The organism is Mesorhizobium sp. WSM4832 (assembly GCF_055811115.1).
On the sequence record NZ_JBVVQH010000002.1, the window covers coordinates 1 to 56,090 of the forward strand.

Here is a 56,090-nt window from a genome sequence, read left to right on the forward strand (position 1 = left end):
AATGGTGGCCGGCTTCATACCGGAATGGTGGCCGGTGTTTGATCGGAATGGCGGCCGGCTTCACGTCGGAATCCGCACGATCATCAGCTTTGCCGCTTTGAGCTGCCTTTCCGGCACCATCTTGCGCAAGGATGCGAAGACCTGCGGCGGCACATACCAATCCTGCAAGAAATCGAGAACCTCCGGCAAAATTCCGGTCACCAACGGCTTCGGTTCGGCAGCACTCTTGCGATCTTCGGGCAGTTGCACAGTTGGCCCATCAGCCAGCGCCGTTGGCACAAAGGCCAGGCCTTCGGCCGACAGCAGGCGACGGAACGCCTCCTGCTTCAACGGATGTCGCAACGCTTCGGCTATCGTCTCCAGCCGATGCAGAGGGATATTCGCCTCGGCAATCATGTCGCGCGTTCTTTTGCATTCAGCCTGGTAGGTTCTGACCAACCAGGTACCGGTGAACACCCGGCCGGGCTCGTGCATCTTCTCCAACAGCGCGGTGTGCCTGGTGCTGCTGTTCTGCAGAGTGCGGTAGGCAGCATCGTTGCTCAGACAGACGCGATGTGCCCTCATGCGGCGCTCCCCACGAATGCCCGCCCGGCCAGGGCGACGAGCGGATCCAGCGATCGGAACAGAAACGCATCCATCTTCATCCCGTTGTTCACATGAAAGTTTTTCCCGATCTCACCCAGTTCATGCGTTGGGGCGATCAGGTAATCGCGAACGACCAGATCGCCAGGATGCATTCGGATCAGAACAAAGAAATCCGCCCTAGCCTCGTGCACGGCCTTTGCAGACCAGCGCGGATAGGCGTCGTGCGAAACGCGGCAACGGGCGATCGCCACCACTGCGGTGAACTCGTCATTGATGCGGATGAGCTCCGTTCCAGGGTCGCGTGAGACCTGCCCGCCTACTTCTCTGATCGCGACCAGCAGGTCTTCGATCACCCGATGGCGGGTAGCTTCGAGGCGGTTGTCGATTTCCATGAAATGACACTTTCTCGGCGGCAGGCAACCGACCAGCTTGTATGCTCCAAGCAGGCCTCCGAAACGCGATCTATAGCGCCAGCTCGACGGGCATTCCGGCGCTGCGTCGATGATGTCGCCAGAAAGTTCCCCATGGAGTTCGTAGAGGTTTCGCAGCGCCACCAGCATCTCATCGTCGTTCATACGCGGGTACAGCGAACTCAGTATTTTCTGCGCCTTATCGAACAATCTGCGATTAACAATCGGCTCAAAAGCGTTTTCTACCCGGACCCATTGGTCCGGGGGGTTGTACACCATCTTGCTTTTGAGTTTGGTGCAGCGACGATTCCAGACGTTGTTGCCGATATATTTCTCATTGGTGAGGACGCGGCGCACGCCCTCGCGCTTCCAGGGCCGGCCGAAGTCGTTCACCATCCCGCGAGCATTCAGGTACCTTGCAATTTCAGCTTCATTCTTCCCGGACCCGACAAACAGGCGAAAGATCAATCGAACAGTAGCTATCTCTTCCGGCGGACCCGGCACGATGATGACCCTATCCGATTGAAGGTTCTTGTGTTCATTGCGAGCGAGGATGACCTTCGGGCGGCCAAACTGGTCGATCATCAGACGCCTCAGTCCGAGCCCCTGCAAGCCGCCTACGTGGAACCCCATGCCGGCTGTCCTCACCTGCCCCATAAAGACCTTCTGAGACAGCATCCGGCTGTACTCTGCCGCCATGCTGCGCTTTATGGCCTTGAGCACGTCCGATCCAACGGTGCCGTCATTCCCGAATTGCTCGGCGCAATACTCGATCCGAACACCGGCCATCTGGCATCGATATTCGTAGGAGGCGCTTTCATCGACGTTTTGGAAACGGCCCCATCGGCTCACGTCGTAGACTACTACGGTATCGAAATCGGCGAGCCCGTGTTCAACGTCGAACAGCAACTTCTTGAGGCCGGGCCGGCTCTCCATATGCAATCCGCTTCGGCCGGGATCTTCATATGAGGCAACGATGTCGTACCCCATGATCTCGGCATAGCTGCGGATTGCATCCCTCTGGTTCTCCAGGGAATTCGTCTGGTGTTCGTTGGACATTCGCAGGTATTGCGCAGCGCGAATCCTGCGCCTCCCCTGGGGAGGTTTGCCGGCCGCTGCAAACTTGTCCATTGCCTTGCACCGTTGTGCGGGTGCTGTAAAACTAGCGGGCGATTATCGCGCGGCAAGAGGAACGGGATGCGCCAATACGTCGGGCTGATTCACAAAGAGGACGCCAGCGACTACGGAGTGTCCTTCCCCGACTTTCCCGGCGCCGTTACGGCCGGCGCAAGTCTCGAAGAGGCGTGCCAGCTCGCCGAACAGGCTCTCGCCTTCCACGTTGAAGGCCTGGTTGACGACAGGGAGACCATTCCTGATCCCACTTCTCTTGAGAAAGTCATGGCAGACACCGACCGTCGGGAACTTGCAACCATCATGGTTCCACTGAAGACCCGCTGAAGGTTACTACCGGGAGACCCGCGTTTCCCGTTTGGCAACCATGGTGTTCAACTGCCGGGAAACCGTGAATCACTTCGTGAGCAGGCTCCGCCGCCGTTCCGCCGCAATGCGACCGCACTCGGAGCTTCGTTTGCCCCAGCCTGTCAGTCCCCCGGGGCTTCAGAGGAGTTCGAGTGATGTTTATCAAGAAGGCCATTCTCGCGGTGCTGATGACCGCGGCGCTCGCCGGATGCGAGACGCAGACCGAAGGCCAGCAGCGAGCCACCACGGGCGCATTGGTCGGCGGCGCCGGCGGCGCACTGGTCGGCCAGGCGATCGGCGGCAACACCAAGAGCACGGTGATCGGTGCTGCAAGCGGCGCACTGCTAGGCGCGGTCGTCGGTAGCGCCACCACGCCGCAGGAACCGCGTGGCGAGCAGCTCTGCCGCTACCAGGACCGCTACGGCCGTATCTACACCGCGCCTTGCGACGACCGGTACTACAACCGCAATTATTGATGGTATCTGCTTCTCCCCGTTTGCAACCGCAGACGGGGAGAGCGCGCCCCTTCGACTCTAGACAGGCAGAATCTTTGTCATTCCGCGGGGCTCGGTTGTAGCGCCGACTTGCGCGCGAACCGGCGCAGCGTGACACGGCCCAGCGTTTGGCCGGGCATCTCGATGAGCTTGTAAGTAACCCAGGACAGAGCGAGGACCACGGGCAGCACGACCGCGAGCACGATGGCGAAGCGCAGCGGCGCGTCCAGGCCGTCGCCATAGCGGGCAATGACGAAGGCCGCCACGGGTTGCAGCACCAGCAGGTGGATCAGATAGATGCTGTAGGACAGCTCGCCGAGCACATGAAAGACGCCTCCGCCCAATGTGACGGCGACTTTTCGCGCCACCGCGCCCGCAACACCCGGTAGTATCCGATACAGGACGAGGGCAAAGACCCCAAGCACCAGCGCTTCGCGGATCAAGAACTTCTCAAGACCGTAGCCGTCGCCGAAGGGAATGGCCGCAAGCGCCATCGCCAGTGCCAGGTGCAGCAGCGGCCGCGATTGCCTTTGACCCAGCACTCCCGCCAAAAGCATGCCGCACAGGAAGACCTGGATCTTCAGCGGCAGGAATGACGGCATCGGGAAATGGACCGAGATTGACTTAAGGATCAACACCGCGAAGCCGCCGAGCGCCGCCGTGAATATCGCGCTTCCGACCCAGCCGAAACGGCGCACCAAAAGCATGAGCGCCGGGAAGACCGCATAGAACTGCATTTCCAGCCCCAGGCTCCAATCGGGCAGCGGCGTCCGATAGGCGAGGTTTGGGGAAAGGCCGAACCCGAATGTCAGGTGGGCGACAATGTTCTTCAGGCCGCTGTCGAGGAAGCGCTCGGGCGCCTGCGGCGCGCGCTGCAGGAATGCATCGATGATCATCCGCGATTCATAAAGATACGGGCCGAGCGCCAGTGCGCAGAACAGCATGACGTAGAACAGCGGCGCAATGCGGAAATAGCGCCGCGTCCAGAATTTCAGCCAGGTCTCAGGCCTTTGCCAGGGCTCCTTGTCCTGGCGCAATTGATAGTGAAACACCATCAGGAAGCCGGACAGCATGATGAAGAGATCGACGCCGAGCGCAGGATCGCCGAGCACCGGAAGATGCCAGCCGGTCAAGAGCAGGCAATGTCCGACAAGCACCCACAATGCGGCGGCAGCGCGAAGGCCGTCCAGGCATTCGATGCGCGATGACTCAGTCAAGCTACACTCCATGCTGCATTGCAGCATGACCAGCGAAGGGTGAATGTCAACCGTGTTTCGGCATGGTCGAAAGCTCCGGCGCTCGGATAGTGGCAGTGCTGGGGCCGTGAACGGACTGGTGGCTTCTCAAGGGCGAGATCAGGAAAGCAGACATGCATTCGCGTTCTAATGGCAATCGGTTCGAATCCCGTTCGACGCCAAATTGAGCAACGGTGGGCCAATCGCTCTTCCGGGCCTCGACCTGCGCTCGCGGTGGCCTTCCCTTGAAAAACTCGGACAACAGACCGTCACGTATGCATCTTCACCGATGAGCAGCGCAGCGTTCCAGCGTGCCCGCTTCGCGCGGGGCGAGGCTCACGTCGCGATGTCGTTGATCGGCGCCAGCGGAGCCGGCAGGTTGGTCTCGCCCAGTCCCCGGCGCAGCTCGATCTCGATGTCGCGGCAGATTTGCGAGATCGGCACGTCGTTGGCGTTGCCTTCGAACGGATTGGCGCTGCTTTCGCCGACCAGGTCCAGCGACATGTAGACCCAGCCCAGCAGCGCACTGAACGGGATCGTCAGCCAGATCGAGACCCAGCCGAGCACGCCGCCGAACTTGGCCATGTCGGCAAACACCGGGACGACGCCGAACGGCAGCAAGGTGCAGAAGATGATCATGAACATCGAGCTGACGATCGCGTATTGCCGGGGATAGGGATTGTTCTTGATGCGATCGCAACGGGCCTGCTGGTCGTAGAAGTCGCGTATCAGCTTGGTCAATTCCGAATAGACCTGCGTCGGAACGGCGGAGTTCTTCAGCAACCCGTTGACCTCGGCCAATTGCCTGTCGAGAAGAGCCATCGCCGGCTGCGGCGATTTCAGTACGCTTTCGGCTTCTTCGCCCAACAGTCCACGCAGTTCGTCGGCAAGCGATGTCTTATCCTCCTGGATGTGATAGCGGCGCCGCCGGAACTCGACATTGGCCGCTTTCGCCAACGATTCCCACGGCATCGGCCGGCGCAGTGAAAAGCGCAGCGCCGTCAGCCAGGCGAGGTGGCGATGGATGAACTGCCGGGCCGTGGCGGCATCCATGAAATCCCGGCAGAAGCCGGACAACATCCGGCTGCTCGCGGTGATCTGCGAGAAGGCCTGCAGCGCCTCGTTGGCGCGGGTGAAGACCTGCGAATTCTTGAAGCCGGTGACGAGCGACACCGTGGTGCCGAGCACCAGCACGACCGACCATGGCACCGAGAAGCCCGCCGTCGCTGGAAGACGGTAGGCGGCGATCGCCAAGGCGCTCACCGCGACCATATAGATGACGCTGCGCCGCGACCACAGCGCGAAGTCGAGCAACCTGTAAGAACGGCCTACATACATCCTTGAAATCCCTCACGGCATGCAAATCGCGCGATTACGCTTCGCGCACCATAAGGGGTGGAAATCGTTTTGACAGGGGTGGCCTTTCCCTTCTGGCCTTGTGGGAGAACGTGTCGCCGAAGGCGACGGATGAGGGGTGTTCCAGCGTCTCACTCCGCTGGAACACCCCTTGTATCCGTCTCGGCGCTGCGCGCCGATCCACCTTCTCCCACAAGGCCAGAAGAGATAGCGCTCAGCCCTTCTAACCCTCGTTGACGCAGTCGTTTCCGTTGGTAGCTGGGGCGACCGCAGAACAAGCTGGGCTTCGCCGTTCAACTCTGCGCGAGGCGACAGACGGGGCGGCTCTTCTGGGACAACGAGCAGCCACCCGCGGCTGTGACATCGATCAATCGCAAGCTTGCGAAAGCGCTTAAGCAGCTTGCTCCACCCGAGCTTGAAATGTCGGAGATTTCCTTCAGGGAATTGCCGCTCTACAGCTACGACTACGATGCTGACTTTCCACTTGTCGCGCGTGCTTGCAAGGGCGCCATCGCCGCTGCCGTGGCGAGGCTGCCGATCAGATAGCCGGCTTTGTGCGTGGTCATGAGGCACTCGCATATTGCCGCCCCAACAGTATTTGCCCGGTCAATGGCGGACGCCGGCGCATTTAGGCAAGCGCCTGTTCGAGGGTATTCAGACCATGCTGGTCGCCGATGAAAATTTGGAGTGGGACCAGGATCGTCAGCAGCCAGAGAGTCATCGACAGCATCGTCCACCCTTCCGCGACCGACCGCCCACGACGTATCAGATAGGGGCCGACGCCCAGGACGACGAAGCCTGTCGTGACGAAGAAGGCGACGACGGTGTGTGCCAGCCGGTAGGGGAAGGACGGGTTGAAGGCCACCTTGAACCAGTCGGTCGGGAAGAACCAGCCATCGATGATCTCGTAGCCTGCGGGCGTCTGCATCCAGCTGTTCGCCGCCAGAATCCAGAAGGACGAAAGCAAAGTTCCCAGTGCCACCATCAGCGCAGCGACGAAATGCGCCTAGCGCGGCACCAGTTGCCTTCCGAACAGGAGCACGCCAAGGAAGGCCGCCTCGAGGAAAAATGCCGTCAGGCCTTCATAGGCGAAAAGCGGCGAGAGCACGTTGGCGGTCGCATCGGAAAAGCGGCTCCGTTCGTACCGAACTGGAAAGGCATGACCACCCCGGTGACGACACCCATCCCGAAAGCAATCGAGAATATCTTGATCCAGAACGCGAAGATCCGGAGATAGATGTCCCGCCCGGTAAAAAAGTTGAGACCTTCCAGCATCGCAATGAATGCGGCCAATCCCACGGTAATGGCAGGCAGCAGAATGTGCCAGCCGATCACCCAAGCGAATTGCAGTCGCGACAGGAATACAGGATCAAAGTCCATTAACCGTCTCTCCTGCAAGCGAGCCGGCGAGAATCATTTATCTGCTGCAGCAGCCGCAACGGTGACCACGGCTCGCCTCAACGCCGTGATCAAGCTATAGAAATTGGCGGCGGTGTCGATATCGGATTCGAAATCGCTCTTCCGTCTGGCCATCAACCGCGAACCAGCCCACACCTCCTAATGAGCCCTCGAAGGAGCCAGCCAAAGGAGTCGTCCAGCGGCTACTGCGACGAGATGGAGACGGTCGGCGGCGCCCCGGTCGCCGCTGCAAAGAATTGATCGCAAAGCCCACGGGCGAGCCGGCAACTTGGAGCGGCATTTGCTGGCATTCAGTCCTGCAACGGCACCATGCGGAGATAAGGCCGCAGTTCCGCCAAGCCTTGCGGAAATCGTTCCCTCGCCCGCGCGTCTGTGAGGCTTGGTGGGATGATGACGGGTTGACCCGGCTCTCAAGTTGACCGGCGTCAACACCTTCTGATTGTCGGTGAGCTGCAGGCTGTCGATGGCGCGCAGGATCCCGAAAAAATTGCGCTCGTGGCTCGGCGGATAGGTCAGGCGCTCACGGGCAACCCCGCTTCCGCCAACCTGCGGGGCATATAGCCTCCTATGATGTCCGTTCCGATGAACCCGATTGCCGTTCAAGCCGGCGAGCGGCCTTCGGTTGTGCGGCTCATCTTGAACGGTGCCGCAGTCGTCTATCGGGTGTGCTGGTTGTCCCGCCGGATTGTGGGGGCAGCACAGAGTGGGACCCTTGGTCGAGGGGGCTGCCTCAGGTTTACAGGGGCGAGGCGAGGGGTGGTGGATGCACATTAAGGACGAGGGCCGGGATCGCTCTCCCCGGGCGACGCCGACCCTCTGGAAGCCTGCCTCGCTTTCCGAGGAGTTGTGGGACCGAGCAGGCAGGCTTGCGATTTCAAAGATAGCGGCACCTTTGCCAAGGGAAAGAGGGGCTAGACCAAACATCGTACGCGGTCATTCATCGGAGAGTGTCGGAGAGGACTACGGCAGCGCGGATGCCCGACTCAAGCCGAGCGTGCGCCTAAGGCGGCGTTGCGTATGATTGGCAAGCGCAAATAGACCCCACTCATGTCCGATGGAGTGGTTTTGGTGGCAATGATGGGCAAGACAACAAAGGTCCTGTCGACGCTCTCGTGATTGCGGCGATCATTACGATGGACGACCAGACCTCGATGAAGACGGCACACTTTCTGGCGGCGCAGACGATGCTTCTCCATCAAGCTGGCGTTCAAGCTCTACTTGATCCGCGGCAACCATGACGCCATATCGCGAGTTACGAAGCAGCTCGTAGATTGCCGAGACCGAAGTCGACATAGAGCGTGTAAACTGCCAACTCGCCGGCGCGGGCCAGCGCGCAGAAACGGCGTCGGTTGAAATCAAGCGAATGGCCGGCGCTTTGCTCGAGGACTGCCAAGCTCGACCGCTGATCGGAGTTCTCGAGGAGCGCATTTCGCCCGCGCCGACGCGCTGGTCGCCCGGGACGACATCCTGCTCGCACGCGCAAGGACCGAAAGCGCAACAACCGAGGGAGAACGGATTCGGCTGGGGTTGACCTCGGCTCTTCAAAGCGTTGGAATCGAGACTGAAGCCGGGGAGGTTCTGGGGGCACTGGTCGTCGCCGCTGATCGCTTTCTGGACAGGCAGGCGAAGGTCAACGCGGAACGAGCGGAGGCGCCGAGGAGCCTCGTCACCGAGGAAAAGGAGCTGGCCGCCAGGCGGCTCGCTGCTGAAATTGCCGAGAGGCGAGAGAGTGCATGGCAGGCCGAGGTCAAGAAAAGGCAGGCACCTGGCTCGAAGACGGCATCGCCGGTACCCGGCTTGGCAGAGTCCTCGATCAGTTGTCGGAGCTGGCAAAGACCCTGCAGGATGATGAGGACAAGGCGGTTAGATCAACCCGATCTCTTTGAGCCCTGAGGCGATGGAACCTCTCGCGTGATCGCTCGAAGCGGAGTCAAAAGGCGACCGCGGCGCACGTCGCACCGCGAAGTGATCGGTGGCTCGCCGCGAACGGCATCTTGCTGGCCGCTGAGCCTGCGATCTCCACAGCCGACACTCGAAACACCGGGGGCCACGGCTTGTTCCTAAAAACTTGCCGTGGCGTCTTCACAAAACGTCACCGGGGTTTGCGAGCAAATCCGGAACAATGCCTTTCGCCTCGGGTTTCTCAGAATGAAGGGACTGAATCCCTGAGGAGAAATCAGATGAAACATCTTCTAATCACAAGCATGATCGCGCTCGGCGTCGGTTGCGGCGCTGCGATGGCGCAGACCGAGTCTGCGCAGCCAAGCGGTAGCGACAACTGTGTCGGCGGCGAGGCCGACTGCCAGAAGGGCGGCAAGGCGGGCGAACAGGCCCAGGGCAAGATGAAGTCACAGACCGAGCAGAATGCCCAGGGTAAGGCCGGCGCCAACACCGAGGAGCAGGCGCAGGGTAAGGCCAAGGTGAAGACCGATGAGCAGGCCCAGGGCAAGGCCGGCGCCAACACCGAGCAGCAGGCCCAGGGCAAGACTAAGATGAAGACCACCGAGCAGGCTCAGGGTCAGGCCGGCACCAGCACCGAGCAACAGGCTCAGGACAAGACCAAAATGAAGACCGACGAGCAGGCCCAGGGTCAGGCTGGTACCAAGACCGAAGACCAGGCTCAGGGTACGGCCAAGTGCAAGACCGGCGAGGCCAACTGCCCGAAGGGCTCGAACGAACAGGCCCAGGGCAAGACCAAGATGAAGACCACTGAGCAGGCTCAGGGCAAGACCGGTACGACGACTGAGCAGAATGCCCAGAACAAGACCGGTACGACGACTGAGCAGAATGCCCAGAACAAGACCGGTACCAGCACTGAGCAGAACGCCCAGGGCACCACTAAAATGCAGACCCAGCAGAATGCCCAGGGCAAGACCGGCACGACCACCGAGCAGAATGCCCAGGGCAATGTACAGACTGACCAAGACAAGACGGCCTCGATCAATAACGTGAGCGTCGAGCAGAGGACGCAGATCACGCAGATCATCCACGAGACCAATGTCCAACCGGTACGCGATGTCAGTTTCAACGTCTCGGTCGGCGTCGAGGTGCCGCGGCATAAGATCCGCCTGCATCGCCTGCCGGCCCGCATCGTCAAGATCGTTCCGGCCTATGAGAGTTACGAATATTTCGTGCTCGCCGACGGGCGCATCGTCATCGTCGATCCGGATACCTACAAGATCGTGGCGATCCTGGAGGCCTGATCCGAACACCATCGCGAAGCAAAAGGCGCGCCGTGCCGCAAGGCATGGCGGCCTCTTTCTGCCCCGATCTCGAAATGCGCGGGATGCCAGATGAACCGAGTGGCTTAAGGACGAGCGACCGTTTCGCGCTCCTCATCCGGCGCGACATCCGATCGCGTCGATGCTGCGGACGTGATGCGTTCTTCATTCACGACGGCTTGATCCGCCTTCAAACTATCCACTAACCCCAGCGGCGCGATGCCGCGCTTGACTATTTCGCCCGGCAGCGCCCAGGCGGCCACCGGGCGGGCAGCACTGGGCGTCCAGACTCTCATGGGAGCGCTGCGGCCCCAGATGGTCCGAAACATGAGCGAAAGTATTCAGCGTGGGCTGATTGCGCTGGTCGAGATTGTTGCCCGAAGGCAGTGATGCCTGCGATCGATTTCAACTGGCCCTGGCGGGAAACGCAATGTCTGCTTCCGGTCAGGACTGAACTAACGCGCCCGGCCTTGAACGTCCGCTTTTGGTGAGCAGCAGCGCGACTTCAATGGAACTGCCTCCAGAGAGACTGCATCTGCTGCCAACGCTATGAACCGCACCCCTTACAAGATGTCTGCGTTGCTGATCTTTGGCCCTGTCATCCACGGCGGTGTAGGGATATCCTCGATGACGCCGATCTTGCGGGCCCAAGTCGTAAAGGCCTTGTGCGCGGTCTCGACAGGCTTCCGACCGTCGTAAGCCGAGTAGCACGCCTCACAGGCCGCCGCGTGAAGGAGGCCACGTTTTTCGACAGGCCATTCTTCTAAAAACTCGATAGCATCCATCACGCAGTCGATTTTTTGGCTGTAGCCATTCTCTCCTACGAAAACTGGCTGCCTGAAAGCATCGCTCTCCATAGTGACCTCCCTTCAACAACTGAACCTGGCGATCGTTCCGCAGATGCACTGCTCATATCCGAACCGTTGAATGCCGGCTGGACACAACAGAAGAGATTGGAAGCACCTCTTTTCAATTCAAGACCAGCTTGCCAGGCGACCGCCTGCAGCATCTGGATGCCATTAGCTCGAAATGGCAAGCCCTGTCGCCGCGGTTGTTAAGAGCGAACGGCCAGCGGCACCAGGCCCTCGTGCCGTTCGCCGAGATAACAGACGACCCGGTCGCCGACGCGCTGGAAATTGAGATCGACCTTCGCCTCGCCAACGGCTAAATGCCGGATGACGATGTTGTCGATGCCGATCGGCAACCGTGGGCGTTCGACATTGATCTCGCGCTTCCAACCATCGATGCGGATCCCCAGACAGGCCTGCAGCATCATGAAGGCCGAACCGGCCGACCACGCCTGCGGCAGACAGGCGACAGGGTACGCTATCGGCGCGTCGCCGATAGCGCGCGTAAAGCCGCAGAACAGCTCCGGCAGCCGCATGTTGAAGCGGACCGCCGCCTCGAACATGCTGCTCATAAGCTTCACGACGCTGGTGCGCTCCTGGTAGCGGGCTAGTCCGGCGGCACAGATTGCCGTGTCATGCGGCCAGATCGAGCCGTTATGGTAGGACATTGGATTGAACGGAAGTTCATCGTCGGCCAGGGTGCGAACGCCCCAACCGCTGTGGAGATGCGCCGACAGCAACTGCTCGGCAATTGATTGCGCCCGTTCCGCCGATGGCAGTCCAACGTAAAGCAGGTGACCCGCGTTGGAGGCACGCACCTGGCATTGCTTGCCTTCTCCGTCGATCGCCAGGGCGTAGAAATTACGCTCCGGCATCCAGAACCGAGTCTCCACCGCACTGCGGACTTTCTCTGCCACGGCGCTCCAGTGCGCCGCCTTGGCCGCGTCGCCGCGCTTGGCTGCTAACGCAGCCATGCCTCTATAGGCTGCGAAGACGTAGCCTTGTACCTCGACCAGCGCGATTGGCCCCTTCGGTATCGTGCCATCGGCATGGAAAATCGCATCGGCGCTGTCCTTCCAGCCCTGGTTGAAGAGCCCCGTGTCCGCCGCCCTGCTGTAGGTCACGAAACCCTCTCCGTTGCGGGCGCCGACCTCCTCCATCCACCCGATTGCTGCGCATAGTGAATCCCACATGCGACCGACGAATTCCTGATCGCCGGTGCGGTCGGCGTAGGAGCAAGCGAGATAGACATAGAGCGGCGTGGTGTCGACGCCGCCGTAGTAGCGGCCGAAGGGCAGCTCGCGCAGCACAGCCATTTCGCCCTTGCGCGTCTCATGCATGATCTTGCCAGGCTCGGCATCGTCGAATACTGAAGTCTCCGTCGATTGATAGCGGGCAAGGAACGCCAGCACTCCGCGGGCAAGCTCAGGGTTGAGCCACAGCATTTGCAAGGCGGAAATAACGCCGTCGCGGCCGAAGGCGGTCGAAAACCAGGGAATACCGGCGTATGGATATGGCCCGGTCTCCAGATCGGTGGTCAGCAGGGCAATGTCGGCACGTGTGCGCGTGAGCCAGTCGTTGAACACGCGGCCGGAGCTGAAGACAGTGGCGCCCTGTCGACGTTTTGAGCGCATGGCAAACCGTGCTCGCGCCGCGGCGGCGCGGAAACGATCGTTGGATGGGGTTTCCTCGTGCTGACCAACTTCCAGATACAGCGCCTTTCTGTCATGCCTTCCCACCAGAATGCGGAACTCGGCGTGATGGGGATGCATCTGGTCGGGCCGCATCGAAAACGCGATGACGGATTGGCGCGCTACGTTGTCGAGCCCCTCATAGCAAAATGTCACGCCTGACACACCGACCTGGGCATCATGTGCGCGACCGCGCCGGCTGCGCGTGGTGCCACGTACTTCGAACATGTCACGAAAATCGGCATCGAAGTCGAACCGGACCGGCAGCAACACCTCGCGCGCGGAGTAGTTCGTGAAAGTGACTCGCTCGAACATGCGTTCTTGCCAGATGAACCTGGTCCGCTCGATGTGCACGACCCCCGGCAGCGTTTCACTACCGTCGGGCCCGGTGGTGGCTAGATTTGTGAGATTGGCGGTGAACAGGATGTTGTCCTGCGACAGCGAGGCGCCGAGCAGCGAGGGCATGCGGCCGCCGATGAACAGCCGGAAACGCGACAGCACTCGCGTATCGTCGCGGAAAAGCCCGTCGCCGCTGCCGCGTATGTCGCCGTAACTGTCCGCAACGACGAAGCAGTCCTCATGCTTCAGCGCAAATTGCCTATGCGGCTCGCGCGGTGCCGATTCATCGAGTGCGGGAAGTGCAACGGCAGGATTAAGCTTGCGTTCTTCGACTTCAATGCTCATCTCAACCCTCCTGTTCAGACGGCCGTTGTTGGCGCTCATCCCATATGCCTGCGCCCACCGTCTCTTACCAACGGTATTTCGCATCAATTTCGCGATGCGCCCGGTTGCGGAGAGCGTGATTCGAATCCTTGGCGGATTTTCGGCGACGTTCCGCTGCGGACCTCGACGGAACGAGGGGAAACCTGGTGGTTCTAAGCCAATTCGTCTGAAACAGAGCTGGCTATTGCATCTGCGTTTGCAGCGAAGCCATTTCGCGAAACAAGTGGAAATCGCCCGTGGCGCGCCAGCGAGCGGTAAATCGCCAAATAGTCGCTGCACATGCGTTCGACCGTGAATCGCCTTTCAAAAGCTCTCCGCACTCGCGGGCGCTCGAGACTACCAATCCGCCGTACTGCCCCTACGGCTTCGTCCACCCCTTCCACGATCAGTCCGGACACTCCATCGTCGATGACCTCTGGGACGGCCCCGCGGTTGAAGGCTATCACCGGGGTGCCGCAGGCCATCGCCTCGATCGTTACGAGGCCGAATGGTTCCGGCCAGTCGATCGGAAACAGCAGCGCTGCCGCGCCGCCTAAAAATTCCGCCTTCTGCCGTTCGTCGATCTCGCCAACGAACTCGACGTTCGGATATCGTGGCAACTGGGGTTCGACTTTCTCACTCCAAAATGATTGGTCCACCGCGTCGATCTTGGCCGCGATCTTCAACGGCATTCCGGCGCGCGCGGCTATCTCCATAGCGGCTTCCGGCCCCTTTTCGGGTGAGATGCGGCCAAGGAATGCCAGATAACCCGAGGCTTTGGGCCGGAAGGGAAGAATATCAGGCGGCAGGCCGTGATAAACCGTTCCGAGCCAATTGACCGGCGGCATCGGCCGCCGCTGGTCATTGGAAATCGAGACCAGCGGAATGTCGTCGAACATCGCGTAAAGCTGCGCCAGGTCCGGAAGGTCGAGCCGACCATGAAGGGTGGTAACGGTTCGCCGCGCGAACTCACGGATTATCGGAAAGTGCAGGACATCAACGTGAAAATGCAGAACGTCGAATTCAGCCGCCCGTCGGCGAACCTGTTCAAGCATCATGACGTGGTAAGGGATATGGTTCTGGGCGTTAGGGTTCAGACGCAGTGCAACATCGCAACACGCCACCAGTTCGGCCGAAGTGCTTGAATCGCCGCTGGCGAACAAGGTCACATCATGCCCCCTTCGAACCAGCTCTTCCGTCAAATATGAGACGATGCGCTCGGTCCCGCCATAGAACTTGGGAGGGACGGACTCAGTCAGGGGTGCGACCTGGGCTATTTTCATCCGCGGGACACCTGAAAAGCGGAAGGCAGCCCTCAAGCCAACCGGCGACGGCACGACCCTTCTTCACCTTATTCATGTCGTCATCGCCAACTTTCGGATTGCCAATTTGTTCCAGGACGCAATCGCTTCGTAGCGACACCGCCGACACAAGGAATCAATCACCGTGTGCCGTAACGCCCCAGCTAAACAGGATTGCCAGCCGCAGCCACTCAAGAGGAGAGACGGCCACGAAAAGCGATTGTTCCTGCCGTTCGAGGATAGGCTTGTCCTATGCCCTGCCGGGCCATTGAAATTTGGCCGAAACTCTCCAAAATTTCAGCTGGTGGAAATCACGAGCACCACCAAAACAACGTCAACATAGGAGTCTATTGAAAGCGGAGGACCATCGATGGAACGAGCCATTTCGACGAGTTTTCCCCTAGTCGGGCCCGAGGCCCCTGATGTTTTTCTTGACCGGTTGCTGCATCCGGCACGGCATTTTGAGCGACCTCAGGACGTGCTGATCGACGAGACGCTGGACTTCGAGGAGAAGCGTGCAATCCTCTCGTCATGGGCATCGGATGCCTGTGCCGTGGAATCGGTGCCGGCGCTGCGCATGCCGCCCGGAGTCACCGAACCGGTCAGCTTCGATGCCATCATGCACGCGCTGCGCCAATTGGATCAATGGGAGAGATCTCCCGCCGTCGGTCGCGGTCGAGAGATCGACAGCATCGCGGCCGCCGGCTTCACGGCACCGGTCGATCGACTTTGAGCGAAACGCCACCTCTCCCGGAATCTGGGGCCCGATCCGCTGGCGAGGAATTCGCCGAGTGCGTTCGCCCCCATTCGTCTAGACGTCTGGATCTTGCCTGAAAATTTTCCTAAGCGTCCTCTTGAATGGGCAAGTAGCTGTTCTAAATCGATAATAGCCGGTCGCCTGATGGGGCCGGCGCCAAGTCAGGAGGGCGCCAAGGCTCCCCTTGGCGTTTCTTGTGACCATGTTGCTCAAAGGAGGATGTGGCTATGAAGACAAACCTCGATTTTACCCCGCTGTTCCGATCCAGCATCGGCTTCGACCGCATTTTCGACCTGCTCGAAAATGCAAGCCGTGTCACCACGATAGACAATTGGCCGCCCTATGACATCGCCAAGACGGGTGAGGACGACTATCGCATTGCCATGGCGGTCGCCGGTTTTTCGCAGGATCAGCTGACCATCACTCATCAGCCGAACTTGTTGGTTGTGAGCGGCTCGCAATCGGGCGACGATAACGGCCAGTATCTCTATCGCGGCATTTCCGGGCGCGCCTTCGAGCGCCAGTTCGAACTCGCAGACCACGTGAAGGTCGTCGGCGCCAGCCTGGACAATGGGTTGCTGAACATCGATCTCAAGCGCGAGCTTCCCGAAGAGATGAAGCCGCGCCGGATCGCCATCGCCGGCAGCACGGCAAAGGCGGCGTCGCGGCAGATCGAAGCCGAAAAGAACGCAGCCTGAGCTCAGAGTGAACCAGAAGCGACCGGCACCGGCATTGCCCGGTGCCGCGCGGTTGAACGTGGAGGTGAATGAAGATGAACATGCGTGACCTGATTCCATGGGGCCGTAACAACAACCAGGCCCCCAGCATCTATAGTGGTGGCGATCCCTTCCTTTCGCTTCACCGCGAGGTAAACAGGCTGTTTGACGATATGTTGAGGAGCTTCGAGACGCGATTGCCTTCTACGGGGCAGCTTTCGACTTTCGACCGGGCCTGGCCGAAGGTGGAGATTTCGGAGTCGGATAATGAGCTTCGCATCACCGCCGAGGTCCCCGGTATGGAAGAGAAAGATATCGAAGTCCTGCTCGACGAGGACGTGCTGACCCTGCGTGGCGAAAAGCGATCGGAGACCGACGAGAAGGACTACTCCGAGCGCTTCTACGGTCGTTTCGAGCGGCGCATACCTCTCGGCTACGGGGTCGAGGACGATAAGGTCAAGGCGTCCTTTGCTAATGGCGTCCTGACCCTGACGCTGCCGAAGAACCCGAACTCGCAGTCGAAGGTGAAGCGCATCCCGATCACCCATTGACGCACGGCGCAAGTCGGAGGCGGCAGGCCGCTGCCTCCGACGCACCCCACGCCAAAAGGGAGGGATGAATGATGCAGAACCAGGAAAGCGAAATCATACCAGTCATAGAAAATCTCGGGCCAGCAAACGACAATCGCACGACAGCGCTGTCGTTCGGCCGATCCGAGTTCCCGCGTGATGCGCTCGCGCGGATCTGCAAGCCTTACCGGTCAGTCATGACCTCGGGCCGGGCGCGGCCGAAGGGCTGGCGGCTGGTGTTCGAGCGGCGCACTGCCCCGGTTATCGAGCCGCTGATGGGCTACACCGGAAGCGGTGACACGCTGACCCAGGTGGAGCTGAATTTTCCGACGCTCCAGGCGGCCGCCAACTATGCCGAACGCCAGGGACTTGCCTACACGGTTCAAGGAAGCCCGGCGGCCGAAGAGTCCAGCGTCGAAACTTCTGGTCCGGGAAGGCTGCTGCAGGCCGGCGTGGACGTTGTCTGGAACCGCTTCAGGGGGTTTTCACCAAGTTCCGCGAACCGGCTAATCCAAGTCCCGCGATGTGATTGAGATTTCGACCGGCTGCAACCGAATTGGCGGCTCCGGCCAGACTATCGCTCTCTGCAAGGAGCGTATCGACGACCAATATTCCATCGTGATAGCCGACAAGTGCTGGAACATGCCCGGCAAATGCTGGCCGAAGGCACGGCGCTCGCGCAATCAGAGGCAATGGCAGGTCCTTGCAAGAAACAATACGGCGACTCCATACGGCACGACCAGCAACCCCAGAGCAATCCAGTAGCCGGGCTGCATCATGGCTGCGAAATCTGAACGAAGCTGTTCCATCGACAACGAACGACTCGGCCGTGTGGTTGTTCCAAGCGGGTCCAGGACAGCACGCTTTGCGAATTGGGCAGGCAAGTGGAACATGTCCTTCTTCTGTCTGAGGTAAGAACGACTGCAACGGAGCCGTGCGGTGGCGCTTTAATGCCAGAGCAGGCAACAGCGGCGGGTTCTGCTGAACTGGCCTTCGGGTCGGGCTCAGGGCCAAGTGTGATTTGAGCGACGCGAGCATCCGAGAGTTGGAGCGCGGCAGCCGCCTTCTTCCGAAGAAAGCTGCTTGCGATGTCCCAGGAGGGGCCGCCAGCGTCGTTTTTTTGGACAGCTATAGCAGCCTGTCTTTCGACGCACACGTCGAATGCCTCTCACATCACAACTCTTGCCGAAAAGAGCCAGTTAAGCCGCCCGACCAAGGGCCGTTTTCTAACTTCAGCTCCGCCCAGCCGGCTTCTCGATTTGCCCGCTCTATCCGGCGGAGTGGTCGGCTACAAACCTGTTCCTATCGAGGAACAAAGAAGCAGGCTGTCAGTTGGGTGAGGTCCAACAAGATGCTCGAATCCATGGATCATCGCCGGTTCTCGTCACTAGCTCTTGGTTTGCTGGTCCTGGCGTTCAGCTCAGTGCAGCAAGGTGCTGCTCGGGCGCAGGCGCCCTGCCCTTCCGATCACGACAGGCTGCTCTCGGCGTTGAAGGCCAACGTCAAGGCGAGCGGCGGCCCAGCGAATGGCGGCTTCGAGACCAATGAATGGGCGGCAGTCGTCGCCCGCAACGGCATGGTCTGCGCCGTTGCCTTTAGTGGACCCGCGGTCGATGCGCAGTGGCCCGGCAGCAGGTTGATCGCTGCCGAGAAGGCCAACACAGCCAATGGCCTCAGCCTGGCCAACATGGCCCTGTCCACCGCAAACCTTTATGCGGGGGTCCAGCCGGGCGGTCCGATGTTCGGCTTACAGTTCACAAATCCTCCCAATCAAGCTGCGGCCTATGCCGGCGACGCCAAAAGTTTCGGCAGCACCAACGACCCGCTGATCGGCAAGCCGATCGGAGGCGTGGTGGTGTTTGGCGGCGGCCTCGCCCTTTACGACGGCAAGGGGATTGTGGGCGGCCTTGGCGTCAGCGGCGATTCTTCTTGCGCGGACCACAATGTAGCCTGGCGCGTCCGCGCAGCCCTCGGCCTGGACAAGGTTCCGGCCGGTGTCAATCCCAAACGCAAGGACGCCATCATCTACGATCTCGACCCGGGCGGGAAAAGCGCTTCCGGCTGGGGTCATCCGCTGTGCGCCGGGCACGAGGCCGACATTGCGGATGAACTGGGCGCCGGCGTCGGAGGATCGACGCCAAAATGAAGCAAGCAGCGCAATCGGCACGACCCTGCGCTCACCAGGCACGTATCAAGCGCTCGGCGGCACCCAGCAAATATTCCCAGAGCATTCTTGCGGTACTGCTGTTGGCCTGCGGTCCCTTGCTGACAGCCGCCTCGGAAGCTCCGCCGGCGCCGACAATCTCGCCGCCTGCCGCGGCCGCTCCGCCCGACGATGGGCAATGGACTATGCCCGCCAAGAATTATGCCTCGACCCGCTACAGTGACCTCGCGGAAATCAACGAAGGCAACGCCAAGAACCTTCAGGTGGCCTTCACCTTTTCGACCGGGGTGAACAAAGGCCAGGAAGCGGCGCCGCTGGTCGTCGGCAGCACCATGTATATCGTGACGCCGTTCCCCAACATCGTCTACGCGCTCGACCTCTCGAAGCCCGGCGCGCCGATGAAATGGAAATACGAGCCCAATCCCGAGCCCGCCGCGCAAGGGGTCGCCTGTTGCGACGTCGTCAATCGCGGCACGGCTTTCGCCGACGGGCGCATCTTCTTCAACACGCTCGACGGTCACACCATCGCTCTCAATGCGGACAGTGGCCAACCAATCTGGAACGCTCATATCGGCAACATCAACATCGGCGAGACCATCACCATGGCGCCGCTGGTGGTGAAGGGCAAAGTGCTGGTCGGCAATTCCGGCGGCGAGATGGGCGTTCGCGGCTGGATCAAGGCGCTCGACGCCAGCGACGGTCATGTCGTCTGGACGGCTTACAATACCGGCCCTGATAAGGACGTGCTGATCGGGCCGGACTTCAAGCCGCATTACGACATGGACAAAGGCAAGGATCTTGGCGTCACGACATGGCCGCCGGAAGCATGGAAGATAGGCGGCGGCAACATGTGGGGCTGGATCTCCTACGATCCCGATCTCAACCTGATCTTCCACGGCACCGGCAATCCCGGACCCTGGAATCCAGATCTGCGGCCCGGGGACAACAAATGGACGTCGGGGATCTTTGCCCGCAACCCGGATAACGGCGCGGCGCAATGGTTCTATCAGTGGACCCCGCACGACCTGCACGACTATGACGGCATCAACGAGCAGGTCCTGCTCGACATGAAATGGCAGGGCAAGCCGCGCAAGGTGCTGGTCCGGCCGGAGCGCAACGGCTACCTCTACGTCCTCGACCGGACCACCGGCGAAGTCCTGTCGGCAAAACCCTTTGGGCCCGTCAACTCCAGCAAGGGCGTCGATCTCAAGACTGGCCGGCTGGTCGAAAACCCGGACAAGAAGACCGGCACGGGCAAGGTCGTCCGCGACATCTGCCCGACAGCGTCGGGTCTCAAGGATTGGCAGCCTTCCGCCTTCTCGCCGAAGACCGGACTGCTCTACATCCCGCACAACAATCTGTGCATGGACGAAGAAGGCGTCGAGGTGAACTACATTGCCGGGACGCCCTATGTCGGCATGAACGTCCGCATGATCCCCGGACCCGGCGGAAATCGCGGGGCCTTCACCGCCTGGGATATCGCCGCTGAGAAACCCGCCTGGAGCCTCAAGGAGAACTTTCCGGTGTGGAGCGGCGCGGTGGTAACCGCCGGCGACGTTGTCTTCTATGGAACTATGGAAGGCTGGTTCAAAGCGGTGAGTGCCAAGACGGGCGACTTGCTTTGGCAATTCAAGACGTCGTCCGGAATCATCGGCCAGCCGATCACCTATCGCGGTCCCGACGGGCACCAATATGTCGCCATCCTGTCGGGGGTCGGCGGCTGGGCTGGCGCCATCGTTTCAGGCGATCTTGACCCACGCGATGCCACAGCCGCGCTCGGTTTCGTCAATGCCATGAAGGACCTGAAGAATGCGACAACGGCGGGAGGCACGCTTTATGTGTTCCGGCTGCCCTGATGGATTCGACTTGACTTCAGGCCTGGCGCAAAAGGCGTTCCAACGGTTGGCGATTGGCATGACCGCGCTCGCCTTGCTGCTCTTGCCGGCCGTGGCCGACGCGCGTGAGCTGAGGGTCTGTGCCGACCCCAACAACATGCCCTTTTCCAATGCGGCCGGTCAGGGCTTCGAGAACAGGATCGCGGAAATCATCGCCGCCGATCTCGGCGCGAAGCTCACCTACACCTGGTGGGCGCAGCGCCGCGGCTTCGTGCGCAATACCCTGAAGGCCGGCCTCTGCGATCTTGTGCCCGGCACGCCTGCCAATCTCGAAATGCTGCGCACCACCACGCCCTATTATCGTTCGTCCTATGTCTTCGTGAGCCGTAAGGACAGCCCGGACGTGACATCCTTCGACGATCCGCGCTTGCGCGACGTGCGCATCGGCGTTCAGCTCATCGGCGATGACGGTGCCAATTCGCCGCCGGTCCAGGCGCTTGGCCGTCGCGGCATCCTCGGCCACCTCGTCGGCTATCCAGTTTACGGCGACTATTCCGCTCCCAACCCTGCCGCGCGCATAGTCGAAGCTGTCGCGAGCGGCGAGATCGACCTTGCCGTAGTATGGGGTCCGCTCGCCGGTTACTTTGCTACGAAACAAAAGGTGCCGCTCCGGATCGCGCCGGTTACACCCCGCATCGATGGACCGCAATTGCCGCTGATGTACGACATTTCGATGGGTGTTCGGCGCGAGGACGATGCACTGCGCGGCGATGTGAACAGCGCGCTCGCCAGGCACAAGGCCGAGATCGACGCGGTTCTGAGGCAATATTGTGTGCCGCTTCTCGACATGGCAGGGAGCCCGGTGCGATGAGGCTGGGTCTCGCGACGCTGCTGTGCGTGACGCTTGCCTTGGGGGCTTGCCAGCGCGAGGAGCGGGACACTCGCCCGCAATCTTCCCTCGGCTCCGGCGAGCAGCCGACGCCGGTGACGACTCTTGAACCCGGCGGGCAGCGGCCCTCCCCCAGCGACAACAAGGCGGCGAGCTTCGAGGCCAATGCCTTTCATCTGAGCGAAGGCAAGCGCCTTTTCGGCTGGTTCAACTGTTCGGGATGTCACGCAAATGGCGGCGGCGGCATGGGGCCGGCGCTGATGGACGAGAAGTGGATCTATGGCAGCTCGATGGAGAGCATCCACGCCACGATCCGCGATGGTCGGCCTAACGGCATGCCAAGCTTCCGCGAGAAGATCCCCGACGACCAGGTCTGGGAGCTCGCGGCTTTCGTCCGCTCGCTGGGCGGTAACGCGGCCTCGTCCGCCGCGCCGTCGCGCAATGATGACATGATGGTGCATCCATCGGAAAACCGTATGCCGGACTCCGCCACGCTGGGGAAGTCGCCGTGAAACGCATCCTCTCGATGGCGTTCGCCAGCGCCGGCGCTCTGTCGCTCCAGGGATGCGCAGGCTGGCAGTCGGCCCTCGACCCGAAAGGTCCCGCGGCGAGCGAGCTTGCATGGCTGATCTGGTTCTTCACCGGGCTTTGCGCAGTGGTGTGGGTGCTGGTGATGATCGCCCTCGCTGCACCCCTGATGATGCGCGCGCGCGCGCAGGCAGAGCCGCTCGCGATCGACCCCGGCGCCGACGGCCGAAAGCTGCGCGTGGTGATGACCGCCGTCGGGGTGACCGCCGTGATCCTGGTCGGGCTCACTTTGCTCAGCTTCTTCGCCAACAGGACGCTTGCCGCGATCGGCTCGGATGCCGCGCTGACCATTCGCGTCACAGGTCACCAATGGTGGTGGGAGGTGCGCTATGAGAACGCCACGCCGAGCCGCATCCTCACCACGGCGAACGAGATCCACATTCCCTCCGGCGAGCCTGTGCGGCTGCTGCTGACCTCCACCGATGTGATCCATTCCTTCTGGATCCCCAGCCTTTCCGGCAAGCTCGACCTCATTCCCGGCCACATGAACGTGCTCGACATCAAAGCCGACAAGCCCGGCGTTTACCGTGGCCAGTGCGCCGAGTTCTGCGGTGCGCAGCACGCAAACATGGGGACTTTCATCATCGCCGAGCCGCGAGCAAAGTTCGACACCTGGTGGAATGACCAGCTGCGGCCGGCCGCCGATCCCACAGGTGACGAGGCCAAGGCTGGCGAAGATCTCTTCCAGAGGCGCCCCTGCGTGATGTGTCACAGAATAGGCGGCACGCCTGCCGGAGGAACGGTCGCGCCCGATCTTACCCATATAGCGAGCCGGCAAACCCTGGCCGCCGGAACATTGACGATGAGCCGCGGTAATCTCGCCGCCTGGATAGCCGACCCACAAGGCATCAAGCCCGGGTCCCACATGCCCGTGGTGGAGCTCGACGGCGATGAGCTCAACGCCATAGTCGCCTATCTCGAGGGCCTGAAATGAGCAGCGTGGATCTCACAAGCGAACGCGACCTGCCGCCGGAGCGCGAAACGTCCGCCAAAGGCGATCTCGCACCCGAGCAAGACGGCCCCCGCGACAGCGGCATGGACGATGCCAGTCTGCATCGCTGGCTCGCGCGGACATGGCGCACTCCGCCCGGCATCATCGGCGCGCTGTCGAGCGTCGACCACAAGGTCATCGCACGGCGTTATCTGATCACCGCCTTCGTATTTCTGTGCCTGGGCGGGCTGAACGCCGTCGCCATGCGTATCCAGCTCTCAGGCCCGCAGCGCGGCCTGATTGGACCGGACCTCTACAACCAGCTGTTCACGATGCATGGCGTCACCATGATGTTCCTGTTCGCTGTACCCATCGTGCAGGCAACCGGCATTTATCTGGTGCCGCTGATGGTCGGGACGCGCAACATCGCCTTCCCGCGCCTCAACGCCTTCAGCTACTGGGTCTATCTGTCGGGCGGAGCCTTTGCCTGGATCTGCTTCCTCCTCAACATGGCCCCCGACGTCGGCTGGTTCGCCTATGTGCCGTTGTCCGGGCCTGAATTCGGGCCAGGAAAGCGCGCCGATGTCTGGGCGCAGATGATCACCTATACCGAAGTGTCGTCGCTGGCGGTCGCCGTCGCGACTATCGTGACGGTGCTGAAGCAGCGCGCGCCCGGCATGTCGCTGGACAAAATCCCGCTTTATGTCTGGGCGCTGCTGGTCACCTCCTTCGTCGTCCTCTTCGCCATGCCGGCGGTGATGATCACCTCGACCTTCCTGATCCTCGACCGGCTCGTCGGCACGCATATCTTCAATCCTGCCGAGGGCGGCGACGCTCTGCTGTTCCAGCATCTGTTCTGGTTCTTCGGCCATCCGGAAGTCTACATCATCTTCCTGCCGGCGACGGGCATGGTCTCCGCGATCATTCCCGTCTTCGCTCGGCGTCCGGTGTTTGGCTATCTCGGGCTGGTCCTGTCGCTGATTGCCGTTGGTTTCCTGTCGTTCGGCCTCTGGGTCCATCACATGTTCGCGACGGGATTGCCCAAGCTCGGCGCCAGCTTCTTCACCGCATCGAGCATGATGATCGCCATCCCCAATGGCGTTCAGATCTTCTGCTGGCTGGCGAGTCTCTGGGACGGCAGGCCCGTGATCCGCACGCCGCTGCTGTTCGTATTCGGCTTCTTCTTCATCTTCGTCATCGGCGGCCTTAGCGGCGTCATGCTCGCTTCGGTGCCGCTCGACCTGCAGGTGCACGACACCTATTTCGTCGTCGCCCACTTCCATTACGTGCTGATCGGCGGATCGGTGTTCCCACTGCTTGGAGCTACCTATTTCTGGTTCCCCAAGATCACCGGCCGCATGATGAGCGAGCGCCTCGGGCGCTGGCACTTCTGGCTGGCCTTCATAGGCTTCAACGCAGCCTTTTTTCCGATGCATCTTGTCGGCCTCTGGGGCATGCCGCGCAGGGTCTACACCTATCCTGCCGAACTCGGCTGGGGGAACATCAATCTCCTCATCAGCGCCGGCGCGGTGCTCTTCTTCCTGAGCTTCGTGCTGTTCGCCTTCAATCTCGTGCATGGCGTATTGCGAGGAGTTCCGGCCGGCGATAATCCCTGGGACGCCGGCACGCTTGAATGGGCAACGTCCTCACCGCCGCCCAGCTACAATTTCACGCGTATTCCGGTCGTCACGAATGTCGAGCCGCTCTGGGCGGAACGAGGGACCCTGCCCGTCGCCACCGGGCTTCGCGTCGATGCGCGCGAGTTGCTTATCTCAACCGTGGCGGAAGCCCACCCCGACATTCGCGAGAAATCGGCAACGCCATCGATCTGGCCGCTGCTGGCGGCGATCGCCGTCGGCGGCACCTTCCTCTATTCGATCTTCACGCCCTGGGCGATCGTTTGGGGCGCCGCGCCTATCGCCATTACCCTGATCGGCTGGTTCTGGCCCAAGGGCGATCCGGAGGACGAGGAATGAACCAACGACCGGCCGCAGATCTTTCCGGCCTCCCGACCTTTGGACATGGCCCGCGCAGCCCCACCTGGTGGGGAACGCTCGGCTTCATGGCGCTGGAAGGCACGGGCTTTGCGCTGGCCGCCGGCGCCTACCTTTATCTCGCAACCTTGTGGCCCAACTGGCGTCTAAGCGCCCCGGAGCCGAACCATTGGCCTGGAACGATCGTGACGCTGCTTCTCATCGTCAGCCTGGTGCCGAACCACATCCTCAACGGCTACGCAAAGCAATGCGCCATTGTCCCGGTGCGGATCGGCATGGTGGCGATGTCGCTGCTCGGCCTGGCGCCGCTCATCGTACGCTGGTTCGAGTTTCCCGCACTAAACATCTACTGGGACACGAACGCCTATGGCTCGATGATCTGGATACTGCTCGGCCTGCATACCACGCATTTGATCACCGACGTTGGCGACACGATCGTCCTGACGGTGTTGATGTTCACGCGCCATGGCTACAGCGGCCGACGCTTCGGCGACGTCGGCGACAATGTCTTCTATTGGGATTTCGTCGTGCTGACCTGGATCCCGATCTATCTACTGATTTACTGGTTGCCGAGGCTAGGCTGATGCGTGCGTTGCGAATGGGAACGTCCTGGGGTGGTCTGCTGTCAGGGCCCATGGCTTGGGCGATCTCGACTCAGCTGAACTACGCGCTCGTGCCGTGGCAATGCAACCGCCAGGTGCCGGTCGTGCTTCCGGCGGCGCTGGTGCTCGCCTTGCTTTCTCTGCTCGGCGGTGTCTTGTCATGGCGGGCAAAGCGGCAGGGCGGTGCCGCCTTCAAGCCGAGGCGAACGCGCAGCACCGAGCAGTTCGTTGCCGACCTCGGCATGCTTGCGGCATTGCTGTTTGCCCTCGTCATCATCATGCAAGGCAGCGCGGCGCTCATCCTCGACGAGTGCCTGCGATGAGCTTCGACGCGTTCTTCTCGACCTCGATTTGTTACGGCGCCGGCGCGCCCGAGGCCGGTTGGACGCTTGCATTGCCTATCACGCTTCCCTTGGCCGCAATCGCGCTCGTCTATTGGGCCGGCGCAAGCCGCCTATGGCGTCGCAGCGCTCGCGGCCGCTCCGAGCGGCTTCGACAAGGCCTATTGTTCTGCGCTGGTTGGGGTGTGTTGACGGCAGCGCTGGTCAGTCCGATCCATGCACTTGGCGAACGGGTGTTTGCTGCCCACATGATCGAGCATGAACTGTTGATGGCAGTGACGGCGCCGCTCCTTGTCGCCGCCTGTCCCGGCGCTGCCTTGATATGGGCATTACCGCGCTCGCTTCGCCGGGGGACGGGAAAGCTCACGCGCGGCAGAGTGCTGCAAGCGGTCTGGACCGCTGCCACCCGGCCCCTCAACGCAACGATCATCCACGGCATCGCAATCTGGATCTGGCACATCCCCGTCCTGTTCGAGGCTGCGCTCCGGCAGGGCGTGCTGCATTATGCCCAGCATGCAAGCTTCCTCGGTACCGCCTTGCTGTTCTGGTGGGTGCTCCTGCCGCGCCCCGGTCGGCAGCAAACCTATGGCAGTTGCGTCATGCATCTTTTCTTCACCTCGCTCCATACCGGCCTGCTCGGCGTGCTGCTGCTGATGTCGCCAAAACTCTGGTATCCGGAGAATGCCTCCAACGCCGCACTCTGGGGCCTGACCCCCATCGAGGATCAGCAACTCGCCGGGCTGGTGATGTGGGTTCCGGCTGGCCTGATCTATGGCGGAGCCGCCTTGCTGCTCGCCGGCCTTTGGATAAGCAACAGCGCAACCAGGGAGGCAACAGATGACCTTCGGCCCGGCTAGATCGATCGGGGGCGCGCTTGCCGCGGTCCTGCTGCTAAGCGCAGCAGGCGCGACGGCGACCTTGTGGTCCGAGCGGCTCGATCGCGTCCGGCACGAATCGGACGTCGCGACCGGCGGCGTCGGCGCCCGCGCCATTCCGATCATGACCGCGAACGGCTGCTCCGGCTGCCATATCATTACCGGCGTGCCCGGCGCGCAAGGCCAGGTCGGGCCTCGACTGGATGGCAGCCTTGCTGGCCGCGTCTTTGTGGGCGGCATGCTGGCGAACAATCCCGTGAATCTGATCCGTTGGATACGCTCGGCCAGGGAAATCAATCCGCATACCGCCATGCCGTCAACGAGGATTACCGAGCAGCAGGCGCGAGATATCGCCGCCTACCTCTATGCCCTGAGATGATTCACCCCTCGCCATTGCGCCGGGGCCACGGCGCGGGCAGGAACTGAGGAACCCGCACCGTCTGCGACCGCGGCAGGCTGCCAGTTTCGATCCCGGTCGGAGTCAGCGCTTGGCGCTGTCGGCCTCCGCGCGCGTCAGAAAGGTCTGGGTGACTTGCGCAAGGTTGTCCTTCAGCCACTCGGCCATGGCTTGCTCTTCGCGCAGGTTCTGTTCGCACACTCGTGCGACCTCGCCCTCGCCCACGGCATTGCCCGCGGCGATGAGGATCGTATAGGAGGCAATCTCCATATGTTCGAATGTGTAGCTCGCCAGAGGGCCTTTCATGACCTCATCGCCGGCGAATACGCCGCTGATCGATTGCGCCGTGGCGGTCAGCTTGCCACCTGCGTCCTTCAGCATCGACGACCCTTGACCAGCTTCGTGGAGCGCTGCTTGAACTCCCCCTCCGCGACACGCGGGCTCGGCATGACTTTGCGCACTTCGACGCCGCCCCCGGTGGATTGTCTGCCTTCTGCCATTCGATGCCCCACGCCCGATAGGAGCGGGCCGGGTGCGACAAGAGCTCGACTGCTTTTTCCTTGGCCAGGGCGTGAAGCCGGAGAACCAGACCTGTTCTCTTTGCCACCAGGTCCGCTGCGGCCTGCAAACCACAATCCGGCGCGAGGCGGACGGTTCCCGATGCTAAAGTGGAGAGTAACAGGGCCCACAGATCTCGCCAACGTGTCCTGTGCAAAGCGAGAGATCGTCGAAGCAGTGCTTCATTGCCGCGTGGAGCGAAATGTCGATCTGCAAGTTAGAAGGACAGCACGGAGAGAGCTATGAACCTCAGCGCCTCGGTAGAAGATGAGGGCCGCACCACCCCGACCAGGGAGGCTGCGGATGGACTTGCGCCGGCCCTGGCCCGAAACATCGAAGCGATCGTCGAGCGCCGCAACCGAGATGCGAAGTCAGCCTCGATGGAAGAACGGGTAGCGGCTGGGATCAGTAAGTTCGCCGGCAGCATGATGTTCGTTTACATCCACCTTGGTCTTTTCGGCGCCTGGATAGCCTGCAACATCGGGCCGGTGAGCTTTGTCCGGCCGTGGGATCCGTCCCTGGTGGTCCTGGCGATGTTCGCATCCGTGGAAGCGATCTTCCTCTCCACTTTCGTCCTGATCAACCAGAATCGAATGGCTGCTGCAGATGACGCTCGGGCAGATCTGGATCTTCAGGTCAGCCTGCTTAACGAGCACGAGACGACGAAGCTTATCAAAATGACCGAGCAAATTGCCCGCGCCCTGAATGTCGGCACCGAAACGGACGACGAGTTGACCGAGCTAAAACGCGACGTCGCGCCCGAAGCGGTGCTCGACAAGATCGCCGAGGCGGGCGGCGAGACAAGCTCGAGTTGAATTGGCATCGAAACCACTCCAGCGAAACTCTTGACGCGGCCAAGCCCAAACAAGGCGACCTCCGAAGACCTGAAGACGCCCCCAACGGCTTCAAGCTCTGTTCATCCGAGCCGAATTAAGTCATAAGACGGAAGGACCTCCCGCAACGCAGTTTGCTGAATCCATGGTCCCTCTCATTCCGACGACCGTCGATTCTTGCCCCCCGCACCCCGCACGTCGACGGTCGTCACTTGCTTTACCTGTTCTTGCCCTTCCGGGCGGCCAAGAGCCTGACTGTCCAGGCATGGGCGCATCGCACACACAAGCTGGGCTCCTATGGTAAAATCAACGCGAACAAAAACCGCTCACGCTGACCAAAAAGCCCCTTACATCCCTTGAGCCAGAAAGGGGCTGTCCAAGTGTGCGGCCATCGCAGAGGATTTTACGCGCGGGGGTCCAGCGCCACGCATAAACACCAGCGCGCACAGTGACAAACCTGCCCTGAAAGCTTTCACTCGCGCTGTGCCTACAGACCGAAATCTATCTCAAGGAAGCGACCCGACCGGTTGCTCGCACTATGGTAGCAGCCGCAGTATTCCGCCCTCCCCGCATTAACCGACAAGCCACCGGGCGCGATCATGTTCGGCCCGAAGCGACACGCAGACTGCCTGGCCGGGCATCGCAGTCTAACCCGGCCACTGCGGTCGCACTTCTCAGGCCGCGCAACCAATTTGTCGGGTTCGGCAATGCCTTGGCTGAAAAGCGTACCCCCTTAAGGTCACGATTTCATGGTCTTCCTGAGCTGCTAACGCATTCTTGGTGCAATGCTCATCGAATCGCAGCGTGGAAACGTCCCGAGCCCTTCGTCGTTCGGGTCATAATGGGGTAGTTACGTCACGCTCTACTCTCCTCGCGTGAGATTTGCCGCCTGTCACGCTTGTCTCCACGACGAAGTGGCAGCGCTGCCCGGCGCAGCAAAATCTCTTTGATGTTGGCGTCTTGGGCCAGGCGCTCGGCTTCCGCTTGCGATAGCCCAATCAGCAAACCGTCTCGCGCCTCGGCGGGCAGATCGGTTGATCGGTCATAGACTAGCCATTGGTCAGCGGGATCCATCATGGCGACGAACCTCATCCCGTGTTTCCTCTTTGATAGGGCCGTTATATTTTGCGCGCACCGGCCCATACATCCGTGGCACGAACTCGCGACCCGGCCTCCTGACGCAGAACTTTGCAGGCCGGGTCCTTGCCTCGCTGAAGAGGGGATGGCGAGGCAAGGCGCAAGCATGCGATCACTTCCGATGGCGCGCCCTAACTCAGGTGAATCAGCACCTCGTAATTTTCGGCGATCGTTTGCAGCAATATGCAATAAGGGCTGCGGAAGTCCGGCTGCAGTCATGCCTTGGATGCAGCCTTGAGCTTTCGAAATCTCGGAAGCGAGGGTGAGAAGCGCCTCCGCCGTTTCCTCAGTTGTCCAGCCTTGACTGATTAACGTGGCTATCGGGTCGGCAAACGCCGCCTCAAGAGCCACCACGCAATTCACGTTCCGATCCGGACTGGTTTCCGGAATGGGCGGCGCAACCTGAGCAGTTTGGGACATCCAGAGGAATCGACACAGGGGATAAAGGTTCCCGCTGTTAAGTCTCATTATCACAGCCGTGCATCGGCCAAGCGTGCCCCCGCCTTCGCGTTCGTCGGCTTCAAAGAGAGGTGTGGGCTTTCTTTATTTTAGATTTCACGCAACTAACTTATTTTCCCGGGCATTAATGGGGAAAGCACCGGAGGATGTCCATGCTACATTATAGTGTGCCTCGGGAATTTGAGATCGGTGACGAGGTCGCGTTGACCTGCACCGTGATTACAGTTCTCCCCAGCGGACGTGCCAGAGTAAGCATTCCGTCTTACGGATCTCCTTATTCGGTCGATGCGCCACCTAAAACCCGTGCCGGGGACAAACTTGTTCTTGTTGGAGACATTATCCGCATCGATCGCGAAGCCAATAAATTGGCGGTGAGAATTGACTGCGGCGGCGTGATCACCGTGGGCACGTCAGCCATTGCCCGCGTAAAAAAGCACCGCCAGGTGTCGCGGACTGATGCTCACTGAGGAGCCCCAGGTCGTCCAAGAAGATCATGGCAGCTGCGACGGCTCATCGCTTGGACTTGGCCTCAGCAAAATCCAGCAGATACCCGGTCGGGTGAAGTTTTCTAGCGAACGCCGGCAGCAGTGGGCGCATCGCCACGGCCCATTTGTGTAGAACGCGTCGGATGGCCGCCAGAATGAAGAGGGCGGCGGCGTGAGGGAGTTAGGGCGCTGCAACTTCGGAACAGGCCTACGATTCTTTGCCCGAGCTCTACGACTATGCTTTCGATCAAGGCCGCGACGATTAACTACGTGAAGTCGTTGGCGAAGCAGCTCGGACGACGGCGTGGCCCCGGGACCGATCTGGGCGCCTCTATTGAAAATATGTCACCGATCTGAGGTCCTTCAGGAGACCAGTTCCTTGGCCGCGCGCTACGCCGGCCAAACAGCCGGAAACGCAAGAAGCGGGTCGCAAGGGCTCGCTAACGATTTGCGCCATTGAAGGGGAACGAAGATCGAGGGTTCTCGAGATCACGCAAGGTGACCCTCTCGCGCTCGAATCGCGACACGTTTCGTGTGGAGTGCCAATCATGATCGGCGGGCATATTGCACCTTGTGCATTGCCTAATCGGAGTGGCTCGATTGTGCACCGCGAGCTCGGCGTCGACTGACCCAATTCCCCCTGTAACGCGAGGCATGTCCGTGGCAGAACTCTGGCATGGCACGTCTTGGCCCGCTGCTGGCGTTTTTGGCGCTCTATGCCGTAATGTATGCTGCATTCGGAATAGCGTCCCCGTTCTGGCCAAGGTATTTTGAGTCGCGAGGCCTGACACCTGAAGAGTTGGGCGTTCTGTTCGGGGTAGGCAACGCGGCCCGGCTGATTGCCGGACCGCTCGCCAATCGGATTGCAGATCTTTTCGGCGCTCTCCGCATCTGCCTGGCGGTTTGCATCGGGATCGCAGTGGCAGCGACACTTGGGCTGGCTGGCGTGCAAGGCCTCTTTCTTCTGTTGCTCGTCCATCTGGCCCAGTCAGCCGGGCTGGCGCCGATCACGACCCTCGCCGACGCCCTTGCGGCGCGGGCATCGGTGCGGGAGCCGGGTTTTGAGTACGGTTGGGTGCGAGGTGCGGCATCGGCGGCCTTCGTTGCTGGCACCCTCATGGCTGGCCAGGTGCTCCGAGTTTTCGAGCTGGGCGCGATCATATGGATGTACGCCGCGCTGCTCGCCGCGGCGTTGGCTGCCGCCGCGCTGGTACCGGAATCAGATACTGGCGCCGAACGGGCTTCGGACCCGGTCGGGCAAAGCGTAATCGGCGGGCTGCGCGAGCTGATCAATCTTCCGACGTTCCGGCGCATCGTGGCCATTGCGGCGCTGATCTATGGCAGTCACGCGATGCATGACACCTTCTCGGTCATCCGCTGGACAGCGGCGGGGGTCGGCACGGCGGCGAGCAGCATACTTTGGTCGGAAGCCGTCGCAGCGGAGGTGGTGGTATTCCTTGTGGTCGGGCCGATCCTGCTGCGCCGGCTTGGCGTGGCCGGAGTCGCCGCTCTGGCCGCGGTTGCCGGAATCCTGCGCTGGGTCGTGGAGGCGGAAACGGCGGAGGTCTGGATACTGGCGTTCGTTCAACCGCTTCACGGCATTACCTTCGCACTGCTGCATCTTGCCTGTATGCGTGTTATCGCCAGCAGCGTGCCCGCACATCTTGCCGCCACCGCGCAGGCCCTCTACGCGATAGGCCCCGGCCTCGCCACCGCGGGCCTAGTCTGGGTATCAGGGCAGTTATATGGAGCCTATGGCCCGCCCGGCTTCCTCATGATGGCGGGATTGTGTGCGCTGTCGCTTACGCTAGTGACTGGACTGCGCGAACGAGCCCCATCACCGGATTGATACAAGCACACCTGCCGTATCCCGCCGCTTAAGATCGCGGCCAAGATCGACCATTTTGGAGTGATAAGGGTCGAAACCGCAGGTGCCTCAGCGTTCAGATGTCGAGTTGATAGGCGAGGCCGATGGTCGATGAGCGGCAAAAGGCGGAGCTTTGGGCACACCCGTTCGTCATGGGGAAGATGCCGACGACCTCGATGCGCCCGTTGATCTCGCCGGATTGGTGAAGCTGGGCCTGGTGCTCCTTTGGGAAAGTCAGGTAGGCAGGCACGTCGGGCTCGGCGCTCAGGAGTTCTGTGCACGAGGCCGATTCATGATTGGCTCGACGAACCTTTCGCCGAACAGGACGGCGAACTCGGTGCTGGCCTCGAACCGTTCGCGCGGCAGTTGTTTCCATTCCTCGGCCGCATAGTTCAAAACAAGATACAGCAGCTCATGGCCGCGTCGTTGTGTTTGGAATCTCGTCATGCGACCTGCAAGCGAGCAACAGTGATCCAGGCCTCTATCCGACCTGCGGAGATGAACTCGTGCTGTTCAGACCTGACAGCGCGCCAATCACTGCAGCGGTGACGTCGGCGGTGCGAGCCACCCCCCCAAGGTCCGGACTGAGAAGCTCGCCCCGGCCGGTGACGGTTTCAATCGCTACCATTAGGCGCCGCGCCGCGGCGTGCTCGCCAAGATGATCGAGCATAAGGCTTGCCGTCCAGAACGATCCAAGCGGATTGGCGATGCCCTTACCTGTGATGTCGAATGCCGAGCCATGGATAGGCTCGAACATGGACGGACGGTTGCGCGACGGATCAATGTTCGCGGTTGAGCCGATTCCCAGCGAACCGCCAAGCGCCGACGCCAGATCAGACAGGATGTCGGCATGCAGGTTGGTCGCCAACACAGTGTCGATGCTGCCGGGCTTATTGACCATTCTTTGCGTCATGGCGTCGACCAGCATCCAGTCGACGGTCACCCCTGAGTGGCCGCGGACTACTTCGCGCACAACTTCGTCCCAGAGCACCATGCCATGACGCTGTGCGTTCGATTTGGTTACCACGGTCAGCAGCTTGCGAGGGCGCGAGATGGCAAGATCGCAGGCAAAACGCGCGATACGCTCAATACCGGTGCGAGTGAAAACAGCAACGTCCATGCCGACCTCAAGTGGCCAGCCACGATGGGCGCGACCGCCAATACCGGCATATTCGCCTTCGCTGTTTTCGCGTACGATCACCCAGTCGATCTGTTGGCCAAGCTCTGGCCGCAGCGGGCCGGTCAACCCGGGCAGAAGGCGCGTTGGCCGCACATTTGCATACTGATCGAACCCCTGGCAGATGGCCAGGCGCAAGCCCCACAACGTGATGTCATCGGGGAGGCCCGGGGCGCCTACCGCGCCGAAATAGATTGCGTCGAAGTTCTCGAGCTGCGCGAGGCCGTCCTGCGGCATCATGCGGCCATTGCGGCGATAGTAGTCCGAACCCCAATCGAAGTGCCTGAACTCGAAGGCAAGACCGGATTGTGAGGCGGCCAAGGCCTCCAGCACCTCGATGCCGGCCTCAACTACCTCGGGGCCGATTCCGTCGCCGCCGATCACCGCGATCCTATGCAAGGACATTTTCAGCTTCCTTCTCAACGGCGGCAACGATGGCGCTGGCCATTCGTTGGGTGTTGGTGGTTCCGTATATCGTCAGTTCGGGTCTCTTGCCACGCGAGAGCCGCAATGGTGTCTTCGCCTGATCAGCGACGCGGATGGTCGATGCCACAATTATGGCCGCTCCATCCGTCAGCATCGAGGTGCGTTCAATCACCGCATGGATTGGCCCGATCGTATTCTTCGGCCGACTTGCCCCCATCCGAGGACCATAGACCCGCGGGTATGCGGTTTATGCGTGGCCGCTTTACAGGCGGATTTGGTAGCGCTACCGTTTCAAAGTCGCGTGACCCGGGGGGATCTGGGGGAAGACGTCGCCGACGCCAGTGGTGGATTGCCGCATTGCCGGCATCCGTTTCAAACCACGCCTGATACAAACGGCTCCCCGCGACACTTCGCTGGGACCATCGGGAGGAGTTCGATGGCGTCTGTCGCGATTAGCGATGTTTACAAATCGTTCGGGGCCACCGAGATCCTGCATGGCGTCAGCGTCGCTATAGATGACGGCGAGTTCGTCACGCTAGTCGGACCGTCCGGCTGCGGGAAATCGACGCTTCTGCGGATGATTGCCGGCCTGGAAAAGATTTCGCGCGGCCATATTTCGATCGGCAACCGTATCGTCAATGACGTTGCTCCCAAGGAACGCGACGTGGCCATGGTCTTTCAGAATTACGCGCTCTACCCGCATATGACGGTTGCGGAGAACATGGGGTTCTCGCTCATGCTCAAGGGTGTTCCGAAGGCGGATAGCGATGCGGGGGTGAAGCGGGCGGCCGAAATCCTCGGGTTGGTGCCGCTCTTGTCGCGCTATCCGCGCCAGCTTTCGGGCGGCCAGCGCCAGCGCGTCGCCATGGGCCGGGCGATCGTGCGCGATCCGCAGGTGTTCCTGTTCGACGAGCCGCTGTCCAACCTCGACGCCAAGCTCAGGGTCCAGATGCGCGCCGAGATCAAGGAACTGCACCAGCGGCTGAAGACGACGACGGTCTATGTCACCCACGACCAGATCGAGGCCATGACCATGGCCGACAAGATCGTGGTCATGCATGACGGCATCGTCGAGCAAATCGGGCCGCCGCTGGACCTCTACGACCGTCCGAACAACCTCTTCGTCGCGAGCTTCATCGGCTCGCCGGCTATGAACCTGCTCAAGGGCACATTCGCCAACGATGGCGCGCCGACCTTCCGGGGCGCGGGAGGCATTTCCCTGCCTTTGCCGGGACTTACCTCGATAGGCAACGGCGAAGCCATGGTCCTCGGAGTTCGGCCCGAGCATCTGCGGTTGGCCGATGACGGCATTCCGGTCACCGTGGTGGTGATCGAGCCGACCGGCTCGGAAGTGCAGATCATCGGTCGGACGGCCGGCGGCGAGGACATCGTCGCCAATTTCCGCGAACGCCATTCCTTCGTGCCGGGAGAAACCATCCGGCTGTCGGTCGAATCGGGCCCCATCCATCTGTTCCACGGCGAGACGGGCCAGCGGATCGCAGCGGCACACTAGAGCCACGCAACGAGGAAACGACAGGAGGAAACGAGCATGAAGTTCACCAGACGCGACGTGATCCGCACGACCGCCGGCGCGGCCGCCGGAGCCTTGGGCAGCCGCTTCGTCGGCTCGAGCGCCTTCGCCCAGGAGGGCCTGACCTACAAGCCCGAGGAAGGTGCCAAGCTCAGGCTGCTGCGCTGGTCGCCTTTCGTGCAGGGCGACGAGGACCAGTGGCTCAAAAATACCAAGCGCTTCACCGAAGCGACGGGCGTCGATGTGCGCGTCGACAAGGAGAGCTGGGAAGACATCCGGCCCAAGGCGGCAGTCGCGGCCAATGTCGGCTCCGGCCCCGACCTGATGCTTGTCTGGTTCGACGACCCGCATCAATATCCCGACAAGCTGCTCGACGTGACGGAACTGGGCGACTATCTCGGCAAGAAGTATGGCGGCTGGCACGACGGTCCGAAACAGTATGCGACGCGCGAGGGCAAATTCCTCGGCCTGCCGCTCGCCACCATCGGCAACGCCATCGTCTATCGCGAAAGCTGGGTGAAGGAAGCAGGCTTCTCGGAATTCCCGAAGGACACGGCCGGTTTCCTGGAGCTTTGCAAGGCGCTCAAGGCGAAAGGGCATCCGGCCGGCTTCACGCATGGCCACGGCGTCGGCGACGGTAACAATTACGCGCATTGGCTGCTGTGGAGCCATGGCGGCCAGATGGTTGATGAGAAAGGCAAGGTGACGATCAACAGCCCTGAGACGCTGAAGGCGATCCAGTATGCGCAGGAGCTCTACAAGACCTTCATCCCAGGCACCGAAAGCTGGCTCGACGTCAACAACAACCGCGCCTTCCTGGCCGGCGAAGTGAGCGTGATCGCAAACGGCATCTCGGTCTACAACACAGCCAAGGTCAACAAGGACAAGGATCCGAAGCTGACCGAAATCGCCAAGGACATGCGGACGACCAACATGCCGATCGGTCCGGTCGGAAAGTCGGTCGAGCTGTACCAGGTGACCACGGCCGTCATCTTCAACTACACGCCCTATCCCAACGCCGCCAAAGCCTATTTGCAGTTCATGTTCGAGGATCCGCAAATGTCGGACTGGATCACCTCCTCGGCCGCCTATTGCTGCCAGACGCTGAAGGCCTTCGACAACAATCCAGTGTGGAAGGCCGATCCGAACAACGCCCCTTACGCGAAGGCGTCCGCGACGCTGCGGCCCAACGGCTATGCGGGGCCGCTCGGCTATGCCTCGGCCGCAACCATGGCCGACTACGTGCTGGTTGACATGTTCGCCAAGGCGGTGACGGGCCAGGCTACGCCTCAGGAAGCTATGGAAGAGGCCGAAAAGCGGGCCAACCGCTATTATCGTATCTAATCCTGTCGAGCACCTGAAGCAGGGTGGCCGCGACGTCTTCCGGGCTACGGAAGAAAAGCGTGGTCACCCAACGTCCCACCGTCTCTCGCAGGGAGTCCGCGCCATGGCCGTGCCATCAGTTGCCGTTCAGCGGCGTCCATCGATCCTGTCGCGCCTGGCCGAGAGCCGCAACACGCTTGGCCTCGGCTTCATGCTGCCGGCGGCGGCGCTGCTCCTGGTGTTCCTGACCTATCCGCTGGGCCTCGGCGTCTGGCTCGGCTTCACTGACACCCGCATCGGCCGCCCCGGCATCTATATCGGTGTCGAGAACTATGAATACCTTTGGAGCGACAGCGTGTTCTGGCTGTCGGTCTTTAACACCCTGCTCTACACGGTCAGCGCCTCGATTCTGAAATTCGTGCTCGGCCTCTGGCTGGCTCTCATCCTCAACGAAAAATTGCCCTTCAAGTCGTTCTTCCGCGCGGTGGTGCTGCTGCCCTGGGTGGTGCCTACGGTGTTGTCGGCCATCGCCTTCTGGTGGATCTACGATTCGCAGTTCTCGATCTTGTCCTGGGCGCTGCAGCAGATGGGCCTGATCGACCACCGGATCAACTTCCTCGGCGATCCAACGAATGCGCGCGCCTCGGTCATCGCGGCCAATGTCTGGCGCGGCATTCCTTTCGTCGCGATCACGCTGCTTGCAGGGCTGCAGACGATTCCCCAATCGCTCTACGAGGCCGCCACGCTCGACGGCGCCGGCCGATGGCAGCTGTTCCGCCATGTGACACTGCCGCTGCTGACGCCCATCATCGCCATCACCATGACCTTCTCGGTGCTGTTCACCTTCACCGACTTCCAGCTGATTTACGTGCTGACCCGAGGCGGACCGGTGAATGCCACCCACCTGATGGCGACATTGTCCTTCCAGCGCGGCATTTCCGGAGGGCAGCTCGGCGAAGGCGCGGCCATTGCGGTCGCCATGATCCCCTTCCTCTTGGCGGCGATCCTGTTCAGCTATTTCGGCCTGCAACGGCGCAAATGGCAGCAAGGCGGCGGAGACTGACATGGCCGCGATCAAGCAAGTCGAGCGCCCGAACACCGACGAAGGCGGCATGGGCTACCTGCAGAGTCTGCCGCGCCGGGTGGTTACGGTCTATCTGCCGCTCTTGGTGTTCGTCGTCGTGCTGCTGTTTCCGTTCTACTGGATGACGGTCACGGCAATAAAACCGAATGCCGAGATGACCGACTATGCGAACTACAATCCGCTATGGGTGGTGCATCCGACCTGGCGGCATATACGCTATCTGCTCTTCGAGACATCCTATCCCGGCTGGCTGCTCAATACGGTCATCATTTCGACCGCAGCCACGTTCCTGTCGCTGGTGTGCGCCGTTCTTGCCGCCTATGCGATCGAAAGACTGAGGTTTTCGGGGGCGCGGCAAGTCGGCCTCGCCGTGTTCCTTGCCTATCTCGTCCCGCCGTCGATCCTGTTCATCCCGCTATCGCTGATGGTGTTCAACCTCGGCCTGTACGACACGCCGTTCGCGCTGATCCTCACCTACCCGACCTTCCTGATCCCGTTCTGCACCTGGCTCTTGATGGGCTATTTCCGTTCTATTCCTTTCGAGCTGGAGGAATGCGCGCTGATCGACGGCGCGAGCCGCTGGCAGATCCTGACCAAGATCGTGCTGCCGCTGTCGGTGCCGGGCCTGATCTCGGCTGGCATCTTTGCCTTCACCCTATCCTGGAACGAGTTCATCTACGCGTTGACCTTCATTCAATCGTCGGAAAAGAAGACGGTGCCGGTCGGCGTGCTCACTGAACTGGTTCGCTCCGATGTCTATGAGTGGGGCGCGCTTATGGCAGGCGCGCTGATCGGGTCGTTGCCGGTGGTGGTGCTCTATTCATTCTTTGTCGAGCACTACGTTTCCTCAATGACCGGCGCGGTAAAGGAATAATGTCGTGCGGCCGAACCCTGGCACCCGGGAAGACATGATGCCGTTGTCGCCGGGCAACAGCGCCGAAACCTCAACACTGCCCTTGATTGCAATGCGCTGAAGCGATGAGGCTGGCGTGCCCGCGAGGTAGTGTCGCCTTCATGTGGATGAGCCAGCACCCTACCCTGACCTGGGTCGACCAGCGGCCACCAGGAAGCGCCACAGCGTCGTTGTGGGCCGGCTCGGGTTCCTTGCTGCCTATGAGCAAGGCTTTAGCCCACCGCCCCATTCGCGGCGGCGGTGGGCACCCCATGCAAAGCAGAGGGCATAGCCGAGGGAGAGGTGCGGCCGCCCCCCCAGGCTATTACGCCGTGAACTTGCAAGTTCTGCGCGATGGATAATTTTCCCGATATGAGACAGTTCATCCCGCGCTACTAATTAGGGCGTACTAATACACGCATTACTTGTGCGACGTACCTCGTTGTGCAAGTGTATGAATGCCCAGGGCGAGAGTAACAATAGCCTTCAGCCGGCGCCATGTGTCGTGAGCCCTCCGCCGCCGGTCAGGCCCGGTTCGTGCTAACCCCCGCAGCCGGCCGGGCCGCTGCACTATGGGCAAGGTGTCCGCCGGCTGCGCTCCTCTGGCGTCAGCGCATGATTGGTGAATTGCAGGTTCCGACTGTCACGGCCGGCGCCGCGGCAGTCGTGGCAGAAGATCACCTTGATCAGATCCCAGTGCAGGCACCCATGATCAGGCCCGAGCCGCTTAACCAGTTCGGCAACGTCTAAGGTAGCGCTCCGCTTGCATGTGAGGCAGTTCACCGAAAGGCCTGTGCCGGCCTGCAGCTTCTTGCCGAGCGTGTCTTCAACGAAGGGGTATTTGTTCGACATTGGCGATCCTCATGCAAAAAGGAGTCGCCGCACCATCTAGGGATTTATTCCTCGCCAAGCTTGCCTTCAAGCTCTTTCACAAAATGAGCCTCATTGAGGAGTTTTTCCCAATCGGTGCCGAAGCGCTCGATCAGATCGGTGGCCTGCGCCGGTGTGAGATTTGCTTCTCGCGCCAATCGCCCGGCCAGAAGGTCGACTTCAGTGAGATCACTCGCAGGCAAGCTGCCTTCGCGGTGTTGCATCGCCTCGAAAATCACCTCGTAGACACTACCCACCTCCTCATAGACCTCGGCCACCTCGATGCCTTCCAGGTTCGCCGCTTCCATGACTTGGTCGACCAGATCGCTTATTGCGGCAGGGTCATCGGTCGTAACTTCCGGCAGGTGCTCCGCCATCCATTTACGAAAAAAATCCAGTCCGCGCTTGCTCATCTGGCGATAAGCCTACGACCAACATTAGGTTCCGCTTATCTGACGGACAGCACCCGCGAGAATGCCGGGGTTGACGAAGCCGCCGATCGCGCCAGAGCCCACGCACTTTGGAACATAAGCGGCCGCTGCATCATTTGATGGAACCGCGAGATAAGATCGTCGCGGTAGGAGAGGCGGAGGCCCGCTATTCCCCAGGGGGTGGCGGGCCTTTCTGTCATTCCCCACGGCGGGGCCGGAGGCATCTAGTGCGCCGGATTTTGCTGCGACTGACATAGCCCGCCATTTTTGTGGCGGAGGCAAGCGCTCTCTGTTCCGGCGCGCAAGAGCCGGGGACATGCCGAACTTGACCACATAAAACCCGTCGGAGTGAACCAGCGGGCGAAAGCTTGGAGTGGGCCCAGTGTGCTGCCAAGAGGGTACGCGATCACACCATGTCCAAAAGGCCTAATTTAGCCAATCTGAATGTGCGGCGGACTCACGGTTCGCCAGGCCGGCGCTCGCTTCAGGCAATCTCCCCAACGAGAGGCGCCGGCCACCTTAGCCCGTTGCGGGTGTGGGGCACATCCGCAGCGGGCTATCGGACCGCTGAACTCGGGAAATGCATCATTGCTCCCGAAAATCCTTCAATGACGCGTGCCGAAGCTTTTCCTCGCCTTTGAGGAACTTCACCCGGCCGACAAGTAACAGACCGATCCGCTCATGACCATTGCTAACGAGGTAATCGACGGCTTCGCGCGCCCCGCCTTCATTGTCCACGACAAGGCTGTCACATTGCACGTCCTTTACCACGCGATCGATGAGCACGACCGGTGCGCCCTCGCGCGTCAGTTGCACGATGTGCTCGCTGTCGGTCGCCGAGGTGGGTGCCAGAATGAATCCGCGGATGCTCAGGGAGCGAAGGCTCTCTAGCAGTTCCTTTTCTTGCTCCACGTTCTCTTCGCTGCTGGCGATCAGCAAATTGTGGCGATGTTTGCGCAGCTCCACTTCGATATCATGGGCGATGCGCGCGAAGAACGGATTCTGGATGTCGCCGGGCACGAAGCCGACGATCGGCAGTTGTCCGCTACGAAGCGCTTGCGCAACGAGGTTTCCCCGATAGCCCAGTCTTTCCGCTGCCTCCAGTACGCGAACCCCGGTCTCTTCGCCGACGTAACCGTAACTGTTGAGCGCCCGGGCGGCCGTCGCGCGCGATACGTTGGCCGCGGCAGACGTCCTTGAGAGTGATGCCCTTTTGCGTCACAGCTATTCCTCTTGCGACATGCACATTGCGTCATATCGTCGGTCTCAGGTCAGGGAGCGGGCGTTTTTGTCGGCATATTCGCCCGAATCGCAAACTGCCAATACACCTTCCGCAACTTCTTTGCGTTTGCTCAACAAACGTGCGTCTGTTGACTAGCGTGAAAACTTCGTCCCTGAAAGCACTACGTTTGATGCTGCCCGCCAAATGCCTGGCATCGTCAGCATTACGGCAATGAATCAACCCCTGCGGTCAAAGGCGAACGTCTCTGGCGTCGACCATAAGATTGTTGGGGCGAAGCCTTGCCTTCGAGCTCGTCCCGCGACTTGGGGCAGATCGTCGTCATAACCATACTCTGCGCTACGAGGCGCAACTTTGATACAAGACAGCGGACCGAGGGAATGGCTCTCCCGGCTGGCGCTAGCCAATAGGAGCCGCCCCAAAACACCCCTGCTGGCGTGGGAGGCGGCACGCAGGATGGGGCGGTTGTCTTCGCGCAGAACCTGAAGCCAGGAAGCCAGGTAGTCGGTAAGGCCATCATTCCGCTCGATGAGGTCCGCCGCAATTTCTTTTCGCACCGGACGCTCCCGAAATTCATTCGCAAGCTCAGTTCAGGCGACATTGCCCCTGCCGCTCAAGCGAATAGAAACAACTGAGAAATGTGCCAAGGGTATCCGTTTGCAGAATTTGGCAGACTACCTTGATATAAGCGCAGGCTGGCGGCCCAGAGGGAGTTTTCCCAGATGAGCGGTTGGAAAATGCAGATTTAGCGCTCAAATTCTGGGCGATAACGTTCCATGTGCCGCCGAGCTTCGTCGAGGCGTTCGAAGATGGGCGAAGACCTGAATGATCATCCGTGCTCGCAGGCGACCACGACACAGCCGTTCACGCGCTTTCACAGGCGAGGCGCCTGCACCCGTCGCTTTCAGTCAACTGGATAGAGAAATATCGTCCGATCGTTCAGCGGCACGATCGCAGCATGTATATAGACGGGCTACGCGCTGCTGGGCTTGATAAATTGTCGGTTTTGGGCCGCTGCCGCAGTCTTGCGGACGACGTCGATCACTCTTCTGGAAGGCCGGCGAGGCGCAGTCCATCAAGGATGGCGGCCATGCGGCTCGGATCCTTCGCAGGTAACCCGGCCCTGATGCCTGCTATGGTCACTTGCGGAGCAATCGCCTTGAGCTTTCCGAGATAGCGGTGCGCATCCTCCATCCGGCCGAGATGGGCGTTTGCCGCGATCAATATCCAGAAGGTGGCATCAAAGTTCGGATTTACGGCGAGCGAACCAGCAGCCCAGGCCAACGCCGTCTCATAATTGCCGAGGATCATTTGCGCGTGAGCCCGACCACATAGCGCAATGTGGGCGAAGGGATCGCGCGGCGACAGCCGGCCGGCGCGATCGAACAGCGCGACCGCGTCCGTCACACTGCCGCAATGCAGGTGGGCGATGCCTGCCGCAGTAACGACTTCCAGGTTGTGCGGATTGGCGTCGAGCGCGGCTGTCAGCACCGCCATCCCCCAATCGTATTCGCGCGCGACCTGCACCAGAGCCATGGCACAATGCGCCATCACCGTCGGGTCGCCCGCAGCCTTCTCGAGCCCACGACGTGCCAGCTGGAAGCAATCGGCCCGATCGTCGGCTCCCAACGCGGGCCAGCCCATGGTGATACGATGCTCCAACACCCAGGCGGCGTGGGCGAGTAACAGCGCATTGTCGGGCTCCAGCAACAGTGCGTCGGTAAGTAGTGCGTAAGCCGCGGCATTCTCGCTCGGCGTTTCGGCGCGGATCTTTGATAGGGTGGAGAGGTAACAGTCGTAAGCCGCCATGCTGCCAGGCCGTTCTCGCCGGGAGCGCTCAATCTCGGCAGCCTGTATGTGTGGTGCGACCAGGGTAGCGACACTTTCGGTAATACGATCCTCGAAGTCGAACACCTCGTCGAGCGAACCCGCGAAAGTCTGAGCCCAGAGATGGGCGCCGCTGAGCCCATCGACCAGTTGCGTGGCAATTCTCAGCCGGTTGCCGAGGCGCCTGATGCTGCCTTCGAGCACATATCGAACACCAAGCTCCTCGGCCACCTGCCGCACGTCAACGGAGCGGCCCTTGTAGACGAACGCAGAGTTTCTGGCGATCACCGAAAAACTCCTGAAACGGCTCAGTGCGGTCGTGATTTCCTCCACGACGCCATCGGCGAAAAAGGATTGTTCCCGATCCGATGACATGTTGTCGAACGGCAGCACGACGAGCGACGGCTTATCGATAACCGGCGGCCTCTCGACCACCGCCGTGGGCAGAACCTCCCCAGCAAACATATATCCACGACGCGGTAAGGTGCGGATCAGCTTCTGCTCCTTGTCACCCAACGCGCGCCGGATGTCGCTGACGCACTGGGTAAGCGAGTCCTCAGTGACGACGACATCATTCCATACCGAGCTTAGAAGATCGTCCTTCGACACCATATGGCCGGCATTGCGGACCAGAAAAACCAGCAGATCGAGCGATTTCGGCCGCAATGCAACCTCGCCCGCGCCGTTGCGCAAGATGCCTGTGCGTGTGTCGATATTGAAACCAGCGAAGCGATAGATCGGTTGCAGCTCGGCGCTCATCGCGAATGTCTGCCCCTTGTAATTTCAGCGCTTCTTCAGCTTTTTTCAGACCGACTTCCGGACATCCCGTTCGCACTGGTGCAATGTCACGTCCGAAGAAGAAAGTGGCAAGAATCACAACCGGAGCAAGAACGCGTGCTTCCAGCGCTCCGTGTGCGCCATGTCTTTTATATCATCCGTTATCAACCAAGCGTAGCCTTACAGATCGCCAAAGGAGGAAACCATGCCACTCGCAGACATCGAGCAACCGACAGCTTGGAATCCGCGGCTGGACGCCGTAGCGGCGGCGCCCCAAAACCACCAAGTGCTTTATGAGGATGATGTGATCCGTGTGCTTTCCGTCACCGTCGCACCAGGCGAAACCGAGCCGGTCCATCATCACTGCTGGCCGTCAATCTTCGTCATCGACCGACTTGCGAAGCTGCGCGATTTCGATGGTGAAGGCAACGAAATCGCATTGCCGTTTCCGGCCACCTTCGACATGCCGCTCATCCTGAAATTGCCTCCACAGCCCGCACATGCCGTGCGCAATGAGGATGTCGTGGCGGTTCACGGGACGCGCATCGAATTCAAGCAAGGCTTCCCGGAATAATCCAAGCCACCAGTCAAAACGAGAATTACTCAGGGCATTTACTCGGCAACGGGTGGCAAGCCGAGAACACGAGGGCGTCAACACCAGCGCAGCCAGTCCGCTCCATGCACCAGCGCTGCACGCGATGGGTTTTGCGAGGAGCCAAGGGCGCGACGTGGCAGGCATGTCCGGTCCCGATTAGCGCCGTTCCACGCCCTTTGCCGCCAAGATGTCGTCAACGGCTGTCGACATCAGAAATTGCGACAGCTGCTTGGCTACTTCTGCATGCGTTGAATTGGTGCTGATGCCAATGGCGAAGTCGACGTAACTTTGGAGTTCGGCCGGAAACCGACCGACAAGCATGACCTCGGGAGCGGCGGCGAGAATCGAAGTCACTGGAACAACCCCCAATTCGGCTTCCCCACGGCCTACGGCCGACGCTGTCTGCCCTCCTGGTATGGCCACCAGCTTGGGCTTCACCTCATCCGCTAATCCCATGCGTTCCAGCAAACCGGAGAAGTAGCCACCGCTGGTTCCTTCACTGGCGTAGGCGATTGATTCGGCGCTCTTCAGGGCATGTTCGAATGCTTCCACGGACCCAATGTTGAGCGGTCGACTGCCTGTCTTGGCCGCCACCCCCATTGCTATCCGGCCAAACGCTACCTGACTTCCCGCCTTGACCTTTCCCAACGAGATCAGATCTTCAACCAGGTTCGGATTGGTGATGACGAGGTCAAACGGCTCCCCAGCCTCAATCTGATTCTTTACTGTCGGATTGAGTTCCCACTTGGCCGCAACGGTGGATCCTGTGACCGTTTCGAATCCGTCGGCCCTTGCATGTCTTCTCCGCTATTTCTGCGGCGCGGCGGGTTGAGCCGGCTGGACACCCTGCTGATCGCCGCCGGTGCTCGATTTTGCGGTTGGATCCCTGTCCACTTGCGTGTTCTGATCTGGCGGCTGGTTGCTTACCGAGCTTGTCTTGGAGCTGTCGACGCTATTGTCGCTACACCCTGCGATGAGGCCGGCGATCACTATAAAAGCCAATCGTTTCATGTGAGCGTTCCTTTACCCCTGAACTACCCGCGAAGAAGAATGTTCCGAGCAACGGCGGGTGTTGCCTTGGAGTGGCAGAGTTCGCCGCGACGTCTTCAGGGCTGTTTTTTCATCAGGAAAACGGTTTGTCGACCTCGAACCTCAGGTCGGCATTAATGCTACCCAGGGATAGAACCAGCGGCTGTGCCAAAATTCAAACTCCGCTTTTCGGGTTATCGGCTGGCGTGATCTGCAAACCGGCTTGCTCGATAGCCGGTCCCATGTGCACGCTTCGCGGTGTCCCCAAGCGACCGTCTCATCAGACCTCGCTCCACGGCGCTGGAACGGCGAATCGTGTCAATGTTCCGGGGGCCACGCGACAGAGCCGGCGACCGGCCGGCGAAATGGCTACACCTCTGAAGGATCGCTACGCCCCAATTCCAGCGGGCGCGGGCAGTTCCGTCGATTATTGGTGACGTGGGGGACGATCTCGAAGGCTCTTTCCTTGGGGCCGCAGCACGCGAAAACGAAACAGGCCTGCCCGGGGTGGGCAGGCCTGTCTCGGAGCACCGGGTGCTCTGACTGCGGCGTCTTGGGAGGGAAAGCACGAAGCCGCGCACCCGAACCGGGATCCCCCGGTCGATGTTCCAAAAGAAAAACCGTCCCAGCTGATCGGCGCAAATCTTCGTCGTCCGAACCGACGCGCAGGACCGCGGCCTTCCCCGATATCGTGGCAACGGCGGGCCTGCCTCCGTGGACCTCGATCCATTGCCCGGATCACGGCATATTTGTGGTCGTGACCCCCGCTCATCGTCGCCTCCCTGGCTGGTAATTTCGCGTCTGCGAAAAGGAAACCAAAGGCTGGGCCTCTTGTTCCGGCGCGCTGGCTTGCGAGCGGCCAGTCCACTGAAGACGATCGCCCTCCGGCCACACGAAAAGACCCGTTGCCGGCATCGCAACGGGCCTCTGGCGGGGCTTGGATGGGACCCCGGATCGCTGGAGGGAGGAGCGATCCGCTCTCAAACCGGCAGGCGGTCGAAATGTTCCCAGCTAAAGCTGCCTTTGTTAGCGCCAGCTTGAGTTCATCAGATCTTGACAGCGCTTTCCCTCGCCCACAGCCGAAGCTTACGGCAGGCCTCGACGAATGACTGCGCCGAGCGATCTGTTCCGAGTTCGATGAGTCCCTCGTCGGCGTCGGCCGCCACTCCCGCGCCCGCGAGGAGGGGCCCCGCGGCGGCGGCGAAGCCGATGAACTTCAGGTGCGCAAAGGCGTCGGACACGAAATCTCGCGCGGCGGCATCCTTGGACAGCATCTCGGCTCCCTCCTCGGAGACGAGCAGCACGACCGCATCGAAGAGAACCGAAGGTCCACCGTCAATCATATGGTTTGCCTCGATCCAGCTGCCATCGCCAGCTTCGACGCCGCCGACCCGTCGCGCGACAATTTCCAGCTTCGCGCCTTCTGCTTTCGCCGCATCCCGCAGCGCATCCAGCAAGCCGGCGTCGATGCCATCGCTGACCAGCACGCCGATCTTTCGACCCATAAAGCTGTCCGGGCCATTGTTGATGATGCTGAGCGCCGGCGATGGCTCGAGGTCATCGCGTGTTGGCAGGGCCGCATCCGCCGGCGAAGGCATCGTCTTGAGGCCGAGCTTGTCGGCGACCGTGGTCGCCAGCGTCTCGTCGATGTTGAGCAGATGCGAGACCATGCGTTCGCGGATGATCGGCGTCTCGACCTTGCTCAATTCGAATGTCAAGGCCATCGCGATGTGGCGCTGCTCAGGCTCGGTCTGACTGTTGAAGAATTGCCGGGCCTGGCTGTAGTGATCGGCAAAGCTTTCGGCCCGCAATCGCACCTTCTGGCCTGTTTCGGCATCGGCAACGGAGCGGAAACCGCGCGCCGGCGATTCGCGCGGACCCTCGCCCCAGGAATTCGGCTGATAGTTGGCGCGGCCGGCCGGGTTGCGCATCGCCATATGACCGTCCTGTTGAAAATGGTGGAACGGACATTTCGGCGCGTTAATGGGGATATGCGTGAAGTTGGGGCTGCCCAGACGTTTGAGCTGCGTGTCGAGATAGGAGAAGTTGCGCCCCTGCAGCAGGGGATCGTTGGAGAAGTCGATGCCTGGGGGCACATTCTGCGTCATGAAGGCGACCTGTTCGGTCTCGGCGAAGAAATTCTCTGGCATGCGGTCGAGCACAAGGCGCCCGACCGGTACCGGCTCGATGACCTCCTCGGGAATGATCTTGGTCGGATCGAGAATGTCGAAGTCGAAGCTGTCGGCGAAATCCTGGTCGAAGAGCTGCACGCACAACTCCCATTCCGGGAAGTCGCCGCACTGGATGGCATTCCAGAGATCGCGGCGATGAAAATCCGGATCGGCGCCGTTGATCTTCACCGCCTCATTCCAGATCACCGACTGCATGCCGAGCTTCGGCTTCCAGATGAATTTGACGAAGGTAGATTCATCGTCGGCATTCACGAGGCGAAACGTGTGAACGCCGAAACCCTGCATGAAGCGGAAAGAGCGAGGAATCGCCCGGTCGGACATGATCCACATGATCATATGCATGCTTTCCGGCGTCAGGCTTATGAAATCCCAGAAATTGTCGTGTGCTGATTGGGCCTGTGGGAAGTTGCGGTCGGGCTCGGGTTTGACGGAGTGGATGATGTCCGGAAACTTGATCGCATCCTGAATGAAGAACACCGGAATGTTATTGCCGACGAGGTCCCAGTTGCCCTCTTTGGTATAGAATTTCACGGCAAAGCCTCTGACATCCCGTGCCAGATCGAATGATCCCTTGCTGCCGGCGACGGTAGAAAAGCGGACAAAGACGGGCGTCTTCTCGCCGGCCCGCTGGAAGATGTCGGCCTTGGTGAATTTGGCAAGCGACTTATAGGTTTCGAAGAATCCGTGCGCGCCGTAGCCGCGCGCGTGGACCACGCGCTCGGGGATGCGCTCATGATCGAAATGGAAAATCTTTTCCCGGAAATGGAAATCCTCGATCAGCGTCGGGCCGCGTTCGCCGATCTTCAATGTGTTCTGGTCGTCCGAAACCGGCACGCCAAGCGCCGTCGTCAGCACCTCGGCATTGCCTTCGGCCAGCTGATGCAGCTCACCGCCATCGCGGCGGACGAGTTTTTGATCGTGAATCTTGGCTGCGGTCTCGGCGTCGGCCGCGGAAGCTTTCTTTGGCATTTTGGTATCCCTTGGATGCTCGCTGGAAGTGACCCCGCCGAACGGGCGATCCGAGGGAATGTTCCAGTTGGTTGGCAGCAAACGTCCGGGACACCAGCTTGCTACCTTGAGGAGCCGCCGATCTTTTCCGGTGCGCCGACCGCGGCCGCGGCATCTCGACTGGAAATCCTGGCCGCAATGCGGGAGGTTCCGCCCGAAGCCCTCGTGGATCCCGGCTACGAACACCAACTTCGCAAGCGAATCGACTCGCGCCAGAAAATTCGAACGAATAGATCTGAACGTTTTGCATCAGACCCCGCACTTGGCCGTATCAACTGTGCTCTAACCTCAGTAATCACGAAACAAATCGGATCGCAGGTCCTATAGTGGAACATCCCAAGGAATTTCTTGTTTGAATCATATCGCAATCAGGCGATCAAACAGGAGACTTCCCCATGATCAGACTTCTCTCGGCTTCGGCTCTCGCGCTTGTTCTGGCCACGTCCGCAATGGCGCAATCCAGCAACTCCGGTGGCGGAACCAACGGCACCGGTGCGACGACGGGCACCAATGGCGCCACGACTGGCACCAACGGCATGAACAACAACGGCAACACCGGCACGATCGATCCGAACGCCACAAACAGCACCACGTCGAAATCCGGCGGGCTCGGCGACCGCTGCAAGGATGCAGCCGGAAACGAGGTAAACGCCAACACAGCCAGCGGCAACACCGCTACCGACATGCAGAATTGCAACAAATAGTTTCCGCGTCTCCAGTGGCCCATCCCTCCAAAGGTGGGCCTTATCTTTCACGATCTGCCGGTCGACGCGTTCCGGCTCACATGATGACAATCGTGCCTGAGCCGGAATATTGGCGGCCCAGCCACGAGGCCGCGACGAGTGATGCCAGCTTGGCCTTCATAGGCCGAGCGTCTGAGTGCTGTCGGCGGGTCGAGCAGCTTCAGCGAACAATTCCGCGGCAGCTTGGACCTTATCGGCCGCTTTCTCGATCCTATCGAATCGCTTCGGCACGCGATCATGCAACATCTGCAGTCGGGCATCATGGTAAAGCAAGCTGCGCAGGTGTCCGTCAGAGTTCAGCGGCTCGAACAGCATTGTCATGGCGGCAAACCCTAGTGTGTCGGGACGATCTTCAGCATCCGGCGTTTGGCAGCCGCGCCTGCCCGGCTCGTATGCGGCTACACGAGGTCGCGAAGTCCTATAAGGACAATGAAGGGCTTTGAGTTTTTGGCGAGTGTTTGCCTCAACCACGCTCGCTAGTGATCCGCGCATCCGGATCCAGTTCGCGGTGCTCGCGACTCGGCTGGGTGGGACAACTGCCAGGCAAACTGGCCGCGGCGGCCAACGAGGCTCACGGATATCCCGGCGAATATCCGGATTGGAACGGTCAATATCGTCGGCAGAAAAGCGTCCGAAAGGGCCGTCGGCGGCTCCGTCGTGGGAACGAAAAATGAAGAGAGCAGAACTTTCGTGTGCGATTTTTGCACACGGACTCCCGCAACTACCTGATAATACTTGTGTATCCGCCCCATCCATCCTTGGTTCGATGATACCTCGGGCATAGGAGTAGCCCAGCGCATCACTCAAGGAAACGAAGGCGGTATTGAGGGAATTGACGTGCACGACGGGCGTGAAGAAATCCACGGGAGCGCCTGTCTCGTCAGCCTGGAAATACTCTTCGTCGGGTAAATGGGCTTGGCGCTCCATTTCGCGCCTCAAGTCGACGCGGCACCGAGCGTAGGAAGCCAGAGCATCGAATCGGAGGAGTGTTAGCGGCTTCATCTCAAAAGGGCGGGCAGATGTTGGAGTGATAGACGGGTCTTCTTTTGCAGGCGTAATCGAGCATCATAGATGCCTGAACGCAACGGCGTGGCCTCACGCCGGTGGCACCAGCAAGGATCCTGATCCCGCGCGACAAGCGCGCCGGGTCACCCACGGCTTCGCTGAAATCCTCAATGGCTAGGACTTCGTCGCGACTCGAGCGAAGGTGCGCTGATACGCCGATCGACTTCTGCGGGCGAATTCCCCTCGACTCATTAGAGTTCCCTGATGTCGGCATCTGGCACGCGGCAAATCTGATCTCAACGTCCGACATGCGGCGCATTGCTGCCGCCAGCCGGCAACCGCTACGAGGATGAGGAAGGACAAACGGTCGCTGGAAGGCGCCAGGCCACTGTTCACTTGCTATGCGTTGGAATGTGCATATATTGTGCATATAAGAGGTCGAAGATTTGCCATGGCCAACGCACAGCTCGCACATTCCACCGCGATCTCAGGCTTTGTCGATAGCCTTCAGGAGCCGCGCACGCCCTATATCTCGCCGAAGCGCCTGTCGCAGGCGCTTGGCGTGAAGGTGGCCAATTTGGCACAGTTGACCGGGGTTCATCGCAACACGGTCCGCAATCCCTCATCGGAGCGCCTGCAGGGCCGGATGCGCGAGATGGTCAAAGTGATCTCGGCCGCGACGGAGCTCACCGGCGACGTCGACAAGGCGATCTACTGGTATCGCAACGAACCGATCGCCGACTATGGCCATCGCACGGCGGCCGAGCTCGTCGCCGACGGCCAGGTCGAAGCAGTCCTGGCCTTCATCCGGGATATCGAGAACGGGGCGCCTGGGTGAAGGTCACCCGCGTCGGACCGGACGAGATCTTCCATCGCTATCTGACACCCAAATGGGCTTTCCTGCCCACCAGCGGTGCAGGCGCAGCGATCGACGGCGGTCGTTTTAACCGGCCAGGCGTCGAAGCGCTTTACCTGTCCCGTTCGTCCCAGACGGCTCTTGATGAATACAAGCAGGGTGCCAGCATCACCCCGCCTGCCACCCTTGCGGCTTACAAGATCACGCTCGCCGAGGTGGCCGACCTTTCGCAGGGATTCGACCCGGACATCTGGGACAGTGCCTGGAGGGAATGGGATTGTGCCTGGCGCCAGATCGCTCGCATCGACAAGAAAATCCCGCCATCGTGGAAGCTCGCTGACCTGATCATCACGGCCGGGCTTCGCGGCATCCTGCTCCCGTCGCTGCGCCACGCCGGCGGCACCAATCTGGTGGTCTTTCCGGCCAATCTCGTCGACGGCGATCATGTCGCGGTTCACGATCCAGATGACCGGCTGCCGCACGACCCAGTCGTCCTGGTCCTGAGGCATCGATCGTCTCTGTGGTTGCAACGCGAAAACGCCCCGCTCACGACACCTGGTCCTCAACAACATCGTCCTCGCCCTCCCCGTTAGCAAACCCAGCCGGAATATCGCCGGCCAGCAGCTTCTCCTTCGAGAGCAGGCCGGCATCCTCGAGCGCCTCGAAATCCGGCAGCTGGCGCAGCGTGTCGAGCCCGAACTGCGACAGAAAATTTCTGGTCGTCACATATGTATAAGGCGCCCCCGGCTGCGGCGAGCGCGGTCCCGAAGCGATAAAATCCTGCGCGCGCAGCACGCCGATCAGGTCGCGCGACACCTCCTTGCCGAAAAAGCTCGACAGCTCACCCCGGGTGATCGGCTGGAAATAGGCAATGCACATCAAAACCAGAGCCTCCGCCTGCGACAGTTCTTTTGCCTCTTTTGCCGCCTCCCCTGCGGCTATACCGAAGGCGGCGTGGATGACGTCGCCAAAGACTTTTTTGGTCCGGTGCTGCCAGCCGCCAGCGACCGCGACCAGCTCGTAAGGGCGGCCGGCGAGCTCGGCGCGGATGTCTTCGATGATCAGCTCGATGTTGCAATTCTTCCCCACCACCCGCGCCAGCACACTGCGTGTCACCGGTTCATTTGCGGCAAAGATCACCGCTTCGACGCGGCCCATCCATTCGCGCCAGCGCAGTTCCGGCGGCAGGTGCTCGAGCTCGTTGTCCAGTAGCGCCGGTTGATCCTTCGGCTTGCGGCGGGCGGACGCTTCGCTCATCGTTAGAGCCCGAACAGACGAAAGGTGGTGCGGCCGGAGAGCTCGCGCACGGCTTCCAATTGTTGCAGCCGATCGAACAAGCGCCGCGCCGCAAAGCGCGACAGGTTTTTGGTCGTCAGCGATCCCGAGACGGCGTCTTCACTGAGCAGCAGAAAGATTATGTCGCCGGCGCCCTTGGCGCGCAATTTTGGTGCGATGGCGATGAGCCTTTCGGCGCGGCGCGACAGCTCGGCGGCCAGCCGGCAGGCGTCTGCCCCCGCCGCCACCAGCGCCAGGCAAACCGCCCGCTCAAAATTCTCGTCCCCGGGTCGGATGCGCCTGCCGCCGGCCTCGCCGCGAAAGACCGAAGCAAAAACCTGAGCCATCAGCAGCGGCAGCGGCCGCGGCCAGCGCAGGCTTTGTGCCAGCACGAGGTCAGCGAGCCACCAGGCAAAAAGCTCGCAGTCGGGCCGCATGGCGACGACGTGAGCGGCGATCGCCGCGGCGGCGAACGGCGCCGGCCGTTGCGACTTTGCCAGGTTATCGACCTCCGCGCAAAGCGCCGCAAGCGCGGCACCGTCCCAGCAGAGTCCGAGCATCTCGACGATCCTGGCGAAACGATCGGCGGTGACGGGCGGCTGCCCGGCCAGCTGTCGCCAGGCGCCAAGGATGGCGCCGGCGGGACCGGGATCAACGCCGACCGGGCGCAGGTGCCAGGCGTTGCGCAGGGCGGCCGCATCCTCGGTGCGGCCGGCGAGCCTCATGCTGGCGGCGGCACAGCGAAGCGCCAGGCGCTGCCGCCAGGCGCCGGCCCAGCTGGCTTGAGCGCGGGCCAGCGTGTCGAGCGCGGCCAGGGCGGCGCCGGCCTGGAAGGCGGCGTCGGCGTCGCTGGCAGCGCCGGCGGCGAGCGCCCAGGTGGGCACGGTCGGCGGCGCGGCGGAGCTGGCGGTCGCGGGATCGAGTCGAATCATGGTTTTGGAGGGTAAATCGGCCGTGCGCTTTGCGCCATCGTTTTCGCGCCAAAGCGCACAGCCTGTCGGGGCGACAAAACGAATGATAATGTTGCATTATCGTTCGCCCCAAGAAATAATGAATAGAATTCGTTTGTACACTCGTACAACCGAATTCATCTTACTGGCTACGCGGCAAATTCCATGCGCCTGTCGCGTTTCAGGGCAAATCTTTCTTTTATTAACCTGAGCAACCCTGCACCGTTACCAATAGTGGGTCGGAAGTGCTGGAATGCTGAATCGGGCGTTACGGGCCGACGTAGATACGCAAACGCCGTTTGGCTGAGGGATGGGGGGAACATGACGGACAGCTCGCAAACGCGGTTCGAACAAGGTACCCTGCCATGCGAAGCAGGAATGGACTGCTCCTAGAAACACCAGCAGGAGGGTAGTCAGCCGCAAAGGCAGTCGTGACCCTCTGCCTTCGGAGGACATCGGCCAGACTCTTCCTCAAAATGGAATTTCGACTATTTAAGCCGCGCTCCGTCGATAGCAAAAGAACGCCTCGTCGATAGTGGGTGTTGCGATGTAGCGGTCTCCCGCTACCAATATGTCAATAAGATCAATCGGTTAAGCGGACATCCGCTACCGCCAGCCCCACTCAGCTATCCAAGAGATGGGCGGGCCCGGTCAAAGCTTATAAGTTTCAACGGGGCCGTCGTACAAGATCGACCTGGCGATGCGGCGAGCGACGTTCATTCGCAGATAGCCATCACTGACAAGCCCACCGAGTGCTCGGGCGATTGTCGCGTTGCCGCCCAATTGGCGCAACGCGTATCGATCGAGGGCGGGCAGGCATTAGCTACATTTTGCGGCCCGGTCTCTTCTTAGCCGCTTATGCTGTCTGAAGACGAGGTTGAGGCGACCATCTTGGGTCTTCGCTATGCAGACCAGCATGGTGACGATGTTTGCAGACAGCCTCGGCGTTGGCGAAAATCAGTACCGTACTGTTTCCGCCCCAGATGCCATACTCAATGATATCCAGCGCGAGTTCATCACGCACGAGTCTCATCCTCAACTCTTGTCAGCTGCGCTTGCGCCCGGACCTAGCACGAACCACCAATGAGCGAGGATGCCCACGCCCCAGCCCAGCAGGACCCACAGAACCCAGTAGGGCTGCCCCGTCCATAGGTTGATGGCGAAAAGCAGCACTATTATCGGAACAAACACCACGGCGTGGATTTGAAATCCAAGCCTGCGCTCTGATCGGCTGGCATGCATCATGACGCACTCCCAAATGTTGGTTACAAAAACGCGCGTCGCCTAAAGGACACGCCATGGCTGCAATGATGGCCCACATCCAGACTAGGCTCTTTGCAGTTTTTGCTGTCTTGTTGATGTGCCTTGCGGTTCCAGTTGGAGGTAGGCAGAGGGGCGCCATGCTGAGCGAAATAGTCCATGATGACAGGCTGGAAAAAGTGTCGGGCACCTCCGCTTCTGCCGGCTGGTACGCCGTCATCGTTCTGTGCCTGGCGCTGCTGGTGTCTTTCACCGATCGGTTGGTCATCAATCTCGTCGTCGATCCGATCCGCGCGGAACTGACGCTGACGGATTTCGAGATCAGCCTGCTGCAGGGTGCCGGATTTGCCGTGATCTTCGCCCTGGCAGGCGTGCCATGCGGCCGGCTCGCCGATTTTGCCAACCGTCGCAATTTGATCATGGCCGGCATCACACTCTGGTCGGCGGCGACGATCGCGTGCGGCTTGGCCGCCGACTTCTGGAGCTTTTTTGCCGCGAGGGTGGTGGTAGGCCTCGGCGAGGCAGCGCTGATCCCGGCAGCTTCGTCGCTCATCATCGACTGCTTTTCGCCCCACCGTCGCGGCCTTGCGCTCGGCACGTTTTCGCTCGGCGCGACATTCGGCACCGGCACGGCGCTGTTCGTGGGCGGGATGGTACTGACCTGGAGCTCGGCGGGGTTGCTGGAGCCGATCGCGCTGATCGGGCCGCTGGCGCCGTGGCGGCAGCTGTTCGTGTTGGTCGGGGCTCCGGGCCTGATGCTGCTGCCGTTGCTCCTGCTCGTCCGCGAGCCGCAGCGCCGGCACAGCTCGGGTCTGCGACCGCTTGCGGGCGTGCTCCGCCAACTGGTCGCCGACAACGGCG

52 protein-coding genes and 5 pseudogenes (1 of these 57 running past the window's edge) are annotated in these 56,090 nt (G+C 61.0%); 32 read left to right on the forward strand and 25 right to left on the reverse strand.

What is annotated here, in order from left to right; translation table 11 throughout:
• Positions 1-60: 60 nt before the first annotated feature.
• Both AC0L2L_RS03070 and AC0L2L_RS03075 read right to left on the reverse strand, forming a co-directional pair.
• Complete coding sequence (locus AC0L2L_RS03070) at positions 61-564, reverse strand: hypothetical protein (protein ID WP_473576111.1); 504 nt, start codon at positions 562-564, stop codon at positions 61-63.
• Positions 561-2,126, reverse strand: a complete 1,566-nt coding sequence (locus AC0L2L_RS03075; RefSeq protein WP_473576112.1) for a recombinase family protein — start codon at positions 2,124-2,126, stop codon at positions 561-563. The genes AC0L2L_RS03070 and AC0L2L_RS03075 overlap by 4 nt, the downstream gene beginning before the upstream one ends.
• Positions 2,127-2,192: 66 nt before the next feature.
• On the opposite strand from AC0L2L_RS03075, the pseudogene AC0L2L_RS03080 reads away from it, so the two are divergent.
• Positions 2,193-2,447: pseudogene (locus tag AC0L2L_RS03080) on the forward strand (type II toxin-antitoxin system HicB family antitoxin); the annotation flags it as partial.
• A gap of 182 nt (positions 2,448-2,629) precedes the next feature.
• The gene (locus AC0L2L_RS03085; protein WP_027170493.1) at positions 2,630-2,950 is read left to right on the forward strand and encodes a YMGG-like glycine zipper-containing protein; all 321 of its coding nucleotides are present in this window, start codon (positions 2,630-2,632) and stop codon (positions 2,948-2,950) included.
• A gap of 77 nt (positions 2,951-3,027) precedes the next feature.
• Here the strand turns inward: AC0L2L_RS03085 and AC0L2L_RS03090 are convergent, their stop codons facing one another.
• Positions 3,028-4,185, reverse strand: coding sequence for an acyltransferase family protein (locus AC0L2L_RS03090; RefSeq protein ID WP_473576113.1), 1,158 nt, complete (start codon positions 4,183-4,185; stop codon positions 3,028-3,030).
• A 354-nt stretch (positions 4,186-4,539) separates the two neighbouring features.
• Positions 4,540-5,541, reverse strand: a complete 1,002-nt coding sequence (locus AC0L2L_RS03095; RefSeq protein WP_473576114.1) for a bestrophin family protein — start codon at positions 5,539-5,541, stop codon at positions 4,540-4,542.
• 375 nt (positions 5,542-5,916) lie between these two features.
• Here AC0L2L_RS03095 and AC0L2L_RS03100 point away from each other — a divergent pair.
• Positions 5,917-6,093, forward strand: a pseudogene (locus AC0L2L_RS03100) (ACP phosphodiesterase); the annotation flags it as partial.
• Between the two features lie 94 nt (positions 6,094-6,187).
• On the opposite strand, the pseudogene AC0L2L_RS03105 reads toward AC0L2L_RS03100, so the two are convergent.
• Positions 6,188-6,939: pseudogene (locus AC0L2L_RS03105) on the reverse strand (cytochrome ubiquinol oxidase subunit I).
• A 2,219-nt stretch (positions 6,940-9,158) separates the two neighbouring features.
• On the opposite strand from AC0L2L_RS03105, the gene AC0L2L_RS03110 reads away from it, so the two are divergent.
• On the forward strand, positions 9,159-10,181 hold the full coding sequence (locus AC0L2L_RS03110) for a DUF1236 domain-containing protein (RefSeq protein WP_473576115.1): 1,023 nt from the start codon (positions 9,159-9,161) through the stop codon (positions 10,179-10,181).
• A 104-nt stretch (positions 10,182-10,285) separates the two neighbouring features.
• On the opposite strand, the gene AC0L2L_RS03115 is transcribed toward AC0L2L_RS03110, so the two are convergent.
• The 4 genes from AC0L2L_RS03115 to AC0L2L_RS03130 form a co-directional block, all read right to left on the reverse strand.
• Positions 10,286-10,495: a hypothetical protein gene (locus AC0L2L_RS03115; protein ID WP_473576117.1), complete on the reverse strand. Its 210-nt coding sequence runs from the start codon at positions 10,493-10,495 to the stop codon at positions 10,286-10,288.
• 267 nt (positions 10,496-10,762) lie between these two features.
• On the reverse strand, positions 10,763-11,056 hold the full coding sequence (locus AC0L2L_RS03120) for a DUF982 domain-containing protein (protein WP_473576120.1): 294 nt from the start codon (positions 11,054-11,056) through the stop codon (positions 10,763-10,765).
• 197 nt (positions 11,057-11,253) lie between these two features.
• The gene (locus AC0L2L_RS03125) at positions 11,254-13,422 is read right to left on the reverse strand and encodes an amylo-alpha-1,6-glucosidase (protein ID WP_473576121.1); all 2,169 of its coding nucleotides are present in this window, start codon (positions 13,420-13,422) and stop codon (positions 11,254-11,256) included.
• Positions 13,423-13,613: 191 nt separating this feature from the next.
• A complete protein-coding gene (locus AC0L2L_RS03130; protein WP_473576122.1) occupies positions 13,614-14,723 on the reverse strand; it encodes a glycosyltransferase family 4 protein in 1,110 nt (369 codons plus the stop codon).
• A gap of 388 nt (positions 14,724-15,111) precedes the next feature.
• Between AC0L2L_RS03130 and AC0L2L_RS03135 the strand changes: the two genes are divergently transcribed.
• The 14 genes and pseudogenes from AC0L2L_RS03135 to AC0L2L_RS03200 all read left to right on the forward strand — a co-directional run bounded on the left by AC0L2L_RS03135 (position 15,112) and on the right by AC0L2L_RS03200 (position 27,381).
• A complete protein-coding gene (locus AC0L2L_RS03135) occupies positions 15,112-15,474 on the forward strand; it encodes a hypothetical protein (RefSeq protein WP_473576123.1) in 363 nt (120 codons plus the stop codon).
• Positions 15,475-15,725: 251 nt separating this feature from the next.
• A complete protein-coding gene (locus AC0L2L_RS03140; protein WP_473576124.1) occupies positions 15,726-16,196 on the forward strand; it encodes an Hsp20 family protein in 471 nt (156 codons plus the stop codon).
• 74 nt (positions 16,197-16,270) lie between these two features.
• Positions 16,271-16,765, forward strand: a complete 495-nt coding sequence (locus AC0L2L_RS03145) for an Hsp20/alpha crystallin family protein (RefSeq protein WP_473576125.1) — start codon at positions 16,271-16,273, stop codon at positions 16,763-16,765.
• Positions 16,766-16,833: 68 nt separating this feature from the next.
• Positions 16,834-17,179: pseudogene (locus AC0L2L_RS03150) on the forward strand (NADH dehydrogenase ubiquinone Fe-S protein 4); the annotation flags it as partial.
• Positions 17,180-17,804: 625 nt separating this feature from the next.
• The gene (locus AC0L2L_RS03155) at positions 17,805-18,929 is read left to right on the forward strand and encodes a heme-binding protein (protein WP_473576127.1); all 1,125 of its coding nucleotides are present in this window, start codon (positions 17,805-17,807) and stop codon (positions 18,927-18,929) included.
• Complete coding sequence (locus tag AC0L2L_RS03160; protein ID WP_473576128.1) at positions 18,926-20,803, forward strand: methanol/ethanol family PQQ-dependent dehydrogenase; 1,878 nt, start codon at positions 18,926-18,928, stop codon at positions 20,801-20,803. The genes AC0L2L_RS03155 and AC0L2L_RS03160 overlap by 4 nt, the downstream gene beginning before the upstream one ends.
• Positions 20,784-21,653, forward strand: a complete 870-nt coding sequence (locus tag AC0L2L_RS03165) for a substrate-binding domain-containing protein (RefSeq protein WP_473576130.1) — start codon at positions 20,784-20,786, stop codon at positions 21,651-21,653. The genes AC0L2L_RS03160 and AC0L2L_RS03165 overlap by 20 nt, the downstream gene beginning before the upstream one ends.
• Positions 21,650-22,183, forward strand: coding sequence for a c-type cytochrome (locus AC0L2L_RS03170; RefSeq protein ID WP_473576132.1), 534 nt, complete (start codon positions 21,650-21,652; stop codon positions 22,181-22,183). Before AC0L2L_RS03165 ends, AC0L2L_RS03170 begins: the two co-directional genes overlap by 4 nt.
• Positions 22,184-22,197: 14 nt before the next feature.
• On the forward strand, positions 22,198-23,193 hold the full coding sequence (gene coxB / locus AC0L2L_RS03175; RefSeq protein ID WP_473576627.1) for a cytochrome c oxidase subunit II: 996 nt from the start codon (positions 22,198-22,200) through the stop codon (positions 23,191-23,193).
• A complete protein-coding gene (ctaD, locus tag AC0L2L_RS03180) occupies positions 23,190-25,166 on the forward strand; it encodes a cytochrome c oxidase subunit I (RefSeq protein ID WP_473576133.1) in 1,977 nt (658 codons plus the stop codon). Before coxB ends, ctaD begins: the two co-directional genes overlap by 4 nt.
• On the forward strand, positions 25,163-25,768 hold the full coding sequence (locus AC0L2L_RS03185; RefSeq protein WP_473576135.1) for a cytochrome c oxidase subunit 3: 606 nt from the start codon (positions 25,163-25,165) through the stop codon (positions 25,766-25,768). Before ctaD ends, AC0L2L_RS03185 begins: the two co-directional genes overlap by 4 nt.
• The gene (locus tag AC0L2L_RS03190) at positions 25,768-26,109 is read left to right on the forward strand and encodes a hypothetical protein (RefSeq protein ID WP_473576136.1); all 342 of its coding nucleotides are present in this window, start codon (positions 25,768-25,770) and stop codon (positions 26,107-26,109) included. The genes AC0L2L_RS03185 and AC0L2L_RS03190 overlap by 1 nt, the downstream gene beginning before the upstream one ends.
• Positions 26,106-26,984 carry a cytochrome c oxidase assembly protein gene (locus AC0L2L_RS03195; RefSeq protein ID WP_473576137.1) on the forward strand — a complete coding sequence of 293 codons (879 nt, stop codon included), beginning with the start codon at positions 26,106-26,108 and terminating at the stop codon, positions 26,982-26,984. Before AC0L2L_RS03190 ends, AC0L2L_RS03195 begins: the two co-directional genes overlap by 4 nt.
• The gene (locus AC0L2L_RS03200) at positions 26,965-27,381 is read left to right on the forward strand and encodes a c-type cytochrome (protein WP_473576138.1); all 417 of its coding nucleotides are present in this window, start codon (positions 26,965-26,967) and stop codon (positions 27,379-27,381) included. Before AC0L2L_RS03195 ends, AC0L2L_RS03200 begins: the two co-directional genes overlap by 20 nt.
• Before the next feature lie 102 nt (positions 27,382-27,483).
• Here the strand turns inward: AC0L2L_RS03200 and AC0L2L_RS03205 are convergent, their stop codons facing one another.
• On the reverse strand, positions 27,484-28,032 hold the full coding sequence (locus AC0L2L_RS03205; RefSeq protein WP_473576139.1) for a DUF892 family protein: 549 nt from the start codon (positions 28,030-28,032) through the stop codon (positions 27,484-27,486).
• Positions 28,033-28,199: 167 nt separating this feature from the next.
• On the opposite strand from AC0L2L_RS03205, the gene AC0L2L_RS03210 reads away from it, so the two are divergent.
• A complete protein-coding gene (locus AC0L2L_RS03210) occupies positions 28,200-28,772 on the forward strand; it encodes a DUF1003 domain-containing protein (protein WP_473576141.1) in 573 nt (190 codons plus the stop codon).
• An 873-nt stretch (positions 28,773-29,645) separates the two neighbouring features.
• Here AC0L2L_RS03210 and AC0L2L_RS03215 read toward each other — a convergent pair.
• On the reverse strand, positions 29,646-29,882 hold the full coding sequence (locus AC0L2L_RS03215; protein WP_473576142.1) for a hypothetical protein: 237 nt from the start codon (positions 29,880-29,882) through the stop codon (positions 29,646-29,648).
• 656 nt (positions 29,883-30,538) lie between these two features.
• Between AC0L2L_RS03215 and AC0L2L_RS03220 the strand changes: the two genes are divergently transcribed.
• Positions 30,539-30,853: a hypothetical protein gene (locus AC0L2L_RS03220; RefSeq protein WP_473576143.1), complete on the forward strand. Its 315-nt coding sequence runs from the start codon at positions 30,539-30,541 to the stop codon at positions 30,851-30,853.
• A gap of 694 nt (positions 30,854-31,547) precedes the next feature.
• Positions 31,548-32,720 carry an MFS transporter gene (locus AC0L2L_RS03225; protein WP_473576144.1) on the forward strand — a complete coding sequence of 391 codons (1,173 nt, stop codon included), beginning with the start codon at positions 31,548-31,550 and terminating at the stop codon, positions 32,718-32,720.
• A 94-nt stretch (positions 32,721-32,814) separates the two neighbouring features.
• Here the strand turns inward: AC0L2L_RS03225 and AC0L2L_RS03230 are convergent, their stop codons facing one another.
• Genes AC0L2L_RS03230 through AC0L2L_RS03245 form a run of 4 tightly spaced genes read right to left on the reverse strand, consistent with a single transcriptional unit; the run spans position 32,815 to position 34,513 of the window.
• Positions 32,815-32,988: a hypothetical protein gene (locus AC0L2L_RS03230; RefSeq protein WP_473576659.1), complete on the reverse strand. Its 174-nt coding sequence runs from the start codon at positions 32,986-32,988 to the stop codon at positions 32,815-32,817.
• A gap of 14 nt (positions 32,989-33,002) precedes the next feature.
• Positions 33,003-33,185, reverse strand: coding sequence for a hypothetical protein (locus AC0L2L_RS03235; RefSeq protein WP_473576661.1), 183 nt, complete (start codon positions 33,183-33,185; stop codon positions 33,003-33,005).
• A 34-nt stretch (positions 33,186-33,219) separates the two neighbouring features.
• Complete coding sequence (locus tag AC0L2L_RS03240) at positions 33,220-34,320, reverse strand: tartrate dehydrogenase (protein ID WP_473576146.1); 1,101 nt, start codon at positions 34,318-34,320, stop codon at positions 33,220-33,222.
• The gene (locus tag AC0L2L_RS03245) at positions 34,307-34,513 is read right to left on the reverse strand and encodes a hypothetical protein (RefSeq protein ID WP_473576147.1); all 207 of its coding nucleotides are present in this window, start codon (positions 34,511-34,513) and stop codon (positions 34,307-34,309) included. Before AC0L2L_RS03245 ends, AC0L2L_RS03240 begins: the two co-directional genes overlap by 14 nt.
• Before the next feature lie 264 nt (positions 34,514-34,777).
• On the opposite strand from AC0L2L_RS03245, the gene AC0L2L_RS03250 reads away from it, so the two are divergent.
• The 4 genes from AC0L2L_RS03250 (at position 34,778) to AC0L2L_RS03265 (ending at position 39,153) form a co-directional block, all read left to right on the forward strand.
• Positions 34,778-35,854, forward strand: a complete 1,077-nt coding sequence (locus AC0L2L_RS03250; protein WP_473576148.1) for an ABC transporter ATP-binding protein — start codon at positions 34,778-34,780, stop codon at positions 35,852-35,854.
• 36 nt (positions 35,855-35,890) lie between these two features.
• Positions 35,891-37,216 (forward strand): ABC transporter substrate-binding protein, encoded by a 1,326-nt coding sequence (locus AC0L2L_RS03255; protein WP_473576149.1) that lies wholly within the window; start codon positions 35,891-35,893, stop codon positions 37,214-37,216.
• Positions 37,217-37,406: 190 nt separating this feature from the next.
• Positions 37,407-38,258, forward strand: a complete 852-nt coding sequence (locus tag AC0L2L_RS03260) for a carbohydrate ABC transporter permease (RefSeq protein WP_473576629.1) — start codon at positions 37,407-37,409, stop codon at positions 38,256-38,258.
• A 1-nt stretch (position 38,259) separates the two neighbouring features.
• Entirely contained in the window at positions 38,260-39,153 is an 894-nt protein-coding gene (locus AC0L2L_RS03265) for a carbohydrate ABC transporter permease (protein WP_473576150.1), read from the forward strand.
• 588 nt (positions 39,154-39,741) lie between these two features.
• Here AC0L2L_RS03265 and AC0L2L_RS03270 read toward each other — a convergent pair.
• The 3 genes from AC0L2L_RS03270 to AC0L2L_RS03280 form a co-directional block, all read right to left on the reverse strand.
• Positions 39,742-40,023 (reverse strand): hypothetical protein, encoded by a 282-nt coding sequence (locus tag AC0L2L_RS03270; RefSeq protein WP_473576152.1) that lies wholly within the window; start codon positions 40,021-40,023, stop codon positions 39,742-39,744.
• A gap of 44 nt (positions 40,024-40,067) precedes the next feature.
• Complete coding sequence (locus AC0L2L_RS03275; RefSeq protein ID WP_473576153.1) at positions 40,068-40,454, reverse strand: hypothetical protein; 387 nt, start codon at positions 40,452-40,454, stop codon at positions 40,068-40,070.
• A gap of 603 nt (positions 40,455-41,057) precedes the next feature.
• Complete coding sequence (locus AC0L2L_RS03280; RefSeq protein ID WP_473576154.1) at positions 41,058-41,492, reverse strand: type 1 periplasmic-binding domain-containing protein; 435 nt, start codon at positions 41,490-41,492, stop codon at positions 41,058-41,060.
• A 657-nt stretch (positions 41,493-42,149) separates the two neighbouring features.
• Between AC0L2L_RS03280 and AC0L2L_RS03285 the strand changes: the two genes are divergently transcribed.
• Together AC0L2L_RS03285 and AC0L2L_RS03290 are read left to right on the forward strand one after the other, a co-directional pair.
• Positions 42,150-42,347 carry a pyocin activator PrtN family protein gene (locus tag AC0L2L_RS03285; protein ID WP_473576156.1) on the forward strand — a complete coding sequence of 66 codons (198 nt, stop codon included), beginning with the start codon at positions 42,150-42,152 and terminating at the stop codon, positions 42,345-42,347.
• Positions 42,313-42,438, forward strand: a complete 126-nt coding sequence (locus tag AC0L2L_RS03290; protein WP_473576157.1) for a hypothetical protein — start codon at positions 42,313-42,315, stop codon at positions 42,436-42,438. The genes AC0L2L_RS03285 and AC0L2L_RS03290 overlap by 35 nt, the downstream gene beginning before the upstream one ends.
• 315 nt (positions 42,439-42,753) lie before the next feature.
• Here AC0L2L_RS03290 and AC0L2L_RS03295 read toward each other — a convergent pair whose 3' ends face one another.
• On the reverse strand, positions 42,754-44,298 hold the full coding sequence (locus AC0L2L_RS03295) for a winged helix-turn-helix domain-containing tetratricopeptide repeat protein (protein WP_473576159.1): 1,545 nt from the start codon (positions 44,296-44,298) through the stop codon (positions 42,754-42,756).
• Positions 44,299-44,521: 223 nt separating this feature from the next.
• Between AC0L2L_RS03295 and AC0L2L_RS03300 the strand changes: the two genes are divergently transcribed.
• Positions 44,522-44,890 (forward strand): hypothetical protein, encoded by a 369-nt coding sequence (locus AC0L2L_RS03300; protein WP_473576161.1) that lies wholly within the window; start codon positions 44,522-44,524, stop codon positions 44,888-44,890.
• Positions 44,891-45,067: 177 nt separating this feature from the next.
• Here AC0L2L_RS03300 and AC0L2L_RS03305 read toward each other — a convergent pair.
• Positions 45,068-45,691: pseudogene (locus AC0L2L_RS03305) on the reverse strand (molybdate ABC transporter substrate-binding protein); the annotation flags it as partial.
• A gap of 1,295 nt (positions 45,692-46,986) precedes the next feature.
• Positions 46,987-49,101 (reverse strand): catalase, encoded by a 2,115-nt coding sequence (gene katE, locus AC0L2L_RS03310; protein ID WP_473576163.1) that lies wholly within the window; start codon positions 49,099-49,101, stop codon positions 46,987-46,989.
• A gap of 434 nt (positions 49,102-49,535) precedes the next feature.
• Between katE and AC0L2L_RS03315 the strand changes: the two genes are divergently transcribed.
• A complete protein-coding gene (locus AC0L2L_RS03315) occupies positions 49,536-49,844 on the forward strand; it encodes a hypothetical protein (RefSeq protein ID WP_473576164.1) in 309 nt (102 codons plus the stop codon).
• Between the two features lie 156 nt (positions 49,845-50,000).
• On the opposite strand, the gene AC0L2L_RS03320 is transcribed toward AC0L2L_RS03315, so the two are convergent.
• Positions 50,001-50,810, reverse strand: a complete 810-nt coding sequence (locus tag AC0L2L_RS03320; RefSeq protein ID WP_473576165.1) for a hypothetical protein — start codon at positions 50,808-50,810, stop codon at positions 50,001-50,003.
• A gap of 529 nt (positions 50,811-51,339) precedes the next feature.
• Here AC0L2L_RS03320 and AC0L2L_RS03325 point away from each other — a divergent pair.
• Together AC0L2L_RS03325 and AC0L2L_RS03330 are read left to right on the forward strand one after the other, a co-directional pair.
• Positions 51,340-51,726, forward strand: coding sequence for a hypothetical protein (locus tag AC0L2L_RS03325; RefSeq protein WP_473576166.1), 387 nt, complete (start codon positions 51,340-51,342; stop codon positions 51,724-51,726).
• A complete protein-coding gene (locus tag AC0L2L_RS03330; protein ID WP_473576167.1) occupies positions 51,723-52,337 on the forward strand; it encodes an RES family NAD+ phosphorylase in 615 nt (204 codons plus the stop codon). Before AC0L2L_RS03325 ends, AC0L2L_RS03330 begins: the two co-directional genes overlap by 4 nt.
• Here the strand turns inward: AC0L2L_RS03330 and scpB are convergent.
• From scpB to AC0L2L_RS03345, 3 genes are all read right to left on the reverse strand, one after another.
• Positions 52,291-53,001, reverse strand: coding sequence for an SMC-Scp complex subunit ScpB (scpB, locus tag AC0L2L_RS03335; protein WP_473576169.1), 711 nt, complete (start codon positions 52,999-53,001; stop codon positions 52,291-52,293). The genes AC0L2L_RS03330 and scpB overlap by 47 nt on opposite strands.
• Positions 53,002-53,003: 2 nt before the next feature.
• Complete coding sequence (locus tag AC0L2L_RS03340; protein WP_473576171.1) at positions 53,004-53,951, reverse strand: DUF1403 family protein; 948 nt, start codon at positions 53,949-53,951, stop codon at positions 53,004-53,006.
• Positions 53,952-55,004: 1,053 nt separating this feature from the next.
• Positions 55,005-55,214, reverse strand: a complete 210-nt coding sequence (locus AC0L2L_RS03345) for a 2TM domain-containing protein (RefSeq protein WP_473576173.1) — start codon at positions 55,212-55,214, stop codon at positions 55,005-55,007.
• Between the two features lie 155 nt (positions 55,215-55,369).
• On the opposite strand from AC0L2L_RS03345, the gene AC0L2L_RS03350 reads away from it, so the two are divergent.
• A protein-coding gene (locus tag AC0L2L_RS03350) for an MFS transporter (protein WP_473576174.1) crosses the window boundary here: on the forward strand, positions 55,370-56,090 show its 5' portion. The gene runs 626 nt beyond the window's last position; the window shows 721 of its 1,347 coding nt (coding positions 1-721); it begins with the start codon at positions 55,370-55,372; the stop codon falls past the right edge of the window.

What these genes read in the sequence shown, in the direction of transcription:
- AC0L2L_RS03115 (WP_473576117.1), bottom strand. Translation starts at nt 10,495, where the DNA reads ATGAGAGTCTGGACGCCCAGTGCTGCCCGCCCGGTGGCCGCCTGGGCG.
- AC0L2L_RS03195 (WP_473576137.1), top strand. Translation starts at nt 26,106, where the DNA reads ATGAGCTTCGACGCGTTCTTCTCGACCTCGATTTGTTACGGCGCCGGC.
- AC0L2L_RS03110 (WP_473576115.1), top strand. Translation starts at nt 9,159, where the DNA reads ATGAAACATCTTCTAATCACAAGCATGATCGCGCTCGGCGTCGGTTGC.
- AC0L2L_RS03250 (WP_473576148.1), top strand. Translation starts at nt 34,778, where the DNA reads ATGGCGTCTGTCGCGATTAGCGATGTTTACAAATCGTTCGGGGCCACC.
- AC0L2L_RS03340 (WP_473576171.1), bottom strand. Translation starts at nt 53,951, where the DNA reads ATGATTCGACTCGATCCCGCGACCGCCAGCTCCGCCGCGCCGCCGACC.
- scpB (WP_473576169.1), bottom strand. Translation starts at nt 53,001, where the DNA reads ATGAGCGAAGCGTCCGCCCGCCGCAAGCCGAAGGATCAACCGGCGCTA.
- AC0L2L_RS03270 (WP_473576152.1), bottom strand. Translation starts at nt 40,023, where the DNA reads ATGTCGAACAAATACCCCTTCGTTGAAGACACGCTCGGCAAGAAGCTG.
- katE (WP_473576163.1), bottom strand. Translation starts at nt 49,101, where the DNA reads ATGCCAAAGAAAGCTTCCGCGGCCGACGCCGAGACCGCAGCCAAGATT.
- AC0L2L_RS03255 (WP_473576149.1), top strand. Translation starts at nt 35,891, where the DNA reads ATGAAGTTCACCAGACGCGACGTGATCCGCACGACCGCCGGCGCGGCC.
- ctaD (WP_473576133.1), top strand. Translation starts at nt 23,190, where the DNA reads ATGAGCAGCGTGGATCTCACAAGCGAACGCGACCTGCCGCCGGAGCGC.
- AC0L2L_RS03315 (WP_473576164.1), top strand. Translation starts at nt 49,536, where the DNA reads ATGATCAGACTTCTCTCGGCTTCGGCTCTCGCGCTTGTTCTGGCCACG.
- AC0L2L_RS03185 (WP_473576135.1), top strand. Translation starts at nt 25,163, where the DNA reads ATGAACCAACGACCGGCCGCAGATCTTTCCGGCCTCCCGACCTTTGGA.
- AC0L2L_RS03295 (WP_473576159.1), bottom strand. Translation starts at nt 44,298, where the DNA reads ATGAGCGCCGAGCTGCAACCGATCTATCGCTTCGCTGGTTTCAATATC.
- AC0L2L_RS03210 (WP_473576141.1), top strand. Translation starts at nt 28,200, where the DNA reads ATGAACCTCAGCGCCTCGGTAGAAGATGAGGGCCGCACCACCCCGACC.
- AC0L2L_RS03325 (WP_473576166.1), top strand. Translation starts at nt 51,340, where the DNA reads ATGGCCAACGCACAGCTCGCACATTCCACCGCGATCTCAGGCTTTGTC.
- AC0L2L_RS03235 (WP_473576661.1), bottom strand. Translation starts at nt 33,185, where the DNA reads ATGACGAGATTCCAAACACAACGACGCGGCCATGAGCTGCTGTATCTT.
- AC0L2L_RS03265 (WP_473576150.1), top strand. Translation starts at nt 38,260, where the DNA reads ATGGCCGCGATCAAGCAAGTCGAGCGCCCGAACACCGACGAAGGCGGC.
- AC0L2L_RS03125 (WP_473576121.1), bottom strand. Translation starts at nt 13,422, where the DNA reads ATGAGCATTGAAGTCGAAGAACGCAAGCTTAATCCTGCCGTTGCACTT.
- AC0L2L_RS03095 (WP_473576114.1), bottom strand. Translation starts at nt 5,541, where the DNA reads ATGTATGTAGGCCGTTCTTACAGGTTGCTCGACTTCGCGCTGTGGTCG.
- AC0L2L_RS03240 (WP_473576146.1), bottom strand. Translation starts at nt 34,320, where the DNA reads ATGTCCTTGCATAGGATCGCGGTGATCGGCGGCGACGGAATCGGCCCC.
- AC0L2L_RS03075 (WP_473576112.1), bottom strand. Translation starts at nt 2,126, where the DNA reads ATGGACAAGTTTGCAGCGGCCGGCAAACCTCCCCAGGGGAGGCGCAGG.
- AC0L2L_RS03200 (WP_473576138.1), top strand. Translation starts at nt 26,965, where the DNA reads ATGACCTTCGGCCCGGCTAGATCGATCGGGGGCGCGCTTGCCGCGGTC.
- coxB (WP_473576627.1), top strand. Translation starts at nt 22,198, where the DNA reads ATGGCGTTCGCCAGCGCCGGCGCTCTGTCGCTCCAGGGATGCGCAGGC.
- AC0L2L_RS03225 (WP_473576144.1), top strand. Translation starts at nt 31,548, where the DNA reads ATGGCACGTCTTGGCCCGCTGCTGGCGTTTTTGGCGCTCTATGCCGTA.
- AC0L2L_RS03320 (WP_473576165.1), bottom strand. Translation starts at nt 50,810, where the DNA reads ATGGAGCGCCAAGCCCATTTACCCGACGAAGAGTATTTCCAGGCTGAC.
- AC0L2L_RS03070 (WP_473576111.1), bottom strand. Translation starts at nt 564, where the DNA reads ATGAGGGCACATCGCGTCTGTCTGAGCAACGATGCTGCCTACCGCACT.
- AC0L2L_RS03085 (WP_027170493.1), top strand. Translation starts at nt 2,630, where the DNA reads ATGTTTATCAAGAAGGCCATTCTCGCGGTGCTGATGACCGCGGCGCTC.
- AC0L2L_RS03215 (WP_473576142.1), bottom strand. Translation starts at nt 29,882, where the DNA reads ATGAGGTTCGTCGCCATGATGGATCCCGCTGACCAATGGCTAGTCTAT.
- AC0L2L_RS03145 (WP_473576125.1), top strand. Translation starts at nt 16,271, where the DNA reads ATGAACATGCGTGACCTGATTCCATGGGGCCGTAACAACAACCAGGCC.
- AC0L2L_RS03135 (WP_473576123.1), top strand. Translation starts at nt 15,112, where the DNA reads ATGGAACGAGCCATTTCGACGAGTTTTCCCCTAGTCGGGCCCGAGGCC.
- AC0L2L_RS03120 (WP_473576120.1), bottom strand. Translation starts at nt 11,056, where the DNA reads ATGGAGAGCGATGCTTTCAGGCAGCCAGTTTTCGTAGGAGAGAATGGC.
- AC0L2L_RS03345 (WP_473576173.1), bottom strand. Translation starts at nt 55,214, where the DNA reads ATGATGCATGCCAGCCGATCAGAGCGCAGGCTTGGATTTCAAATCCAC.
- AC0L2L_RS03190 (WP_473576136.1), top strand. Translation starts at nt 25,768, where the DNA reads ATGCGTGCGTTGCGAATGGGAACGTCCTGGGGTGGTCTGCTGTCAGGG.
- AC0L2L_RS03130 (WP_473576122.1), bottom strand. Translation starts at nt 14,723, where the DNA reads ATGAAAATAGCCCAGGTCGCACCCCTGACTGAGTCCGTCCCTCCCAAG.
- AC0L2L_RS03275 (WP_473576153.1), bottom strand. Translation starts at nt 40,454, where the DNA reads ATGAGCAAGCGCGGACTGGATTTTTTTCGTAAATGGATGGCGGAGCAC.
- AC0L2L_RS03220 (WP_473576143.1), top strand. Translation starts at nt 30,539, where the DNA reads ATGCTACATTATAGTGTGCCTCGGGAATTTGAGATCGGTGACGAGGTC.
- AC0L2L_RS03260 (WP_473576629.1), top strand. Translation starts at nt 37,407, where the DNA reads ATGCTGCCGGCGGCGGCGCTGCTCCTGGTGTTCCTGACCTATCCGCTG.
- AC0L2L_RS03165 (WP_473576130.1), top strand. Translation starts at nt 20,784, where the DNA reads ATGTGTTCCGGCTGCCCTGATGGATTCGACTTGACTTCAGGCCTGGCG.
- AC0L2L_RS03300 (WP_473576161.1), top strand. Translation starts at nt 44,522, where the DNA reads ATGCCACTCGCAGACATCGAGCAACCGACAGCTTGGAATCCGCGGCTG.
- AC0L2L_RS03140 (WP_473576124.1), top strand. Translation starts at nt 15,726, where the DNA reads ATGAAGACAAACCTCGATTTTACCCCGCTGTTCCGATCCAGCATCGGC.
- AC0L2L_RS03170 (WP_473576132.1), top strand. Translation starts at nt 21,650, where the DNA reads ATGAGGCTGGGTCTCGCGACGCTGCTGTGCGTGACGCTTGCCTTGGGG.
- AC0L2L_RS03160 (WP_473576128.1), top strand. Translation starts at nt 18,926, where the DNA reads ATGAAGCAAGCAGCGCAATCGGCACGACCCTGCGCTCACCAGGCACGT.